The organism is Pseudomonas sp. CFBP 5748 (genome assembly GCF_053850495.1).
In genome coordinates this window covers 153,073-194,415 of the sequence record NZ_JBSPTN010000010.1, presented here as the reverse complement: position 1 = coordinate 194,415, position 41,343 = coordinate 153,073, and the positions used below count along the sequence as shown (strand labels likewise).

Sequence of the window (41,343 nt, the reverse complement as noted above, 5' to 3'; positions counted from 1 at the left end):
TCACGTATTAAGTAACTGCCCTTCCTCCCAACTTAAAGTGCTTTACAATCCGAAGACCTTCTTCACACACGCGGCATGGCTGGATCAGGCTTTCGCCCATTGTCCAATATTCCCCACTGCTGCCTCCCGTAGGAGTCTGGACCGTGTCTCAGTTCCAGTGTGACTGATCATCCTCTCAGACCAGTTACGGATCGTCGCCTTGGTGAGCCATTACCCCACCAACTAGCTAATCCGACCTAGGCTCATCTGATAGCGCAAGGCCCGAAGGTCCCCTGCTTTCTCCCGTAGGACGTATGCGGTATTAGCGTCCGTTTCCGAGCGTTATCCCCCACTACCAGGCAGATTCCTAGGCATTACTCACCCGTCCGCCGCTCTCAAGAGGTGCAAGCACCTCTCTACCGCTCGACTTGCATGTGTTAGGCCTGCCGCCAGCGTTCAATCTGAGCCATGATCAAACTCTTCAGTTCAAACATCTTTGGGTTTTGAGAAAACCCTAAACTTGGCTCAGCAATCGTTGGTTACATCTTTGATTTCTCGCGGAGTAACTTGTGATGCTGATAATCTGTTGACTAGCAGTCTGACTCCACAAGCACCCACACGAATTGCTTGATTCAGTTGTTAAAGAGCGGTTGGTTAAGATCTTTCGTCTCAACCGAGGCGCGCATTCTACAGCGCCCCGTGTATCTGTCAAGCGGTTATTTTAAGAAGTTTTCAAAGTTTCCTTTGCAACTTCAACCACTTGCGCTTCCGATCTCTCGTTAGCGGGAGGCGAATTCTACAGCGTTACTCGCTGCTGTCAACACCTCTTTTTCTCCGCTTTCGACCGAGACGATCGAACCGCTGACAAGGCCAAACAACACTGCCTTATCAACTCCTTCCTGGCTTCGATGAACTGAAGCCCGACACCTTCAAAACAATGGTAACTCATTGAAACTCAAGGAGTTTTCCGTTTCGACTGCGCCGGAAGTGGGGCGAATTATAGACGTCCAGAATTTGCCGTCAACACTTATTTTCATAATTCTGTCACATCAGTCAAAAAGCCCCGCAAAAGCAGAGGCCGGCGCCCCAGGGCGCCGGCCTCTTCTAGTACCCGTTACAAGCTGGGGAAAGCGAACTGTGATGCTTCATGGCTTGCACGCTGCGGCCAGCGCTGAGTAATGGCCTTGCGACGGGTATAGAAACGAACCCCATCCGGGCCGTAGGCGTGCAGGTCGCCGAACAGCGAACGCTTCCAGCCGCCAAAGCTGTGATAGGCAACTGGCACCGGCAATGGAACGTTGACCCCCACCATGCCGACCTCGATCTCATCGCAGAACAACCGCGCCGCCTCGCCATCACGGGTAAAGATGCAAGTACCGTTGCCATACTCGTGATCGTTGATCAGTTGCATCGCCTCTTCCAGGCTGTTGACCCGGACGATGCACAGCACCGGCCCGAAGATCTCTTCCTTATAGATACGCATCTCGGGTGTGACGCGATCGAACAGGCAGCCACCCAGGAAGAAACCTTCCTCATGGCCGGCCACGCTCAAGCCACGACCATCGACCACCAGCGCAGCACCCGCCGCCACGCCGTCTTCTATATAGCCACTGACCTTGTCGCGATGCTGCCCCGTCACGAGTGGCCCCATGTCCAACCCGCAAGATGTGCCTGCGCCGATCTTCAGCGACTGAATCTGCGGCACCAACTTGGCTACCAGCGCATCCGCCACTTGGTCGCCCACACACACCGCCACCGAAATCGCCATGCAACGCTCACCGCATGAACCGTACGCCGCGCCCATCAGTGCGCTGACGGCGTTGTCCAGATCGGCATCCGGCATCAATACCGCATGATTCTTTGCCCCACCCAGTGCCTGGACGCGTTTACCGCGTCGAGTGCCCTCGGCGTAGATGTATTCAGCAATCGGCGTCGAACCGACAAAACTCAGCGCCTTCACTTCCGGCGCTTCGATCAGTGCATCCACGGCGGCCTTGTCGCCATGCACCACGCTCAGCACGCCCTTGGGCAAACCGGCCTCCAACAGCAACTGGGCAATCAGCAACGTCGAGCTCGGGTCGCGCTCGGACGGTTTGAGGATGAAGCAGTTCCCGCACACGATCGCCAGCGGATACATCCACAGCGGCACCATCGCCGGGAAGTTGAACGGTGTAATGCCCGCCACCACTCCCAGAGGCTGAAAATCTGACCAGGCGTCGATGTTCGGTCCTACGTTACGGCTGTACTCGCCCTTCAGAATCTCCGGCGCCGCGCAGGCGAACTCGACGTTCTCGATGCCGCGCTTGAGCTCACCGGCCGCGTCTTCCAATGTCTTGCCGTGTTCTTCGCTGATCAACTGGGCAATGCGCGACTCGTTCTGCTCCAGCAACTGCTTGAAACGAAACATCACCTGCGCACGCTTGGCCGCCGGGGTGTTGCGCCAAGCCGGGAAAGCCGCCTTGGCAGCGTCGATGGCCTGCTGGATGGTCGCGCGATCAGCCAATGGCACCTTGTGAATCGCCTGGCCAGTGGACGGGTTGAACACGTCAGCCGTACGAGCGCTGTCGCTCAACAGTTCGCCATTGATCAAATGCGGAATGAGGCTCATGGGGACTCCAGAATTTATCCACGGGCGCCCGTCGTCGGACGCCCGTTATTGAAAGCTATAGAGAGGACTGCATCAGTCGAGTTTGTTCAGCACTTCGCCCACTGCGTCAAACAGACGATCCAGGTCCTGCGGCTTGCTGTTGAACGTTGGCCCGAACTGCAGGGTGTCGCCGCCGAAACGTACGTAGAACCCAGCTTTCCACAACGCCATGCCGGCCTCGAACGGGCGCACGATCGCATCGCCATCGCGCGGCGCGATCTGGATCGCCCCGGCCAGGCCATAGTTGCGAATATCGATAACGTTCTTCGAGCCCTTCAAACCGTGCAAGGCATTCTCGAAATGCGGCGCGACCTCGGCCACGCTCTGCACCAGGTTTTCCTTTTGCAACAGGTCCAATGCCGCCAAGCCTGCCGCACAGGCCACCGGGTGCGCCGAGTAGGTGTAGCCATGGGGGAATTCCACCGCGTACTCGGGGGTCGGCTGATTCATGAAGGTCTGATAGATCTCCGAGCTGGCAATCACCGCGCCCATGGGGATCGCGCCATTGGTGACTTGCTTGGCGATGCACATCAGGTCCGGGGTCACGCCAAAACTATCGGCACCGAACATCGAACCGGTGCGACCGAAACCGGTGATCACTTCATCGAACACCAGCAGGATACTGTGCTGGTCGCAGATTTCCCGCAGGCGCTTGAGGTACCCCTCAGGCGGCACCAGCACGCCCGCCGACCCGGCCATTGGCTCGACGAATACTGCAGCGATGTTGGAGGCATCGTGCAGTTCGATCAGCTTCAACAGCTCATCGGCCAAGGCGATGCCACCCTCCTTCGGCATGCCCCGGGAATACGCATTGCTCGCCAGCAAGGTATGAGGCAAATGGTCGACATCCATCATCGCCTGGCCGAACAGCTTGCGATTACCGTTGACGCCACCAAGGCTGGTCCCAGCAATGTTCACGCCGTGATAGCCACGGGCACGGCCGATCATCTTGGTCTTGGTCGCCTGGCCCTTGAGACGCCAGTAAGCGCGGACCATTTTCACCGCGGTATCGGCGCACTCGGAACCGGAGTCGGTAAAGAACACATGATTGAGATTGCCCGGGGTCAGGCTGGTGATTTTTTCCGCCAGTTGGAACGACAGCGGATGGCCGTATTGGAAACCCGGCGAGTAATCGAGAGTGCCCAACTGCTTGGCGACCGCTTCCTGGATTTCCTTGCGCGTGTGCCCGGCACCGCAGGTCCACAGGCCCGACAGCGAGTCGTAGACCTTACGTCCCTTGTCATCCTGCAGCCAACTGCCTTCGGCGGCGACGATCAAACGCGGGTCGCGCTGGAAATTGCGGTTGGCGGTGTAAGGCATCCAGTGGGCATCAAGCTTGAGCTGACTGGCCAGGGAACCGGCAGCGTGTTCGGGCATGTTCATCGACAAAACCTCGCAGGACATAAGCGTCAGGGGATCGAAAGACGTTCTTGCAGCTAAGTTGACACGACGATAAAGTCGGTGAAATCCAACTTTTCTAACCTTCAGTCAGTGGATCACTAAACTATGAGCGTTCGCCGTCCCGATCCACTGGCCCAGGTCAGCGACTTCGATATCCGCTTGCTGCGCATTTTCCGCAGCGTGGTGGAGTGCGGCGGATTCTCCGCAGCCGAAACGGTGCTTGGCATCGGACGCTCCGCCATCAGCCAGCAGATGAGCGATCTCGAACAACGCCTCGGCCTGCGCCTGTGCCAACGCGGGCGCGCCGGGTTCTCGTTGACCGAGGAAGGTCGCGAGGTTTATCAATCGGCGTTGCAATTGTTGAGTGCGCTGGAGAGCTTTCGCACCGAGGTCAACGGCCTGCACCAGCATTTGCGCGGCGAGTTGATCATCGGCCTGACCGACAATCTGGTCACCCTGCCCCACATGCGCATCACCCACGCCTTGGCTCAGTTGAAGGAACGTGGGCCCGACGTGCAGATCCAGATTCGCATGATCGCGCCCAACGAAGTCGAGCAAGGCGTGCTCGATGGACGCTTGCATGTCGGCGTGGTGCCGCAGGCCAGTGCGCTGTCCGGACTGGAATATCAACCGTTGTACAGCGAACGGTCGTTGCTCTATTGCGCGGTCGGACATCCGCTGTTTTATGTGGATGACCAGCAACTCGACGACGCGCGTCTCAATAGCCAGGACGCTATCGCGCCGACCTTCCGCCTGCCGGCCGAGATCCAGGCCCATTACCAGGCGCTCAATTGCACCGCCAGTGCATCGGACCGCGAAGGCATGGCGTTCCTGATTCTCACCGGGCGCTACATCGGTTACTTGCCGGATCACTACGCCAGCCTCTGGGTCCAGCAAGGACGGTTGCGTGCGCTAAAACCCACCGTGCGTTTCTACGACCTGAGCCTGGCGTCGGTTACGCGCAAGGGCCGACGGCCTCACCTGGTGCTGGAAAGTTTTCTCGAGAGCCTCGCGGCAACCCGCTAATACCTTTGCTCTTTGTGGGAGCGGGCTTGCTCGCGAAGGCGCTGTATCAGTCGGCATCAATGTTGAATGACCGTCCGCTTTCGCGAGCAAGCCCGCTCCCACAAGTGTTCAGTCAGGCTTTATATAGCAGAGGCACTTGTCGGATCGCTGCCGGTGCGCTATCAACGCAGTTGCTTGCCCCACAGACCCAGCCCGGAAACGTCCATGACCTTTGAAGTCCCTGCCCACGGTGGCAAGCCCACCAGTCGCATTCGTCAAAAGAACGAAGAGACCATCCTCAAGGCCGCCGAAGATGAATTCGCCCGTCACGGATTCAAAGGCACCAGCATGAACGCTATCGCCCTGAAAGCCGGGCTGCCCAAGGCGAACCTGCATTACTACTTCACCAACAAACTCGGGTTGTACGTGGCGGTGCTGAGCAACATCATCGAATTGTGGGACAGCACCTTCAATACCCTCACGGCTGAAGATGATCCGGCCGAAGCCTTGACCCGCTACATCCGCGCCAAGATGGAATTCTCCCGGCGCCAACCCCAGGCGTCGCGGCTGTTTGCCATGGAAGTGATCAGCGGAGGCGAATGCCTGACCGAATATTTCAACCAGGATTATCGCGCCTGGTTCAACGGCCGTGCTGCCGTGTTTCAAGCCTGGATCGATGCCGGTAAGATGGACCCGGTCGACCCGGTGAACCTCATCTTCCTGTTATGGGGCAGCACCCAGCATTACGCCGACTTCGCTACGCAGATCTGCCGCGTGACCGGTCGCAGCAAGTTGACCAAGCAAGACATGATCGATGCCGGCGACAACCTGATCCGCATCATTCTCAAGGGCTGCGGCCTGACACCAGCTTTCTAAGATCCCCATGCCTTTTACCCTTGCCGGTTTTTGCGAATACCGCGAAGAAATTCGCAAAAGCCGCTTCATCACCGTTGCAGCCCACATCACCAGCCCCGCCGATGCCCAGGCCTTTATCGAACAGCACAGCGACCTGAACGCCACGCACAATTGCTGGGCCTGGAAACTCGGTGATCAATATCGCAGCAACGACGATGGCGAACCGGGCGGTACCGCCGGACGGCCGATCCTGGCGGCCATTGAAGCCCAGGCGTGCGACCAGGTCGTGGTGCTGGTGATCCGCTGGTATGGCGGAATCCAGTTGGGCACGGGCGGATTGGCTCGCGCCTATGGCGGCGGCGCGAACAAGTGCCTGCAAAACGCTGACAAGATTGAATTGATCAGCCGGGTGGCGCTTCGCTGCACCTGCGGGTTCGCGGAACTGCCTCTGGTGAAACTGCGGGTTGCCGAATGTGGCGGGCTGGTGAATGAAGAAAGCTTTACGGCCAATGGCGTGGACATGCAGCTGGCCGTGGGTGAGGCGCAGATCGAGACATTACAAAAACAACTGGCCGACCTGAGCCGCGGGCGAATTCTGCTCGAGCGTTGAAACCGAAGGTCTGCCACCTTTCGGGGCGCGCGCAAAACTTGCAATTTGCCCACATCCACTGTGCACCCGGCTGTGGATAACCTGAGCACATCCGGCTGTAACCCTTCTGTCATGCGGGTTTGAGCGGGTTGCTCATTTTTTATTCAAAGCCCCGTTTATCCGACAATTCTTTCAATAAAACAGATGCTTGCAACGGTTTATCACCTTTAGAAGAAAGCCGCACAGTGCTTATGCCCGAGCGTCTGGCTTGCGCACAATAACTGTGGAGCAACCTGTGGATAACCCGTTCATGGCTCCCTCGACCCCAAGAAGGGCATGGCTCGCGAGCGCTTGTTCATTTTTTAACCATCTATTAGCGGGCAAAACCGGGGCTCGCCGCAACCCGCGCGCCCCAATACGGTGCCGACATCTGCCGGTGAAACCCGTCCGGTTATGCGCTGAAGGCCTGTGCCTTGGGGCAAGCGCGAATTTCCTGACCTGATGGCCAGGAAATTGCTTTATCCACAGGCATTCATGTCCATCGACCCGAGCCTGTCATGTCCAACCCCGATTCCATTGCGCGCCTGCAATTGCGCAAGATCAGCAAACGCTACCCTGGTTGCCTGGCCAACGACGCCATCGACCTGAATATCCAGCCCGGCGAAATCCATGCCCTGCTTGGGGAAAACGGTGCGGGCAAAAGCACCCTGATGAAGATTATCTACGGCGTCACCCAGGCCGATTCGGGCGAGGTGATCTGGCAAGGCCAACGGGTCAATCTGCGCAACCCGGCACAGGCCCGCAGCCTGGGGATCGGCATGGTGTTCCAGCATTTTTCATTGTTCGAAACCCTCACGGTGGCGCAGAACATTGCCCTGGCCATGGGCGCGGCGGCCGGTACACCGGCACAACTGGAACCCAGGATCCGCGAAGTCTCCCGGCGCTACGGCATGGCGCTGGAACCGCAGCGGCTGGTCCACAGCCTGTCGATTGGCGAACGTCAGCGGGTAGAGATCATCCGCTGCCTGATGCAGGACATTCGCTTGCTGATTCTCGATGAGCCGACCTCGGTGCTCACGCCCCAGGAAGCCGAAGAATTGTTCGTGACCCTGCGCCATCTGGCGAGCGAGGGCTGCAGTATTTTGTTTATCAGCCACAAACTGGCTGAGGTGCGGGCGCTGTGTCACAGCGCCACGGTGCTGCGCGGCGGACGAGTGTCGGGGCATTGCACACCGGCGCAATGCTCGGATCGGGAACTGGCGCAGTTGATGGTCGGCGAAGCGGCCGGGCTGATCACGGACTACCCCAAGGTCAGCGCAGACAAAGCCTTCCTGCAGATCAACAAGCTGTCCTGGCACAACCCGGACCCGTTCGGCTGTTCGTTGCGCAACATTGACCTTGAGGTTTGCAGCGGCGAAATCGTCGGTATCGCCGGGGTGGCAGGTAACGGTCAGGACGAGTGGCTCGCGTTGCTCAGCGGAGAAATACAGCTTGCCCGCCAGCAAGGCGAAACGATCCGATTCGACGGCCAACCCGTGGCGCACCTGCGCCCCGATGCCCGTCGCCGGCGCGGGCTGGCGTTTGTCCCGGCCGAACGCCTGGGCCACGGAGCGGTGCCGCAAATGAGCCTGGCGGATAACGCTTTGCTCAGCGCCTTCCAACAGGGGTTGGTCAGCCATGGCTTGATTCGACGCAGCAAGGTCGAGGATCTCGCCGAGCAGATCATCCGGCGTTTTGGTGTGAAGACACCCGACACCAAGACCCCGGCGCGCAGCCTGTCGGGGGGCAACCTGCAGAAATTCATTCTCGGCCGAGAAATCCTTCAACAGCCCAAACTGCTGGTGGCCGCTCACCCAACCTGGGGCGTGGACGTCGGCGCGGCGGCGACCATCCATCGCGCGCTGATTGCCTTGCGCGATGCGGGCGCGGCGATTCTGGTGATCTCCGAAGACCTCGATGAACTGTTTCAGATCAGCGACCGCCTCGGAGCCTTGTGCGGCGGGCGTCTGTCGGCCTTGCGCCCCACGGTCGAGACTCGGCTCAGCGACGTCGGCGGTTGGATGGCCGGCCAGTTCGACGCGCCTCAATCCCCCGCCCCCACGCCGGTTTAACGGAGTTTTACATGCTGCTTTCTCTCGAACCCCGTGGCCAGCAATCGCGCCTGATGCTCTGGTGCTCGCCGCTATTGGCCGCTGTATTGACCCTGAGCTGTGGCTCGCTGCTGTTCATCGCGCTTGGGCATGACCCGTTGCAAACGTTGTTCACCTTGCTGATCGCGCCGATCAGCGATCTGTACGGGGTGTCCGAGTGGCTGGTCAAGACCTTGCCAATCCTGCTGTGTGCCCTCGGCCTGGCGGTGGCTTATCAGGCGCGGATCTGGAACATCGGCGCCGAAGGCCAACTGCTGCTGGGCGCCCTGGCCGGCAGCGCCTTGGCGGTAAACATCATCGGCCTGCAAAGCCGCTGGGCACTGGTGCTGATTCTGCTGACCGGCACCCTCGCCGGTGCGGCCTGGGCCGGGCTCACGGCGTGGCTGCGCACGCGCTTCAATGCCAATGAAATCCTGACCAGCATCATGCTCAATTACATCGCGCTGAACCTGCTGTTGTTTTGCGTGCACGGGCCGCTGAAAGACCCGGAGGGTTTCAACTTTCCGGAGTCGGCGATGTTCGGCGAAGCCAGTCGCCTGCCGTTGCTGCTGGAGGATGGCCGGGTGCATGCCGGGTTGTATTTCGCCCTGCTGGCGCTGGTGGCGGTGTGGGTCTTGCTACAGAAAAGCTTTGTCGGCTTTCAGATCAAGGTACTGGGCCTGGACGCGCGCGCCGCCGGTTTCGCCGGTTTTCGCCAGAAGCCGCTGGTGTGGCTGGCGCTGCTGATCAGCGGCGCGCTGGCCGGGTTGGCCGGTGTCTGCGAAGTGACCGGGCCGATTGGCCAACTGGTGCCGCAGGTGTCGCCGGGCTACGGCTACGCGGCAATTACCGTGGCCTTTCTGGGACGCCTCAATCCCATCGGCATTCTGTTCGCCAGCCTGCTGATGGCATTGCTGTACATCGGCGGCGAGAGCGCGCAAATGTCGCTCAATCTGCCCCAAGCGATCACCCAACTGTTCCAGGGGATGATGCTGTTTTTCCTGTTGGCCTGCGACGTCCTGATCCTGTATCGGCCGCGCCTGAACCTGCGCTGGGCCCGGCGCGCACGAACCACCGCCGTACAGGCAGGAGCGCTGTGATGGATATCGACCTGTTGAGCAATATTTTCTACGCCATGGTCCGCTGCGGCACACCCTTGTTGCTGGTGGCCCTGGGTGAATTGGTCTGCGAGAAAAGCGGCGTCCTGAACCTGGGCCAGGAAGGCATGATGCTGTTCGGCGCAGTGATGGGTTTTATCGTCGCGTTCAACAGCGGCAACCTGTGGCTCGGTGTGCTGCTGGCGATGGCCGCCGGGATGCTGTTGTCGGCACTGTTCGCCTTGGTGGCGCTGGTGTTCAACGCCAATCAGGTGGCCACCGGGTTGGCGCTGACGATTTTCGGCGTGGGCCTGTCGAGTTTTGTCGGGGCGGCCTGGGTCGGCAGACCGCTGGCGGGGTTCGAGCCCCTGGCGATTCCGTACTTGAGTGAAATCCCGTTGATCGGGCGGATGCTGTTTGCCCAAGACCTGCTGGTTTATCTGTCTTTCGCGCTGTTTGCCCTGGTGGCCTGGGTGATTGTGAAAAGCCGCGCCGGGTTGATCATCCAGGCCGTCGGCGAGAATCCCGATGCCGCCAGCGCCATGGGCCTGCCGGTGTTGCGGGTGCGAACCCTGGCGGTGCTGTTCGGCGGCGCCATGGCCGGGTTGGCCGGCGCTTATCTGTCGTTGGCCTACACGCCGATGTGGGCCGAAAACATGAGCGCCGGACGTGGCTGGATCGCCCTGGCGCTGGTGGTGTTCGCCAGTTGGCGGGTGTGGCGCCTGCTGCTGGGCGCCTACCTGTTCGGCCTCGCCAGCATCCTGCACCTGGTGGCCCAGGGCTTGGGGCTGGCGATTCCATCGAGCTTGCTGGCGATGCTGCCGTACGTCGCGACCATTGTGGTGCTGGTGTTGCTGTCCCGGGACGCGGTGCGCACGCGGCTGTATGCGCCGGTGTCGCTGGGACAGCCTTGGCAGGCGGGGCATTGAGAAACCCTGTGGCGAGGGAGCTTGCTCCCGCTCGACTGCGCAGCAGTCGCCTCCTTACGAGGGGTGCTGCGCACCCCAGCGGGAGCAAGCTCCCTCGCCACGGATGGGCAGTATTTGCATGACGCCCCACACCACCTCTAAAAACAGGAAAACCCACAACACCGCGCTGGCCCCATGAAGCAATGCATACAGCATCCAGGTCGAAAACAAAAACCGCCCCATCGCGTCATAACGCCCATACAGCGGCTGCGGATCCCGAATCCGCAGCACCGACCACACGCAGACAATCGAGCCCAGCAGATTCACCATCAGCAGATGCGCCGGCGCAAACGGCGGCAGTTCTCCAGGCAGGTCAAATAGCTGAGCCATGCTCGTCAACACACTATGCAACGCCGCAAAGCTCCACGGCGTGGCCAGCACGGCCGACACGATAAGGTCGTACCAGGCGCTGCCGCGCACCACCCGGCGATATTGCATCAAAGTCCACATACACCTTGCTCCAGATAATTGGGAAGCAAAGAGCCTAAAGCCTGGGGTATGCTCCAAGGTCAAGCCCTTCGGAGACCCACCATGCGCATCGGTGAACTCGCCCAAGCCTGCGCCGTCAGCCGTGACACCCTGCGCTTCTACGAGCAGCGCGGCCTGATCGCTGCGCAGCGCAGCGCCAATGGCTATCGCCACTACCCCGCCGACATGGTGCAACTGGTGCTCTACATCAAGACGGCCCAGCGCCTGGGTTTTACCCTGGGCGAGATCGGCGCCAGCGTCGCCGCCCTGTGGCAGGCGCAGGACCCTGACTGCGCCGTAGCGCAATTGCTGCAAGACAAGCTGAACCTGATCGAAACCCGCATGACCGAACTCGACGCGTTGCGTCACGAGCTGAAACAACGGCTCGGGCAACGTTGTCCATTAAATCCGTGACCTTCTCACTCAAGGATGCCTTCATGAATTCGGCAAAAAACGCATTGATCATCGGCGCCTCCCGAGGCTTGGGCCTCGGCCTGGTGAAGACACTGCTCAGCGATGGCTGGAACGTGACCGCCACCGTGCGCAACCCGCAGAACGCAGAGGCGTTGAAAGCACTGGGCCCGGTGCGGATCGAGAAGCTCGACATGGACGATCAGCAAGCCGTCATCGCCCTGAGCCAACAGCTCAAGGGTGAAACCTTCGACCTGCTGTTCATCAACGCGGGTGTCAAAGGCCCGGACAATCAGAGTCCCGGTGGCGCGACGCTGGCCGAAGTCGGCCAGTTGTTCTTCACCAACGCCGTGGCGCCGATCAACCTGGCCCAGCGCTTCGTCGGCCAGATCCGCGACGGCAGCGGCGTGCTGGCGTTCATGAGTTCGGTGCTGGGCAGCGTGACCATGCCCGACGCCCCGGAACTGGCGCTGTACAAAGCCAGCAAGGCGGCGCTCAATTCGATGACCAATAGTTTTGTCACTCAATTGGGCGAACAGACATTGACGGTACTGTCGCTGCATCCGGGCTGGGTCAAGACCGACATGGGCGGTGAAGGGGCGGATATCGATGTCCAGACCAGCACCCGTGGCCTGATTGATCAGGTGAATGCCTTCGCTGGTAAGGGCGGACATCATTTCGTCAACTACAAGGGCGAGACGATTCCCTGGTAAACACCCGATACCCTGTGGAACACCGATAACCCTGTGGGAGCGAGCTTGCTCGCGATGGCGGTCTCACATCCAACATCGATGTCGACTGACCTACCGCTATCGCGAGCAAGCCCGCTCCCACATTTTGATCTCGGCGGGCTCTGGAAAACTGCAACACAACCTGAGTAAACTCCGCACCTCGCCCTACCCAACGGCGACCCTGGATCAGCAGACAGGGCATCACTGAGCTGGCTAACCTGAACCCACTTTCAGAGGAGCCGGCCACCATGCCTGCGACCCGTACCTGGTTAAAAAATCCCCTCGCCATTTTTACTGCCAACGACCTCGATGCCCGTGGCGGCCTCGTCCTGCAGGGCGGTGTGATCGTCGAACTGCTGAGTGCCGGCCAACACCCCGTCCAGCCATGCGATACGGTCTTCGACGCCCGCGAGCATGTGATCCTGCCGGGGCTGATCAACACCCATCATCACTTCTATCAAACCCTGACGCGTGCCTGGGCACCGGTGGTGAACCAGCCGCTGTTTCCGTGGTTGAAAACCCTCTATCCGGTATGGGCGCGACTGACCCCGGAAAAACTCGCCCTGGCAAGCAAAGTGGCACTCGCTGAGCTGCTGCTTTCCGGTTGCACCACGGCGGCCGATCACCATTACCTGTTTCCCGAAGGCTTGGAAAATGCCATCGACGTGCAGGTGCAAAGTGTCCGTGAACTGGGGATGCGCGCGATGCTGACCCGCGGTTCCATGAGCCTGGGCGAGGACGACGGTGGCTTGCCGCCGCAGCAGACCGTGCAGCAGGGCCAGGTGATTCTCGACGACAGCCAGCGGTTGATCACCCAGTACCATGAACGCGGCGACGGCGCGCAGATCCAGATTGCCCTGGCGCCCTGCTCGCCGTTTTCAGTCACGCCCGAGATCATGCGTGCCAGCGCTGAACTGGCGGAAAAACTCGACGTACGCCTGCACACACACCTGGCCGAAACCCTTGATGAAGAAGACTTCTGCCTGCAACGCTTCGGCCTGCGCACCGTGGACTATCTGGACAGCGTCGGTTGGCTCGGCCCGCGCACCTGGCTGGCCCACGGCATTCATTTCAACCCTGAAGAAATCACCCGTCTCGGCGCCGCCGGCACCGGCATCTGCCATTGCCCGAGTTCCAACATGCGCCTGGCCTCGGGCATTTGCCCGACCCTGGACCTGACCGCCGCCGGCGCCCCCCTGGGCCTGGGTGTGGACGGCTCGGCCTCCAACGACGCCTCGAACATGATCCTTGAAACCCGCCAGGCGCTGTACATCCAGCGCCTGCGTTATGGCGCGCAAGCGATCACCCCGGAACGCGTGCTGAGCTGGGCGACCCGGGGTTCGGCGCAACTGCTCGGACGCAGCGATATCGGTGAATTGGCGGTGGGCAAGCAGGCAGACCTGGCGCTGTTCAAGCTCGATGAATTGCGTTTCTCCGGCAGCCACGATCCGATCTCGGCCCTGCTGCTGTGCGGCGCGGACCGGGCCGATCGGGTAATGGTCGGCGGGCAATGGCGGGTGATCGATGGGCAGGTCGAAGGGTTGGACTTGAAGGGGTTGATTGCCGATCACAGCCAGGCGGCGCGGGAGTTGATTGCCGGCGCCTGACCGGACGCCATCGCGGGCAAGCCTTGCTCCCACAGGTCTCGCGGCGAGGCTACCTTCATCAACACCCACCCTTCACTGTGGGAGCAAGGCTTGCCCGCGATGCTCTTCTAGAGGCCCAGCAACGACAACATGATAAACGTCGAAAACAGCACAAAGTGGGTCATGCCTTCGATGGCGTTGGTTTCGCCATCGTTGAGGTTGATGGCGCTGACGATCAGGGTGATGAAGATCATCACCGTCTGCACCGGGGTCATGGCCATCTGGAACGGCTGGCCGGTGTAGAGCGCCATGGCTTCCATCACCGGCACCGTGAGGATCACGGTCGACAGCGAAGCGCCCAGCGCGATGTTCACCACCGATTGCATACGGTTCGCCAAGGCGGCACGCAGGGCCGTGAGGATCTCCGGGGCGGCGGAAATCGCGGCCACCAGAATCGCCGTGACCACTGGCGGCGCGCCCGTGCCTTCCAGCCCCAGGTCGATGGCCTTGGACATGACTTCAGCCAGCGCGCCGATCACCACCACGCCAAACACCAGGGCACTGATGGAGAACGTCAGGCTGATGGGCTTCGGTTCATTTTCCACGGGCTCTTTCTTGCGGCGTTTTTCCGGGTAGCTGTAACTGAAAAAGTAACTGTGAGGCCCGACCTGCATGCGCAGGAACAGGGTGTACAACACGATCATCGCGCCGATGGTAAATGCCGAATACATTTTCCAGCTCTCGCGGGGAATGAACTCCGGCACCACCATCGATACGCCCATGGCGGTGAGGATCATCACGCTGTAGGTGCGCGCCGAATCATCGTTGTAAGCCTGCTCGCCGTGCTTGATCCCGCCCATCAGCGCCGCGAGCCCGAGAATGCCGTTGATGTCGAGCATCACCGCCGAGTAGATCGTGTCCCGCACCAGGGTCGGCGACGCTTCGTTGCTCATCATGATCGCCAGGATCACCACTTCGACCAGCACCGCCGACAACGTCAGGATCATCGTGCCGTAGGGATCACCGACCTTCTCCGCCAGCAGTTCGGCGTGATGGGCCACACGCATGGAAGCCGCGACGATAAAGCCGATCAGGACCAAACCGCCGAGCAACGCCACGATCTGCCCGCTGCCCAACAGCCAGTGCTCCAGTGGATAGGCGACCACCGCGGCGATCAGCGCCAGCAACAGCAGTTTTTCTTGTTTGATCAAAGTGAGCATCGCGGGCCTATCACCGTGGGTGGGGTCATGAGCTACTGACTGTAGGGGGCGGCGAACGTTCGGGCTAAGTGACGCACCAGGGAGTGGCGAGTGGGTGGCAGGTGCACCTTTATCGATCTCAAGGACCTCATCGCGAGCAAGCTCGCTCCCACAGGTATTGCGTTGTCCTTGTGGGAGCGAGCTTGCTCGCGATGACTGCCTCAGAAAGATCGCAGATTTTGTTGTCTTGTTGGTCAGCATTTTGCATTGGTGCGGTACAGCCAACCTCACAACAATATGGAGTTCGAGTTCATGCACAAACGCCCCTTGAAGAAGTTGTTTTGCGCCGTTGTCGCAGCCGTCGGCCTGAGCGCCGGCTTGAGCGCCAGTGCCGCCGACCCGCTGAAGGTCGGTTTCGTCTACATCGGCCCGATCGGCGACCATGGCTGGACCTATCAGCATGAACAGGGGCGCAAGGAACTCGCGGCGAAATTCGGCGAGCAGATCACCACCAACTACGTGGAAAACGTACCGGAAGGGGCTGACGCCGAGCGGGTGATCCGCAACATGGCCAAGGACAAGTACGACCTGATCTTCACCACCTCCTTCGGCTACATGAACCCGACGTTGAAAGTCGCCAAGCAATTTCCAAAAGTGATCTTCGAACACGCCACCGGCTACAAGCAGGACAAGAACCTGGGCACCTACCTGGCTCGCACTTACGAAGGCCGCTACGTCGGCGGCTTCCTCGCGGCCAAGATGACCAAGACCAAGAAGATCGGCTACGTCGCGTCCTTCCCGATCCCGGAAGTCATCCGCGACATCAACGCCATCCAACTGGCCCTGAACAAGTACAACCCTGGCACCGAGATCAAAGTGGTGTGGGTCAATTCCTGGTTCGACCCGGGCAAGGAAGCCGACGCCGCCAACGCGCTGATCGACCAGGGCGTGGACGTGGTGTTCCAGCACACCGACAGCCCGGCACCGATCCAGGCCGCCGAGCGGCGCGGCGTATACGCAGTCGGCTACGCTTCGGACATGGCCCACTTCGGTCCCAAGGCCGTGCTGACCTCCATCGTCAACGACTGGGGCCCGCATTACATCCAGGCGACCCAGAGCGTGCTCGACCATAGCTGGAAATCCCAGGACTACTGGGGCGGCCTGAAGGAAGGCACGGTAAAACTGCCAATCAGCGACCTGGTGCCAGCGGCGGTCAAGGGCGAAGCCGAACAGATCATCGCCGACATCGAGAGCGGCGCGTTCCATCCGTTCACCGGGCCGATCAAGGACCAGGCCGGCGTCGAGAAAATCCCCGCAGGCGTGAGCGCCACCAACGCGGAACTGGCGTCGATGAATTATTACGTCGAAGGCATGAAGGCTGAGATTCCGAAGTAACCCTCAGGCCAAACACATAACCCTGTGGGAGCGAGCTTGCTCGCGATAGCGGACTGACCTTCACCATCGATGTCGACAGATAAATCGCTATCGCGAGCAAGTTCGCTCCCACATGGGTCCGCATTCAAACTCAGGAAAGCAGTATGAACAGCCTTCCCATCATCGACATCAGCCCTCTCTACACCGACGATGCCAGCGCCTGGCAATCGGTCGCCGAGCAGATCGACCGTGCCTGCCGCCAATGGGGCTTTTTCTACATCAAGGGCCACCCGATCAGCCCGGCGCGCATCGCCCAAGTGCTGGATAACGCCCAACGTTTCTTCGCCCTGCCCGTCGACGAAAAGCTCAAGATCGACATCACCCAAACCCGTCACCACCGCGGCTACGGCGCCGTCGCCACGGAACAACTGGACCCGGCCAAGCCCAGCGACCTGAAGGAAACCTTCGACATGGGCCTGCACCTGCCGGCCGATCATCCCGAAGTACTGGCGGAAAAGCCTCTGCGTGGTCCCAACCGACACCCGGACCTGAGCGGTTGGCAAACCTTGATGGAGCAGCATTACCGCGACATGCAGGCACTCGCACAAACCCTGCTACGGGCCATGACCCTGGCCCTTGGCATCGAGCGGGACTTTTTCGACACACGCTTCAACGAGCCGGTGAGCGTGCTGCGCCTGATCCATTACCCGCCGCGCCATACCGCCAGTAGCGACGAACAGCAAGGTGCCGGCGCCCATACCGACTACGGGTGCATCACCTTGCTCTACCAGGACGCCGCCGGAGGCCTGCAAGTGCGCAACGTCGACGGCCAGTGGATCGACGCACCGCCCATCGACGGCACGTTCGTGATCAACCTTGGCGACATGATGGCGCGCTGGAGCAACGACCGTTACCTGTCCACGCCGCATCGAGTGATCAGCCCGCTGGGGGTGGACCGTTATTCGATGCCATTCTTTGCCGAGCCGCACCCCGACACGCTGATCCAGTGCCTGCCCGGTTGCCAGGATGACGCCCATCCGCCGAAGTACCCGACCACCACCTGCGCGCAATTTCTGCTGTCGCGCTTCGCCGACACCTATGCTTACCGAAGGGAGCAGCAGGCCGGTTAGTGGATCAGCCGGTCAGGTTTTACCAGACATTGCTGCCAGCCCCTGTAGAATGCCCACCATCGATTCGCTGATGAGAAAAGAACATGTACGATTGGCTGAACGCCCTGCCCAAGGCTGAACTGCACCTGCATCTGGAAGGCTCGTTGGAGCCTGAGCTGCTGTTCGCCCTGGCCGAACGCAACAAGATCGCCCTGCCATGGAGCGACGTCGACACCTTGCGCAAGGCCTATGCCTTCAACAATCTGCAGGAGTTTCTCGACCTGTATTACCAGGGCGCCGATGTGCTGCGCACCTCCCAGGATTTCTACGACCTGACCTGGGCCTACCTGTTGCGCTGCAAGGCACAGAACGTGATCCACACCGAACCGTTCTTCGACCCGCAAACCCACACTGACCGTGGCGTGCCCTTCGAAGTGGTGCTCAACGGCATCGCCGCCGCCCTCAAGGACGGTGAGCAGCAACTGGGCATCACCAGCGGCTTGATCCTGAGCTTCTTGCGTCACTTGAGCGAAGAGCAAGCCGAGAAAACCCTCGACCAGGCACTGCCGTTTCGCGATGCCTTCGTGGCCGTGGGCCTGGACAGTTCGGAGATGGGCCATCCACCGAGCAAGTTCCAGCGTGTGTTCGACCGTGCGCGCAACGAAGGCTTCCTCACCGTCGCCCACGCTGGCGAAGAAGGTCCACCCGAGTACATCTGGGAAGCCTTGGACCTGCTGAAGATCCAGCGCATCGACCATGGCGTTCGGGCCATCGAAGATGAGCGACTGATGCAGCGGATCATCGACGAACAGATTCCGCTGACCGTGTGCCCGCTGTCCAACACCAAGCTGTGCGTGTTCGACGACATGTCGCAGCACAACATCCTCGACATGCTCGAACGCGGCGTGAAGGTGACGGTGAACTCCGACGACCCGGCGTACTTCGGCGGCTACGTCACCGAGAACTTCCACGCGCTGTACACCCACCTGGGCATGACCCAGGACCAGGCCAAGCGCTTGGCGCAGAACAGCCTGGATGCGCGGTTGGTTAAACCTTAAGCGTCACCGAAATCCCTGTGGGAGCGAGCTTGCTCGCTCCCACAGGGGATAGCGTTCAATCGGCGACTGTCACTTCGCTCAACTCTTCCAACGTCTTGCCCCGCGTCTCCATCCCGAACAACCAGACCACCCCCGCCGCCACGGCAAAACACAGCGCGCCCAGGGCAAATACGCCGCCCTGCCCGGTGATGGGAAAGACCAGCCCGGTCACCAGTGGCCCAAGCAGCGAACCGACGCGCCCGACCGCCGAGGCAAAGCCCGAGCCCGTGGCCCGGGCCGAGGTGGGGTACAGCTCTGGCGTGTAGGTGTAGAGCACCGCCCACATGCCGAACAGGAAAAACTGCATCAACAACCCGGTACCGATCAACAGGCTGACGTTGCCGCCAAACACCGCGCTCTGGCCATAGAGAAACGCCATCGCCCCACCGCCCAGCAGCGTGATGACGCACACCGGCTTACGCCCCCAACGCTCCACCAACCAGGCCGCCATCAGGAAGCCGGGAATTCCGCCCAAGGAAATCAGCACGGTGTAATACACCGACTGAGTCACGGCGAACCCCGACTGCTGCAACAACGCGCTGAGCCAGGACGTCAGACCGTAGAAACCGAGCAAGGCAAAGAACCAGACGCTCCAGATCATCATCGTGCGCTGGCGATACAGCGGTGACCAGATCTGCGCCAGTGCCGAAAAGAAGTTGCCCGGTGCGCTCTCAACCCTCGGCAAGCGGATCGGCTCCGGCAAATCCTGACGCCCCAGCGAGGCGCGGACCTTGTCTTCGATTCGCTTGAGCACCGCATCCGCTTCGTTACCCCGTCCGGCTTGCTCCAACCAGCGCGGCGACTCAGGAATAAAGAAGCGAATCACCAGGACAAACACCGCCGGCACCGCCAGCACCAGGAAGATGTCGCGCCAGCCAATCACCGGCAGCAAGAAATACGACAGCACACCCGCCGCCACGAAACCCAGCGGCCAGAAACCGTCCATCAAGGCAATGTAGCGACCCCGACGCTTGGCCGGAATCAACTCCGAGAGCATCGACTGGGCAATCGGAAACTCCATGCCCATGCCGACACCCAGCAGGATCCGAAACAGTGTCAAGGTCTCGATGTCCTGGGCGGTGGAGCACAGGTAACTGGCGACGCCCCACAACACGATGCTCCACTGGAACACCGGTTTGCGCCCGAAACGATCAGCCAGCATGCCCGACAGCGATGCCCCCAGCACCATGCCAAAGAAGCTGGAGCTGGCCAGCAAACCGGCCTGGGCGCTGCTCAGGCCGAACTCGGTTTTGATCGAGCCCAGCAAGAACGTCATCATGGCCAGGTCCATGGAGTCGAAGAAAAACGCCAGGGCAATAATGATGAAAATAACCCGGTGATAGCCGCTGATGGGCAGCCGCTCCAGGCGCTCCGCCGCGCTGTAACCTTGAATATCCATGTGCATCCCCCAATCCGATAGTTCCCCGGACCGAGTGTGCGCGAACCTGGCCGATGGTTATTGCTGGATGCGACCTGCCGACAACCCTGGACGACGTGTTATAGCGCCATCTCCACAGCCTCTTGCCTGGCGAACCGGTGGATTTCCTGCTGGCCGAGCACCGTCACTTGCAAGGCCCGCGAATCATTGGGCAGGCTCAACCAGCCCGATTGCATGAACAGTTGCAGCAACCCAGCCCCCAGCGCGCCGCCCAAGTGCGGACGACGTTCGCTCCAGTCCGGGCAGGCGCAAGCGATGCGGGCATTACGATAGGCCAGTGCCTGGATGAACAGGCCATGCCCGGCGAACTGATTGGCGCCCTTGTGGGTGACGACCACTCGCTGGTCGCACTGCTCGATCCATCCGCCGTCCAGCAGACGCTGGTACAGATCGGCGGCCAGGGTTCCCCCCAGGTGATCGTCGCAAAGCCTGGCCCGTATCAACGAGGCAGGGGCAGATGGCGCCTTGCTCGGCATGACCCCGCGCTTGAAAACGTCCGGAATCTGCCGCGGCGTACTGGCCAGGGTCGCGCTGGCCAGCGCTTCGACGGCAGCACCGATCTCGGGCGCTGCCAGGCGGAAAAACCGCTTGCGGCCCCGGGCTTCGACTTTCAACAGGCCTCCGGCGGACAGGCGTCCCAGATGAGCGCTGGCCGAAGACGGCGACAGCCCGGCCAGCAAAGCCAACTCTTCAGCCTGCCGGGCCGTGCCGTCCATCAAGGCCCACATCATTGCGCTGCGCTTGGGGTCGGCCAGCAGCGTGGCGATCTGGCTGATGCAAGGTGCATGTTCCATGTATTCACTCCCTGTTGAATCATTCGTCTACCGCTCTGGCGCATATTGACCAGCAATGGGGCCGCCCAAGGCGACCCGACCGCTGCAAATAGCGCGACGCCGCGCTGGATGCCGCGCCGACTCAGGCGGCCGCTAGTATAAGCGGGGCGTTCAAGGTTTCCTGTCCTCCGGAAACCTTTGGAGGCGATTGTTCGTGAGGGAAAATTCTCTATTTGCGCGCGACTAATGGCCGGGCCCTGTCGATAGCGGAAATTGGGCCGTCAACGCTGCGCAACGAGCCTGGAGCATTTCCCGCAAAAGGTTGATCGGTTTGCTCAGTTGCGCCCGATGGGCACACAACAAATTGAGCGGCGCGCGCTCGCATTGCAGGTGCGGTAAAAGGATTTTCAGACGCCCGGCCAGCACATCGGTGGAGACATCCAGCCACGACTTGTAGGCGATCCCCGCACCTGCCACCGCCCAGCGCCGCACCACATCGGCATCGTCGCTGAAACGATCACCGCTGACAGTGAGGCTCACTTCCCGCTTGCCATCATGAAAACACCAACGGTCATGCACCCGGGTGCCGAGCATGTACAGCAAGCAGTTATGTTGGGCCAGTTGTTCCAACTGATGGGGCTCACCGTGGCGTGCCAGGTAATCCGGCGACGCGCACAACACCCGGTAGTTATCCGCAGCAACAGGCAAGGCCACCAGGCTCGAGTCTTCCGGTTCGCCATAACGCAAGGCAATGTCCACCGGTTGCTTGAACAAGTCGGCGATGCGATCGCCCAGCAGCAGCCGCACCGTCAGCCCAGGATGCTCGCGCTGGAACGCATCCAGCCAGGGCAGCAGCAGGTTGCGCCCCAGGTCCGACGGCGCGGACAACTGCAACACTCCGCTGACCTGGTCCTGGCCGCTGGTCAACAACCGCCGGCCTTCGTCGAGGCTGCTTAATGCGGCCCGGGCATATTCGAGAAAGCCTTCGCCCTCGGCGGTCAGCCGCAAGCTGCGAGTAGAACGGGCCAACAGTCGCGCGCCCAGGTGTTGCTCGATGCGCTTCAACGCAGCACTGGCCACCGCCGCCGACAGGTCCATGACCCTGGCCGCGGCCGAAAGACTGCCCAGATCCGCCGCCCGGACAAACAATTGCAAGTCATCGAATCGAAGCATGACAATTCCATTATCAAAAAAATATTGAAAGAGCCTGTTCTTTTAGCCGGTTTTATCTCGCCAATAAATAGCTAACCATGAGCGCCATCGAACTCACCTCACGGAGCTGCTTCATGAAAGCCATCGCCTACTACCATTCGTTGCCCATCAACGACCCACTGTCGCTACAAGATATCGAACTGCCGGAACCTGTCGCCGGCCCTCGGGACTTGCTGGTGGAGGTCAAGGCCATCTCGGTGAACCCGGTGGACACCAAGGTCCGCCAGAACGTCCAGCCCGAAGACGGCGCTGCCAAGGTACTGGGCTGGGACGTGGCCGGCGTGGTCAAGGCGGTGGGCAGCGAAGTCACGCTGTTCAAGGCTGGCGACAAGGTGTTCTACGCCGGCTCCATCGCCCGGGCCGGTGGCAACAGCGAGTTGCATGTAGTGGATGAGCGCATCGTCGGCCACATGCCCAAGACCCTCGGTTTCGCCGATGCGGCGGCGCTGCCACTGACGGCCATCACGGCCTGGGAGTTGTTGTTCGAGCGGCTGCACATCCAGGAAGGCCAGGGCGACCAAGGCCAGAGCCTGTTGATCGTCGGCGCTGCGGGAGGCGTGGGTTCGATCCTGACGCAGTTGGCCAGCCAGCTCACCGGGCTCAAGGTCATTGGCACCGCTTCCCGCCCGCAGACCCAGGATTGGGTGCGAGGCCTGGGCGCCGACCTGGTAATTGATCACAGCCAGCCGTTGAGCGACGCGCTGAAAGCAGCAGGCCAGCCTCAAGTGACCCACGTTGCCAGCCTGACCCAGACCGACCAGCATCTGGATCAGTTGGTCGAAGCCTTGGCGCCCCAGGGCCAATTGGCGTTGATCGACGATCCCAAGGCGTTGGATGTGACCAAGCTCAAGCTCAAGCGCAAGAGCCTGTCGTTGCATTGGGAGTTCATGTACACCCGCTCGCTGTTTGAAACGGCCGACATGATTGAGCAACACAAACTGCTCAACCGGGTGGCGGCACTGATCGACGCCGGCACCTTGAAGACCACCGTCGGCGAGCATTTCGGCACCATCAACGCCGAGAACCTGCGCCGGGCGCATGCGCTGCTGGAGAGTGGGAAGGCCAAGGGCAAGATTGTGCTGGAAGGCTTCTGACCACCGAGGGCCTGACTCCTGTGGGAGCAAAGCTTGCTCGCGACAGAGGCAACCCGGTTTCTATCAGACCGCGTCACCGTTTATCGCGAGCAAGCTTTGCTCCCACAGAAAATCCCATGCCGTCAGTCTGAGAATTGACCCTTGTCACAATTACGATCGCATTCCGGTCTACACTCGAGACCTTTGCAACGCAATCTTTTACGTGAGGAGGTCAGCAATGAAGATCCTGATAAAAGAAGTGGCAAAATCCCAATGGCAGGTGCGCCTCGACCAGCACGTCGTAACCTTCCGCACCGAGGCCGAAGCCCAGGCCTTCACCAAGACCCTGCAAGCGCGACTTCACGCGCCCCATCATTTCCCCGAACAGCAACAGCGCGCAGCCAGCTGAATCAAACCTGGCGACTGGCCTCGACCAGCGCCCGGGCATTTTGCAGGCGGCGGGTCAGCACAGCTGCACCCACCACCAACAGCCCGCACAGGCTGATGACCAGCGCCATCGGCACGGCGGTGCCGTCATGCAGCGCCGCCACCAAGGCGGCTGCCCCGGCAGCCACGGAAAACTGCAGGCAGCCCAGCATCGCCGAAGCACTGCCGGCCCGGGCGCCCTGCCCGTTCATGGCGCAGGCCGATGCATTGGGAAGGATGCAACCGAGGCTGGCGATACAGATAAACAGCGGGATCAGCAACGGCCATAACCGTTCCGGTTGCAAAGCGCTGACGGCCAGCAGGCTCAAGCCGGCGCCCAGGTAGATCCATACCGCGCGACTCAACAGGAAGGCCGGGCCACGCTTGGACAACAACCGGGCATTGACCTGCGCCACCAGGATGAAGCCCGCTGCGTTGATACCGAACAACCAACCAAAGTGTTCGGCCGGTACTCCGTAGAGCTTGATGAAAACGAAAGGCGAGCCGGCGATGTAGGCAAACATCCCGGCGATGGCGATGCCCCCTGTCAACGCATGACCGAGGAACACCGAATCGGTCAATAGCCGACCGTATTGGCGCAGCGCACCTGACAACGGTTGCCGAGGCACATGGTCCGGCAAGCTTTCCGGTAGCCACAGGGCCACCGCTGTCGACGCCACTGCGCTGAACAGCGTCAAGCCAATGAAAATCGACTGCCAGCCATACAGGTTCACCAACAACCCGCCGAGCATCGGCGCGAGGATCGGCGCCAGCCCCATCACCAGCATCAATTGCGAGAACACCTTGGCCGAGCCCACCGCGTCGCACTTGTCGCTGACCACCGCCCGGGAAATCACCATCCCGGCGCAGCCACCCAGGGCCTGGACGAAGCGGGCACCGATCAGCCATTCGAGGCTCGGCGCGTAGGCGCAAGCCAGGGACGCCAGGGTGAACAAGCCGATGCCAACCAACAACGGAATACGTCGTCCGAAGCGATCCGCCACCGGCCCATAGGCCAATTGCCCGATGGACAACCCGAGAAAATAAGCCGCCAGGGTCAACTGGATGTGTTTTTCGTCGGTGCCAAAGGCGCTTGCCATCGCCGGGAAGGCCGGCAAATAGAAGTCGATCGCCAAGGGACCGAAAGCGCTCAAGGCGCCAAGAATCAGAATGGTACGGAGGTTCATCGGGCGTCCAGCTCAGGCGTCAGTCAGCAGCCCGACAGTCTAGCCCTGCCGGGCGCCCTTGAACATTCCGATAGGTCGCTAACTATTAAAAATCTTCAGGCGGCGCTGACCTCATACCCCTCTTCTTTGATGGCCTCGAGCACGGCATCGGCCGGCAGCGAGCTTTGCACCTGAACGGTCTTGGCGCCCAGGTCGACTTGCACGTCGGCCGCCGGATCCTTGGCCTGGACCGCCTGGGTGATCGCCTTGACGCAGTGACCACAGGACATTCCCTGAACATTGAAGGTTTGCATGAGATGACTCCTTTGGATGAGGTTTCCAATAGCTTCAAGCTTGCCATCATGGCAAGGTCAAGTTCTGGCGAAAACTGCCGGGCTGGCAATCGGCACCGCGCTCAGCCAAGCTGCACATATCAAGGATTTCACACCGGAGGTTCAGCCATGCGCTGGTCAGCGTTCAGCCTGTTTTGCATGCTCGGTTTTTCAGCGGTGGCCCCCCAGGCATCGGCCACCGGCGAAGATTTCGGCGTACTGATCATTTCCCGCGAGCGCCTGGAAGTGGCGACCTCCTGCGAAATCGGCATTTACGTTCAGGATCAGCTCTCGGCGCGGCTGTTCCAGGAGCAGAGCACCTCGTTCAACTTGCCACCGGGTCAATTCTCCTTGCGCCTGAAGTTGCTGCCGGGGCAGGCGCCGGGATGCAATCCGGGCATGCTCGCGCCCGGGTCGCAGGAAATCACACTCAGGGCCGGCGATATCCTGAAGTTCCGCATCGCCATAAATCAACAAGGCATGTACCTCAAGCAGGCTGGGCTCGGTTACTGACACCCTGCTCCCACAAGGGATATGTGCATGCTTTTGGATTGGCGCTTGACCTTGCCAGCATGGCAAGGTTGATCCTGTAGGCATTCACTACAGGGAGCCTGAGCGATGTCCGAATCCACTACTTTCGATCTGCCGATTACCGGCATGACCTGTGCCAGCTGTGCCGGGCGGGTCGAACGGGCCTTGAGCAAAGTTGCCGGCGCTGGCGCCGTGAGCGTCAACCTGGCGACCGAACAGGCGCGGGTCCAGGCGCCCGAGGGCAGCCTGCCCGCCTTGAGACAGGCCGTCGAACAGGCCGGCTACAGCGTTCCTGCTCAAACCCTGGAATTGAACATCGAGGGCATGACCTGCGCCTCCTGCGTCGGCCGGGTGGAACGGGCCTTAAGCAAAATCGCCGGTGTGGGCAGCGTCAGCGTCAACCTCGCCAACGAACGGGCCCATGTCGAATTGCTCGGTCAGGTTGACCCGCAAACCCTGATCGATGCCGTCAAGCGCGCTGGCTACGATGCCAACATCTGGCAGGCCGAGCAGCCTCGTGACAGGCAAACCAACCGTTTGAACCGTGAGCGCCTGGCCCTGGTGCTGGCGATTTTGCTGGCCGTGCCGTTGGTGCTACCGATGCTGTTGCAGCCGTTCGGCGTGTACTGGATGTTGCCGGCCTGGGTGCAGTTCGCCCTGGCAACGCCAGTGCAATTCATTTTCGGCGCGCGGTTTTATGTCGCCGCCTTCAAAGCCGTGCGCGCCGGGGCCGGGAACATGGACTTGCTGGTAGCCCTGGGCACCAGCGCCGGCTACGGCTTGAGCCTGTATGAGTGGGTCATCGCCGGTCCCGGCAGCATGCCACACCTGTATTTCGAGGCCTCGGCCGTGGTGATTGCCCTGGTATTGCTGGGCAAATACCTGGAAAGCCGCGCCAAGCGCCAGACGGCCAGCGCCATTCGCGCTCTCGAAGCCTTGCGGCCGGAGCGGGCGATCCAGGTGGTTAATGGCCAGGAACGAGACGTCGCTATCAGCGCCTTGCGCTTGAATGACCTGGTGCTGGTCAAGCCCGGCGAGCGCTTCCCGGTGGACGGCGAAGTGCTGGAAGGCCAGAGCCACGCCGACGAAGCGTTGATCAGCGGCGAAAGCCTGCCGGTGCCCAAACAACCCGGCGACAAAGTCACCGGCGGCGCCATCAACGGCGAAGGCCGGCTGCTGGTGCGCACTCAGGCGCTGGGCGCCGAAACCGTCCTGGCGCGCATTATTCGCCTGGTGGAAGACGCCCAGGCGGCCAAGGCTCCGATTCAGAAACTGGTGGATAAAGTCAGCCAGATCTTCGTGCCGGTGGTATTGGTGCTGGCCCTGGCGACGCTGATCGGCTGGTGGCTGTACGGTGCGCCGCTGGAAACCGCGCTGATCAACGCCGTTGCCGTGCTGGTGATTGCCTGCCCGTGCGCCCTGGGTCTGGCGACACCGACAGCGATCATGGCCGGCACCGGCGTGGCCGCGCGCCACGGCATTCTGATCAAGGATGCCGAAGCCCTGGAGCGCGCCCATGAAGTCGATACGGTGGTGTTCGACAAAACCGGCACCTTGACCTCCGGCACGCCGCGCATCGCCCATTTGAGTGCCCTTGATGGTGATGAAGACACGCTGCTGAAAATGGCCGGTGCGCTGCAACGAGGCAGCGAACACCCCCTCGCCAAAGCGGTGCTGGACGCCTGCGCCGAGCGCGGCCTGGACGTGGCGGATATCAGCGACAGCCAGACCCTGACCGGGCGCGGTATTGCCGGCAGCCTCAACGGTCGCCGCCTGGCCTTGGGCAACCGGCGCCTGCTGGACGAACTGGGCCTGAGTCCCGGTACGCTGGCCGAATCGGCACAGGCGTGGGAAACCGAAGGCCGGACCCTTTCGTGGTTGATCGATCAAGACGCGACGCCACGGGTGCTGGGCCTGTTCGCCTTCGGTGACACGCTCAAGCCCGGCGCCCTCGCGGCCGTACACGCTTTGAATGAACGCCACATCGCCAGCCACTTGCTCACCGGCGACAACCGCGGCAGCGCCCGGGTGGTGGCCGAGGCGCTGGGAATCACAAACGTCCATGCCGAAGTACTGCCGGCGGATAAGTCTGCCATCGTCCAGCAATTGAAAAGCCATTCGGTGGTGGCGATGGTCGGCGACGGCATCAACGATGCCCCGGCCCTGGCTGCCGCTGACATCGGCATTGCCATGGGCGGCGGCACTGACGTGGCGATGCACGCCGCAGGCATCACCCTCATGCGCGGTGATCCGCGACTGGTGCCGGCGGCCCTGGACATCAGCCGCAAGACCTACGCCAAGATCCGCCAGAACCTGTTCTGGGCGTTTGTCTATAACCTGATCGGCATTCCCCTGGCGGCGTTCGGCTTGCTCAACCCGGTGCTGGCCGGCGCGGCCATGGCGCTGTCGAGCGTCAGCGTGGTGAGCAATGCGTTACTGTTGAAATTCTGGACACCCAAGCACCTGGAGGACAAGCGATGAACATCGGCCAAGCGGCCCGCCAGAGTGGCCTGAGCGCGAAGATGATCCGCTATTACGAATCCACCGGCCTGCTCAAGGCGGCCCATCGCACCGACAGCGGCTACCGGATCTACGGTGCCGATGACCTGCACACCCTGGCGTTCATCAAGCGCTCCCGGGACTTGGGGTTTTCCTTGGAAGAGGTCGGCAAACTGCTGACCCTCTGGCAGGACCGCCAACGCGCCAGCGCCGACGTCAAGGCCCTGGCCCGGCAACACATCGACGAACTGAACCAGAAAATCCGCGAACTGGCCGAACTGCGCGACACCCTCCAGGACCTGGTGGAACACTGCCATGGCGACCACCGCCCAGACTGCCCGATCCTCAAGGAACTGGCGTCGGGGTGTTGCCAGGAAACCGCGCACGCCTGACAGCCCCTGGAACACTCAACCCCCTTGTGGGAGCGAGCTTGCTCGCGATGACGGCAGTCCATTCAACATCGATGCAGGCTGATCCACCGCTATCGCGAGCAAGCTCGCTCCCACAATGGATCTGCGGTGAGGCTGAGTTTTTTGGCAGCCATAAAAAACCCGGCCTTGGCCGGGTTTGTGGTTCAACCGATCACTGCATCCAGGGCGGAGGCGGTTCTTCGGTTTTGCCGGGTGGGGCATCGTCGGCGGCGCGAACGGCTTGCCGACGTTCCTCGTCCAGGCGGGCGGCCTCGATCTCGCGCATGATCCCGCCAACGTCCGCCAATTCTTCCGGCTCGTCGAATTCGCCAGTCAGCACACTGGCCGGGTGCAAGGTTCCGGCTTCATACAGCGCCCACATCTCCTTCGCGTACTTGGTGCGCCTGAGCTCCGGCGCAAACCGACCGAAGTAGGAGGCCATGTTGCCCACGTCCCGTTCCAGCATGCTGAAGGCATGGTTGTTACCCGCGGCATCCACGGCTTGCGGCAGATCGATGATCACCGGGCCTGTCGGCGTGAGCAGTACGTTGAACTCCGACAGGTCACCGTGCACCAGGCCGGTACACAGCATCAGCACGATCTGGGAAATCAGGAACGCATGGTATTCACGGGCCTGGTCCGGCTCCAGCACCACATCGTTCAGACGCGGCGCCGCATCGCCGTACTCGTCGGCCACCAGCTCCATCAGCAGCACGCCTTCAAGGAAGTCGTACGGCTTGGGCACGCGCACACCGGCGCTTGCCAAGCGGAACAGCGCCGCCACTTCGGCGTTCTGCCAGGCGTCCTCGGTTTCCTTGCGACCAAACTTGGAGCCTTTGGCCATGGCACGAGCCTGGCGGCTGTTGCGGACCTTGCGGCCTTCCTGATATTCGGCCGCCTGACGAAAACTTCGCTTATTCGCCTCCTTGTAGACCTTGGCGCAACGTAGCTCGTTGCCGCAGCGCACCACATAAACAGCTGCTTCTTTACCACTCATGAGTGGGCGCAGCACCTCGTCGACCAGACCGTCCTCGATCAGGGGTTCAATGCGTTTTGGAGTCTTCATCAGCTTTTATTGTGGGTCCTTTATTACCAAACACGCGAATGACAGTCGTTATACGGCAATCCTTGCTCCACGGGGAGGGGTTGCCGACCTATGAACCTGTGATGCACACAATGTGCCGGATCAGATCGACCGAGCCGAATCATAGCCGAGACCGGGCGTGACACTGACAACTGAATGCACAGGTATTTGCGACAAGAGCTGACAGTCATGTCGGCTATCCGGGTTCAAGACTTGAACAACTCCCCCGGCGTAAACCCGAACATCCCCTTGAACGCCACGATAAAAGCAGACGTAGAATCATACCCACAGGACAACGCCGCGCTGGTCACGCTATCGCCCTTCTCCAGCGACCCCAGGGACGACAGCAAGCGCACGCGCTGGCGCCAGGCGCGAAAGCTCAGGCCGGTTTCACGCTGGAACAGGCGCATCAGGGTTTTTTCCGATGTGCCAAGGCGTTCGGCCCAGGCTTGCAAGGTGACGTTCTGCTCGGGCCGTTCGATCAGTTCGTTGCACAGCCCCAGCAGGCGAGGATGTCGAGGCAGCGGCAGGGAAAAACCCACTTCCGGCAGGGTTGCCAACTGGTCGAGCAACACCTGCACCAGGCGCTCCTCCCGGCTATCGCCCTGTGGATAATCAGCCGGCATCTGACAAAAAACCTTGATCAACTCCCGAGCCAGCGGCGTGACCTCCAACACCCGGCAGCGCTCATCGGCCCATGGGCAGGCTTGGCGATGGACATACAGGCTGCGCATTTCCGCCCGGGTGGAGGTCACGACATGATGCTCCAGGTCAGCCGGGATCCAGATGCCCCGCTGTGGCGGAGCGAAGAAGCTGCCCTCAGCGGTGTGCACGCCGAGAACGCCACTGATAGCGTAGGAAAACTGCACCCAATCATGCCGATGAGCTTGCGTCCAGGAGCCGGCGCTCAAGCTTTCAACACGGGCATACAGCGGCCTCGGCAATTCCGTCAGGTCGGGAATGCGCCGTTCGAGCTGCTGGTGTCCGTTAGTCGGCATTGATTGGCCTTATGTCGCAAGACGACTGGTGGGGACGACGTTAGGCTAAGTCGACTTTTCTTACAACTTGCGGTGCCCTATGCATATCTTCAGACACCTCAAACGCATGGTGACCGACTGGTTCCTCTGCGGCATGTTGCTCGCCACGCTGCTGGCGTATTTCTTTCCAACCTTTGGCGCCAGCGGCGGCGCCATGCACGCCGAGTGGGTGGTCAATATCGGCATCTTCGTGGTGTTCTTCCTGCACGGGGTCAACCTGTCCGGCGAGCAGATCCGCCACGGCCTGAAAAACACCCGGCTGCACCTGATGGTGCAGGGCTTTACCTTTGGCGTGTTTCCGTTGCTCTGGCTGCTCAGCAACTGGCTATTGGGCAGTCATGTGCCGTCGCTGCTGATGCTGGGGTTCTTTTACCTGTGCGCCCTGCCCTCGACCATTTCCTCCTCGGTGGCCCTGACCGGCAGCGCCGGCGGCAATGTGCCGGCAGCGATTCTCAACGCGAGCCTGTCGAGTGTACTGGGGGTGGTCCTGACGCCGTTGCTGGTCAGTTTCGTGGTCGGCAGCGGTGCCGGCGGCATTGACTTGGGTTCGACCTTGCTCGACCTGTGCATGATGTTGCTGCTGCCGCTGGTACTGGGACAGTTCCTGCGGCGTTGGCTGGCGGGCTTTTTCGGTCGGTACAAACGCTACACCAGCGTCATCGACAAATTGGTGATCCTGCTACTGGTCTACGCGGCGTTCTGCAATTCGATGGTGTCGGGGATCTGGCAACAGCAAGGCCACGGCGTGTTGCTCAGCGCGGTGATCGGCAGCGCCGTGCTGCTGGCAATCATTTTGTGGATGACCACCCGCACCGCCCGGGCCCTGCGGTTCAGCAACACCGATGAAATCGCGGCGGTGTTCTGTGCCAGCAAGAAGTCCCTGGCCGCCGGGGTGCCGATGGCGGCGTTGATTTTCGGCAACAACCCCGGCCTGGGATTGATCCTGTTGCCGATCATGATCTACCACCCGTTGCAGCTGATCGTTTGCTCGATCCTCGCCGAGCGCTACGCCAGCCAGCAGCGGGCACTGGCGTCTCAACAGGACGGCGCGATCCTCACCGCTCGATAATCGCCGTCACACCCTGGCCGGCGGCGGCGCAAATGGAGATGAGCCCCCGGCCTCGCCCCGCCGCATCCAGCAACTTGGCGAGGTTGGCGACAATTCGTCCGCCCGTGGCGGCAAACGGGTGCCCGGCGGCCAGGGAACTGCCCTTCACGTTCAAGCGGCTGCGGTCTATGGTGCCCAGCGGCGCGTCGAGGCCCAGGCGGGTCTTGCAGTAATCCGCGTCCTCCCAAGCCTTCAACGTGCACAGCACTTGGGCGGCAAACGCCTCGTGGATCTCGTAGTAATCGAAGTCCTGCAAGGTCAGGCCGTTACGCGCCAGCAGTCGCGGCACGGCGTAGACCGGCGCCATCAGCAGCCCTTCGGCGCCATTGACGAAATCCACCGCCGCCGTTTCGCCGTCCCGCAAGTACGCCAGGATCGGCAGGCCACGGGCCTTGGCCCATTCTTCGCTACCCAGCAACACCAACGAGGCGCCATCGGTCAGTGGCGTGGAATTGCCCGCCGTCATCGTGCCCTTGGCGCTTTTTTCGAAGGCGGGTTTGAGGGAGGCGAGTTTTTCCAGGGTCAGGTCCGGGCGCAGGTTGTTGTCCCGGGTCAGGCCGAGAAATGGCGTCATCAAATCGTTATGCCAACCTTCGGCGTAGGACGCGGCCATTTTCTGATGACTGTCCAACGCCAATCGATCCTGCTCTTCACGGGGAATCTGCCAGGTCTGCGCCATCATTTCACAGTGCTGACCCATGTTCAGGCCGGTGCGCGGCTCGTTGATACGCGGCAGGTCAGGAACGAGGTGCTGGGGGCGCAGTTGCAGGAAGGTCTTGATCTTGTCGGCGGTGGTCTTGGCGCGATTGGCTTGCAGCAGAATCCTGCGCAGCCCCTCATTGACCGCAATCGGCGCGTCCGAAGTGGTGTCTACCCCGCCAGCAATGCCGCTGTCGATCTGGCCCAGGGCGATCTTGTTGGCCACCAGCAGCACTGTCTCCAACCCGGTGCCGCAGGCCTGTTGTACATCATAGGCCGGCGTCATGGGTGACAACCGCGAACCGAGCACACATTCGCGGGTCATGTTCATGTCCCGGGAGTGCTTGAGCACCGCACCGGCGGCAACCTCGCCGATGTGCAGGCCATGCAGGTTGTAGCGCTCGATCAGCCCCTCGAGGGCAGCGGTCAGCATCGCCTGGTTGCTGGCGGTGGCATAGGGCCCGTTGGAGCGGGCGAAGGGAATGCGGTTACCACCGATAATCGCGACGCGGCGTAGCTGTGTCATGAAAAACTCCCTGTGCAGGTACGAATGCGCTAATAGTCCTGCACAAGCTTAGGCTTTATCTCGCCAATCGAACGACTGATTGCCAATCATGGTCCACACTTTCAACCTCATCAGCCGGAGTGTGTTCCATGTCAGACCGTTATATCGACTTCGCCAATTCGCCCATTGGCCTGCGTCTGGTCGGGGCCCTCGGCCTGCCATCACCGGTGCGTCTGGAGCGCTGGCAGGCCGGGCGGCTGCGGCCGATCGAGGGGGCGCTGTTGCTGGGCGGCGGGCCGTTGACCGAACAAGTCGGCACATTCGCCAAGCGCCTGACCGATGCCATTTTCGTCTACGGCGCCGAGCCGACCCTGGCCAGCGAGTGGATCCCCGGCCACGGCCCGAAAATCAAGGCAGTGGTGTATGACGCCAGCCATCTGGTGCAGGCTGATCAGCTCAAACAGTTGCGGGCGTTTTTCCAGCCACTGATGAAAAATCTCGACCGCAACGCCCATGTCGTTATCCTCGGTCGTGCCCCGGAAAGCCTTGGCGATCCGTTCGCCGCCAGTGCCCAGCGGGCGCTGGAGGGTTTCAGCCGCTCCCTGGCCAAAGAACTGCGCCACGGCGGGACGCTGCAACTGCTGTATGTCGGCGACGGTGCCGAAACGCAGCTGGAAGGCGCGCTGCGGTTTTTCCTGTCGCCCAAAAGTGCCTTCGTTTCCGGGCAGGTCATTCGCCTCAACGCCTGCGGCACCCAGGTCCAGGATTGGACCCGACCGCTCACCGGGCTCAAGGCCCTGGTCACCGGCGCAGCCCGGGGGATCGGCGCATCCATCGCCGAAACCCTGGCCCGGGACGGCGCCGACGTGATTCTGCTGGACGTTCCCCAGGCCAAGGCCGACCTCGACGCCCTGGCGGCACGCTTGAGCGGGCGCAGCGTCACGCTGGATATCTGCGCCGAGGACGCCGCCGCACAATTGATCGAGCACCTGCCGGACGGTGTCGACATCGTGGTGCACAACGCCGGTATCACCCGGGACAAGACCCTCGCCAACATGACCCCGGAGTTCTGGGACGCCGTGCTGGCGGTCAACCTCAACGCCCCGCAAGTGCTGACCAAGGCCCTGCTCGACAGCGGCACCCTGCGGGACAATGGCCGCGTAGTGTTGCTCGCGTCCATCAGTGGCATCGCCGGCAATCGCGGGCAAACCAACTACGCCGCAAGCAAGGCCGGGCTGATCGGACTGGCCCAGGCCTGGGCGCCGGCGTTGCAGGCGCGCGGCATCAGCATCAACGCCGTGGCACCGGGCTTCATTGAAACGCGCATGACCGCCGAGATCCCCTTCGCCCTGCGCGAAGCCGGGCGGCGCATGAGTTCCCTGGGCCAGGGTGGCCTGCCCCAGGACGTCGCCGAAGCCGTGGCGTGGCTGGCGCAGCCGGGAACAGGCGCGGTGACCGGGCAGGCGTTGCGGGTCTGTGGGCAAAGCCTTTTGGGAGCATGACCATGACGATCCAATGGCATGAGGTAAGTGGCGCGCCGAGTATGTCCGGGCTGTATGCGAAAGCCGCGACACGGCGCAAAGTCACCGGGAAAACGTTGCCCGAGGAAGGATTGCGCCAAATGGTGCAGGTCAATCAGCAACGCCTGGCGGCCTATCGCAAGGTCTGTGGTTTTACCGAAAACGGTCTGTTGCCGCCGACCTATCCCCACGTCCTGACGTTCGCCCTGCAAATGCAATTGCTCACTGCCCGGGACTTTCCGTTTCCACTGCTGGGGCTGATCCACTTGAGCAACCGCATCCGTGTGCTACGGCCCATGGGCGGCGTCAGCCAGGTAAGGGCCAGCGTCAATGTCGAAAATCTGCAAGCCCATCCCAAGGGCGCGGTGTTCGACTTGGTGACCCGCCTCGATGATCAACTGGGACCGTTGTGGGAAGCCACGAGCCAAATGCTCTGCAAAGGCGTCCAGTTGGATGGCGCGCTGGTGGAAGACTCGCCGCAGGAAAGCCTGCTGTTGACTGAAGTGGCACGCTGGACGGCACCGACGGACATCGGTCGGCAGTACGCCAAGGTGTCCGGCGATTACAACCCGATCCACCTGAGCGGCCTCAGCGCCCGACTGTTCGGCTTCCCCACCGCCATCGCCCACGGCCTATGGAACAAAGCCAGGACCCTGGCGGCGCTGGACGACCACCTGCCCGATGCCAACATCGAGATCGAAGTGACCTTCAAGAAACCCGTGCGCCTGCCCAGTGAGGTGACGCTGCTGGCGAGTGCGGCAGGGTCCAGTGGGGATTTGCGATTGGTCGGGGCTGGGGAGTTGGAGCACATGGTAGGCGAGTGGCGGCCGGTTGGCTGAGATGGGCGCTGCTGCGACAGTTTTTATCGGGTACATACGGGATGAACAGGTCGGCCGCAAAGCCGCCTTCGCGAGCAAGCTCGCTCCCACATGGGTTCCTTGGTGATCATAGAAATTGCATCCACCACCAATCCCTGTGGGAGCGGGCTTGCTCGCGAAAGCGGTGGGTTGGCTTGCTTCGATGCTGGATCTGCCTACCGCGGAGGGTAGTTGGCCAGAATCCGCCCCACGGTCTCACGCACCGCCATGTCGCGATCAGTCGGGTTGGGCGAGTTGCTGAGCATTCGTTCATCACTGCCGCGCCACACCAGCTTGCCGTCCTTGCCGTCGAGCAGGTCGATCTGCACGGTGGCGACTTTGTAGCTGATGTTGCGGGTTTCGTTGTACATCGGCCCACCCCAATAGCCATTCCAGGGGCTGCCCCAACCGCCGCCGTAGTTGGTGGTCACTTGCTGTTGGCGATCCTCGACGATCAGGTAGGCCTGGACCAGCACATCGCCTCGCCCGCCAGCCGCAGCCGGGCGTAGGCCGCGTTGGTCGAGTTGATCGGCCACGGCTTGGCGAATCCGCTGCTCCGTCAGGTCGCTCTTGATCCGCGGATCATCGGGCCGATATTGCAGCGCCGGTTCCTTCCAGCTCCAGCTGCGATAGGCGGCAAAATCACGACTGGTGTCGAAGTCGTGGTTGACCTGGTTGGTAGCACAGGCGCTGAGCAGTACAGCGAACGCCAGTAGAGCAAGACGGCGAAACATGATTTTTCTCCGTTGCGTAATCAACTTGGAGGATAAGCCGACAGGGCTTTTTCCACCGCTTCGCGAATGGCATCGGTGTGCTCACTCTGATTGCCGCGCTGGCTGGTTTCGGCGCTGGCGCTCCATACCGGCTGACCACTGCGGGCATCGAACAGATCCACCCGCACCACCACGACCTGCTCCTGATACGTGCGCACCATCGGCACCGAGTGGTACATGCCATAGCCGGGACCATAGCGGTCATGACGGCTGTAGCCGCCGTAGTAACCGGAATCATAGTCCTCCCGAACCTGGCGCACGCGAGTCTCCAGGCGCAGATCGGCGCTAACGAACAGATCGGCCGGCCGGTTATCGTGTAATGGGCGCAGGCCACGCTGGTCCAGGGCATTGCTCACCGCTTCAGCCACCTGGGCTGAGTCCGCCCAGGCGGTACCCGCTGGCAGACGGCCGTTGAGCCAGGCCCAACTGCGATAGCGCCCGTAATCACGGGGCGGCGCCGGGTAGGCACTGCGGTCGAACACCGTGGCTGCCTCGGGCGGTGCCGGCGGCAGCGGGTTAGATGTGGCGACATACGGGTTGCTGGCCTGGCAGGCCGCCAGCCCCAGGCACAGCACCAACAACCCTGAACGACCTTTCATTTAGCGCTCCGATTGCTCTTTCAGATCAGAGGGGACGGCAGATCCAGTGCAGATAACGTCCCAACCCGGCAAACGCCGGATGGCGACGATGGGCCAGCTCCATTTCCAGCAACTGCGCAAGCTCGACGCGGCCCTGGAACTCCACCGGCATGTAGTCATGGAAAACCCGCACGCCACTCTGGGTTTCGACCTGCCACAAGCCTTCAAGTTGCGCCGCCAATTCCCGCGGATCAAGGGGTTGTTGTGGTGTCAGGCTCTGTTTTTCACCAGCCATGTCGTTCTTGCGCAATTTGCGGAAATGCCCCTTGAGCAGATTGCGATAGACCAGCGCGTCGCGGTTGTAGAACGCCAGGGACAGCCAACCACCCGGGACCGTGAGTTGATGCAGCACCGGCAGGATCGCGTGGGGCTCGGCCAGCCACTCCAGCACCGCATGACACAACACCAGGTCGTAAGGCGCAGTGAGCTGACCGAGCAATTCCTGCCACGGCGCCTGGATGAACGTGGCGCTCTGGCCGGCATCGGCAAACCGTTGGCGGGCGCCTTCGAGCATCGGCTCGGCCGGCTCGGCCAGGGTCACCTGATGGCCGCGCTCGGCCAACCACAACGACATGTGGCCCAGGCCGGCGCCGATATCCAGCACCCGCAACGGGCGATCCGGCAAGGTCTCAAGCAGATCGGCCTGCAGCACCGCCAGACGGATCGCGCCCTTGGCCCCGCCGTAGATTTTTTCCGCAAAGCGCGTGGCGAGTTGATCGAAATGACGGTCGCTCATTGGCCGAACCGCCGCTCGCTGTCGGCCAGTTTGCTGCGTACCACCGCGTCCATGTCCAACCCCAGTTCACTGCACAGCAGCAATAGGTACAACACGATGTCGCCGACTTCCTGCCCGGCGTGGGCCAGTTTGTCCGCGGGCAGCTGGCGCGACTGGTCCTCGGTCAGCCACTGGAAAATCTCCACCAGTTCGGCCATTTCCACGCTGGCGGCCATGGCGAGGTTTTTCGGGCTGTGGAATGGCCGCCAATCGTTACGGTCACGAATGGAGTGCAGGCGTTCGGTCAGTTCAACAAGGTTCATCGGGCTCTCCTGAATGCGCATAGCTTCGGGGGGATGACCGGGGAAGGCAAGAGTCTCGGTACGAAGCGGCGGTTTGCCCCATAATCGAACGATTGCGGCCCGCGCAGCTCCTACAATCAGAAGCCAAAGGCTCAACGTCCCCCCTCTCATCAGGATGCATACATGCAGGTAGAAAGCTTTTTCGAATGGCTCGGCCAGGCGCTCGGTTCGGTGATCCGTTTCATCGTCGACCTGCTCAGCGGCCTGTTCAACACCCTGGCCAATGCCGGCGGCAACTTCGTCGATGGCCTGGCCCGCACCCTGGGCATGGACACCTCGATCATCAGCATCCTGGCACTGATCCTCGGGTTGATGCTGCTGTACTCGGCGATCCGCGCGTTCATGCGGGCGTCGATCGTCATGGGGATTATTTGGTTGGTGCTGGGGTTGTGGGTGTTGAGTTGGATTATTCACTAGGGCCGAGAGCGCTGTGTGGGAGCAAAGCTTGCTCGCGAGACAGACGCCTCGGCTCCCTGGAAGACCGCGTCATCTTCATCGCGGGCAAGCCTTGCTCCCACGGAGTTGAGATCCTTCCCACGCTCCGCGTCCTAAAGCCGAACGCAGAGCGTCCTTAGAGGTATTCCCACGCAGGAGCGTGGGAACGATCAGTATCCGCCCTGGAACCCGCTACAATCGCGCTCCATCAAGGAGCCCTCATGTCCAACCTGATCACCGATTGGCGCGACCGCCTCACCCATCGACGGGTCTGGGCGTTGGCTGCGCCGATGATTCTCTCGAACATTTCCGTGCCGCTGGTGGCGTTGGTGGACAGCACCGTCATCGGCCATTTGCCCCATGCCCACCAGTTGGGCGCGGTGGCGGTCGGGGCGAGTTTGTATACGGTGTTGGCGTGGGCCATGGGGTTCCTGCGCATGGGCTCCACCGGGTTCGCCGCCCAGGCTGCCGGACGCGGGGACGGGGCGGCGTTGCGCCAGGTGTTACTGCAAGGCCTGTTGCTGGCGATGGGGTTGTCGATAGTGCTCGGGGCGGTCGGTGTGCCGTTGAGTGGCGTGGCCTTGCATTTCATGCAGCCGTCCGCCGAACTCAACCAACTGACCCAAGACTTCTTCCATACCCGGCTCTTCGGCCTGCCGGCGGCGCTGGCCAGTTATGCGCTGGTGGGCTGGTTCCTAGGTGCCCAGAATGCCCGGGCACCGTTGGCGATCTTGCTCGTGACCAACTTGGTGAACATTGCCCTGAACCTGTGGTTCGTGATTGGTCTGGACTGGGGTGTGACCGGATCGGCCCGGGCGTCGGTCGTCGCCGAGTGGACCGGGGCGCTGGTCGGCCTGGCCCTGGCTCACAAAACGCTGCGGGCCTGGCCGGGGCGGATTGCCTGGGCGGCGTTGGGGCTGTGGCAAAACTGGCGCCCGCTGCTGGCGGTAAACCGGGACATTTTCATTCGCAGTCTGGCGTTGCAAGCGGTGTTTTTCCTGATCACGGTGCAAGGCGCGCGCCTGGGGGATGCCACCGTGGCAGCCAATGCCCTGCTGCTCAACGGCCTGCTGCTGACCGCCCATGCCTTGGACGGCCTGGCCCACGCTGTCGAAGCACTGTGCGGCCACGCCATTGGCGCCCGCGACCGCCTGGCCCTGCGCCGCTCGCTGGTGGTGGCCTGTGGCTGGTCACTGATTGCCAGCGTCGGTTTTGCCCTGCTGTTTCTGCTCGCCGGCCACCTGTTCATCGATATGCAGACCAACATCCCCGACGTGCGCGACACCGCCTATCGCTACTTGCCCTACCTGGCCGCGCTGCCACTGATTGCAGTCTGGAGCTATCTGCTTGACGGCCTGTTCATCGGCGCCACCCGCGCTCGGGAAATGCGCAACGGCATGCTGCTGACCCTGTTACTGGTGGTGCCGTTCGCCTGGGCGCTGCAAGGGTTGGGCAACCACGGGTTATGGATCACCTTCCTGTTGTTCATGGCATTGCGCAGCCTGACCCTCGGTGCTATCGCCTGGCACTTGCAGCGGCGTGACGACTGGCTCGCTGCTCACGCCCAATAACGTTTCAATCCGGACTGTCCCGCCACAACCGTCGCAGATGATCGAGCCGCTCGCGTTGCGAACCGCCCGGCAGCCCCGACACTGGCTGGGCGTCGGGGTATTGCAGGCGCAGCCACAGCCAGTCGTCGAGCACCGGCCGTTCGGTGAAGCCCAGCGTCAAGCCCTGCTGCAAGTCTCCCCAGAGCAGGCGGTAATCCCGCCCCGTGGAGCAAGACCATTGCCAGGCATGACGCTCCAGCAGGCATTGCTGCAACTGACGCTGCTGCCGGTCACTGAGGCTGTGCTCGTTCTCCAGCGCCTGCACCGGTAAACCGGGATTGGACAATTGCTGCCAGCCCTGGCTGCCGATCGCCCGGTCGGCCCAGGTGCCGCCGAACCAGCGCAGCCACCCGATGGGCCCCAACCAGCAACTGAGCTCCCGCGGGTCGCAACCGTCGAAAAAGTAGCTGGCGGTGTGCGGGTTGTAGTAGTTCAACAAGGCTTTGTGATGCAGGCCCAGGGTCACCGTGAGCATACGCCGCAGATGCGCCAGCAATGGCGCGACTGGCGATGCGCTTACCAACAGCAGCCCCGGCCAGGCACCGGCATCCAGATGACACAGACCGGCCAGCGCCGGTGATTGCCGTAAATCCACCAGCAGCGGACCGTGTTCCCTCAGCCCATGCAACTCGGTGCCTTCGAACAAGGCAAAGCGTCGAGCCCCGGCAAACTGTTCTTGCAGAAGTCGTGCAGCCCCGGGAGCGCCCGGTACGTCGAGCAATAGCCATTGAGGCGAAGCTCCAGGCATGGCGGCAGCGTTCATGGGGCCGCGCCCGCGCCGCGCCGCGTCAGCATACGGCAGGTACATACCGGCTGAGCACAAGGGCTGAAGCTTCCTCCTCCCGGCAACAGGCACAATAACACCAGCGGCTCGGCGCTCTGGATCGCGGCCAACAGGAACGGATCGGCCACAGACTGCACGGGAGGTTCGCTCGACGATGACTCATCCGCTGTCTCTACGGCTGCAGGTACGTCGAGAAACGCACTGATCAACGGCCGATCCGGGTCGCCTTCGATAAAGCTCACCAACACCTCGGTGCCGTCACGGATGACGCCTGGCCCGTCAACGGCCAGCTCGGGCGCCAAGGGCAGCCAGCAATGACTGGGGCTGGCCCCCTCGCCCTGATAAACCCAGTCAAACTGCACCGCCACTCGCCCGGCCATTGGCACCGCTGGCTCATCCACCGTCACCACCCAACCCCGTTGCCGGCTGACCATGCGCGGCTTTGCAGGGATCCCGGTCGCCACGAACGGCGCCCCCCAGGGGATGGCTCGAAAATGGTTGTTATACACGCCGGCCTGAGCGCGATGCTCAATCTTCGTCAACAGCCAGCGCTGGTTCCAACCGTTGAAAGGATGGGCCGCCAACGACAGCGCCCGGCCACAATGCAGGCCCAGCAGATCGCTGCGGCCCTGGGCGACCTGCTCCCCCGATGCATCGGTTTGAACGCTGAAGGCCCTCACCCCGGGCGTCTGCCCATCGCCCGCGTAAACC

Annotated in this window: 40 protein-coding genes and 1 rRNA gene (1 of these 41 only partly in view); 22 read left to right on the top strand and 19 right to left on the bottom strand. The window is 61.7% G+C overall.

Annotated features, from left to right (window positions below; genetic code table 11):
- The 3 genes from ACWNZ1_RS22435 to ACWNZ1_RS22425 form a co-directional block, all read right to left on the bottom strand.
- A 16S ribosomal RNA gene (locus ACWNZ1_RS22435) occupies positions 1 to 467 on the bottom strand; the annotation flags it as partial.
- A gap of 626 nt (positions 468 to 1,093) precedes the next feature.
- Positions 1,094 to 2,587, bottom strand: coding sequence for a CoA-acylating methylmalonate-semialdehyde dehydrogenase (locus ACWNZ1_RS22430; protein ID WP_135843545.1), 1,494 nt, complete (start codon positions 2,585 to 2,587; stop codon positions 1,094 to 1,096).
- 72 nt (positions 2,588 to 2,659) lie between these two features.
- Positions 2,660 to 4,009 carry an aspartate aminotransferase family protein gene (locus ACWNZ1_RS22425; RefSeq protein WP_135843544.1) on the bottom strand — a complete coding sequence of 450 codons (1,350 nt, stop codon included), beginning with the start codon at positions 4,007 to 4,009 and terminating at the stop codon, positions 2,660 to 2,662.
- A 123-nt stretch (positions 4,010 to 4,132) separates the two neighbouring features.
- Between ACWNZ1_RS22425 and ACWNZ1_RS22420 the strand changes: the two genes are divergently transcribed.
- The 6 genes from ACWNZ1_RS22420 to ACWNZ1_RS22395 all read left to right on the top strand — a co-directional run bounded on the left by ACWNZ1_RS22420 (position 4,133) and on the right by ACWNZ1_RS22395 (position 10,631).
- The gene (locus tag ACWNZ1_RS22420; protein ID WP_135843543.1) at positions 4,133 to 5,053 is read left to right on the top strand and encodes a LysR family transcriptional regulator; all 921 of its coding nucleotides are present in this window, start codon (positions 4,133 to 4,135) and stop codon (positions 5,051 to 5,053) included.
- A gap of 204 nt (positions 5,054 to 5,257) precedes the next feature.
- The gene (locus ACWNZ1_RS22415) at positions 5,258 to 5,908 is read left to right on the top strand and encodes a TetR/AcrR family transcriptional regulator (RefSeq protein ID WP_135843541.1); all 651 of its coding nucleotides are present in this window, start codon (positions 5,258 to 5,260) and stop codon (positions 5,906 to 5,908) included.
- Between the two features lie 7 nt (positions 5,909 to 5,915).
- Positions 5,916 to 6,497 carry an IMPACT family protein gene (locus ACWNZ1_RS22410; protein ID WP_135843540.1) on the top strand — a complete coding sequence of 194 codons (582 nt, stop codon included), beginning with the start codon at positions 5,916 to 5,918 and terminating at the stop codon, positions 6,495 to 6,497.
- Between the two features lie 536 nt (positions 6,498 to 7,033).
- Positions 7,034 to 8,587: an ABC transporter ATP-binding protein gene (locus ACWNZ1_RS22405; protein WP_256454198.1), complete on the top strand. Its 1,554-nt coding sequence runs from the start codon at positions 7,034 to 7,036 to the stop codon at positions 8,585 to 8,587.
- Between the two features lie 11 nt (positions 8,588 to 8,598).
- On the top strand, positions 8,599 to 9,705 hold the full coding sequence (locus ACWNZ1_RS22400; RefSeq protein WP_265072656.1) for an ABC transporter permease: 1,107 nt from the start codon (positions 8,599 to 8,601) through the stop codon (positions 9,703 to 9,705).
- Entirely contained in the window at positions 9,705 to 10,631 is a 927-nt protein-coding gene (locus ACWNZ1_RS22395; RefSeq protein ID WP_256454196.1) for an ABC transporter permease, read from the top strand. Before ACWNZ1_RS22400 ends, ACWNZ1_RS22395 begins: the two co-directional genes overlap by 1 nt.
- 54 nt (positions 10,632 to 10,685) lie before the next feature.
- Here the strand turns inward: ACWNZ1_RS22395 and ACWNZ1_RS22390 are convergent, their stop codons facing one another.
- The gene (locus tag ACWNZ1_RS22390) at positions 10,686 to 11,120 is read right to left on the bottom strand and encodes a hypothetical protein (protein WP_265072655.1); all 435 of its coding nucleotides are present in this window, start codon (positions 11,118 to 11,120) and stop codon (positions 10,686 to 10,688) included.
- Positions 11,121 to 11,201: 81 nt separating this feature from the next.
- Here ACWNZ1_RS22390 and ACWNZ1_RS22385 point away from each other — a divergent pair, with 81 nt between their 5' ends.
- From ACWNZ1_RS22385 to ACWNZ1_RS22375, 3 genes are all read left to right on the top strand, one after another.
- Complete coding sequence (locus ACWNZ1_RS22385; protein ID WP_135843535.1) at positions 11,202 to 11,552, top strand: MerR family transcriptional regulator; 351 nt, start codon at positions 11,202 to 11,204, stop codon at positions 11,550 to 11,552.
- A gap of 23 nt (positions 11,553 to 11,575) precedes the next feature.
- The gene (locus ACWNZ1_RS22380; protein WP_135843534.1) at positions 11,576 to 12,262 is read left to right on the top strand and encodes an SDR family oxidoreductase; all 687 of its coding nucleotides are present in this window, start codon (positions 11,576 to 11,578) and stop codon (positions 12,260 to 12,262) included.
- A gap of 266 nt (positions 12,263 to 12,528) precedes the next feature.
- Positions 12,529 to 13,887, top strand: a complete 1,359-nt coding sequence (locus ACWNZ1_RS22375; protein ID WP_256454194.1) for an 8-oxoguanine deaminase — start codon at positions 12,529 to 12,531, stop codon at positions 13,885 to 13,887.
- A gap of 107 nt (positions 13,888 to 13,994) precedes the next feature.
- Here ACWNZ1_RS22375 and ACWNZ1_RS22370 read toward each other — a convergent pair whose 3' ends face one another.
- Complete coding sequence (locus tag ACWNZ1_RS22370) at positions 13,995 to 15,086, bottom strand: calcium:proton antiporter (protein WP_265072654.1); 1,092 nt, start codon at positions 15,084 to 15,086, stop codon at positions 13,995 to 13,997.
- 291 nt (positions 15,087 to 15,377) lie between these two features.
- Between ACWNZ1_RS22370 and ACWNZ1_RS22365 the strand changes: the two genes are divergently transcribed.
- From ACWNZ1_RS22365 to ACWNZ1_RS22355, 3 genes are all read left to right on the top strand, one after another.
- Positions 15,378 to 16,460, top strand: a complete 1,083-nt coding sequence (locus tag ACWNZ1_RS22365) for a BMP family ABC transporter substrate-binding protein (protein WP_135843530.1) — start codon at positions 15,378 to 15,380, stop codon at positions 16,458 to 16,460.
- Between the two features lie 143 nt (positions 16,461 to 16,603).
- Complete coding sequence (locus tag ACWNZ1_RS22360; protein WP_256454193.1) at positions 16,604 to 17,569, top strand: 2-oxoglutarate and iron-dependent oxygenase domain-containing protein; 966 nt, start codon at positions 16,604 to 16,606, stop codon at positions 17,567 to 17,569.
- An 83-nt stretch (positions 17,570 to 17,652) separates the two neighbouring features.
- Entirely contained in the window at positions 17,653 to 18,606 is a 954-nt protein-coding gene (locus ACWNZ1_RS22355) for an adenosine deaminase (RefSeq protein WP_109752310.1), read from the top strand.
- 55 nt (positions 18,607 to 18,661) lie between these two features.
- Here ACWNZ1_RS22355 and ACWNZ1_RS22350 read toward each other — a convergent pair whose 3' ends face one another.
- The 3 genes from ACWNZ1_RS22350 to ACWNZ1_RS22340 all read right to left on the bottom strand — a co-directional run bounded on the left by ACWNZ1_RS22350 (position 18,662) and on the right by ACWNZ1_RS22340 (position 22,029).
- Positions 18,662 to 20,044, bottom strand: a complete 1,383-nt coding sequence (locus ACWNZ1_RS22350; protein WP_456027890.1) for an MFS transporter — start codon at positions 20,042 to 20,044, stop codon at positions 18,662 to 18,664.
- Between the two features lie 98 nt (positions 20,045 to 20,142).
- Positions 20,143 to 20,877, bottom strand: a complete 735-nt coding sequence (locus ACWNZ1_RS22345) for an ArsR/SmtB family transcription factor (protein WP_135843526.1) — start codon at positions 20,875 to 20,877, stop codon at positions 20,143 to 20,145.
- 222 nt (positions 20,878 to 21,099) lie between these two features.
- Positions 21,100 to 22,029: a LysR family transcriptional regulator gene (locus tag ACWNZ1_RS22340; protein WP_135843525.1), complete on the bottom strand. Its 930-nt coding sequence runs from the start codon at positions 22,027 to 22,029 to the stop codon at positions 21,100 to 21,102.
- A gap of 113 nt (positions 22,030 to 22,142) precedes the next feature.
- Here ACWNZ1_RS22340 and ACWNZ1_RS22335 point away from each other — a divergent pair, with 113 nt between their 5' ends.
- Together ACWNZ1_RS22335 and ACWNZ1_RS22330 are read left to right on the top strand one after the other, a co-directional pair.
- On the top strand, positions 22,143 to 23,162 hold the full coding sequence (locus tag ACWNZ1_RS22335; protein WP_456027889.1) for a zinc-binding alcohol dehydrogenase family protein: 1,020 nt from the start codon (positions 22,143 to 22,145) through the stop codon (positions 23,160 to 23,162).
- 217 nt (positions 23,163 to 23,379) lie between these two features.
- The gene (locus ACWNZ1_RS22330) at positions 23,380 to 23,550 is read left to right on the top strand and encodes a hypothetical protein (RefSeq protein WP_256454190.1); all 171 of its coding nucleotides are present in this window, start codon (positions 23,380 to 23,382) and stop codon (positions 23,548 to 23,550) included.
- Between the two features lies 1 nt (position 23,551).
- Here the strand turns inward: ACWNZ1_RS22330 and ACWNZ1_RS22325 are convergent, their stop codons facing one another.
- Positions 23,552 to 24,754, bottom strand: a complete 1,203-nt coding sequence (locus ACWNZ1_RS22325) for a multidrug effflux MFS transporter (RefSeq protein WP_135843523.1) — start codon at positions 24,752 to 24,754, stop codon at positions 23,552 to 23,554.
- Positions 24,755 to 24,849: 95 nt separating this feature from the next.
- The gene (locus ACWNZ1_RS22320; protein ID WP_135843522.1) at positions 24,850 to 25,047 is read right to left on the bottom strand and encodes a heavy-metal-associated domain-containing protein; all 198 of its coding nucleotides are present in this window, start codon (positions 25,045 to 25,047) and stop codon (positions 24,850 to 24,852) included.
- 147 nt (positions 25,048 to 25,194) lie between these two features.
- On the opposite strand from ACWNZ1_RS22320, the gene ACWNZ1_RS22315 reads away from it, so the two are divergent.
- The 3 genes from ACWNZ1_RS22315 to cueR all read left to right on the top strand — a co-directional run bounded on the left by ACWNZ1_RS22315 (position 25,195) and on the right by cueR (position 28,487).
- Positions 25,195 to 25,578: a hypothetical protein gene (locus ACWNZ1_RS22315; protein WP_135843521.1), complete on the top strand. Its 384-nt coding sequence runs from the start codon at positions 25,195 to 25,197 to the stop codon at positions 25,576 to 25,578.
- 105 nt (positions 25,579 to 25,683) lie between these two features.
- Entirely contained in the window at positions 25,684 to 28,077 is a 2,394-nt protein-coding gene (locus ACWNZ1_RS22310) for a heavy metal translocating P-type ATPase (RefSeq protein ID WP_135843520.1), read from the top strand.
- The gene (gene cueR, locus ACWNZ1_RS22305) at positions 28,074 to 28,487 is read left to right on the top strand and encodes a Cu(I)-responsive transcriptional regulator (protein WP_135843519.1); all 414 of its coding nucleotides are present in this window, start codon (positions 28,074 to 28,076) and stop codon (positions 28,485 to 28,487) included. Before ACWNZ1_RS22310 ends, cueR begins: the two co-directional genes overlap by 4 nt.
- 190 nt (positions 28,488 to 28,677) lie before the next feature.
- On the opposite strand, the gene ACWNZ1_RS22300 is transcribed toward cueR, so the two are convergent.
- Both ACWNZ1_RS22300 and ACWNZ1_RS22295 read right to left on the bottom strand, forming a co-directional pair.
- The gene (locus tag ACWNZ1_RS22300) at positions 28,678 to 29,571 is read right to left on the bottom strand and encodes a PA4780 family RIO1-like protein kinase (RefSeq protein WP_135843518.1); all 894 of its coding nucleotides are present in this window, start codon (positions 29,569 to 29,571) and stop codon (positions 28,678 to 28,680) included.
- A gap of 224 nt (positions 29,572 to 29,795) precedes the next feature.
- Positions 29,796 to 30,587 carry an AraC family transcriptional regulator gene (locus tag ACWNZ1_RS22295; protein ID WP_135843517.1) on the bottom strand — a complete coding sequence of 264 codons (792 nt, stop codon included), beginning with the start codon at positions 30,585 to 30,587 and terminating at the stop codon, positions 29,796 to 29,798.
- 79 nt (positions 30,588 to 30,666) lie between these two features.
- Here ACWNZ1_RS22295 and ACWNZ1_RS22290 point away from each other — a divergent pair, with 79 nt between their 5' ends.
- Entirely contained in the window at positions 30,667 to 31,695 is a 1,029-nt protein-coding gene (locus tag ACWNZ1_RS22290) for a bile acid:sodium symporter family protein (RefSeq protein ID WP_135843516.1), read from the top strand.
- Here the strand turns inward: ACWNZ1_RS22290 and ACWNZ1_RS22285 are convergent.
- Positions 31,682 to 32,959: an acetyl-CoA C-acetyltransferase gene (locus ACWNZ1_RS22285; protein ID WP_135843515.1), complete on the bottom strand. Its 1,278-nt coding sequence runs from the start codon at positions 32,957 to 32,959 to the stop codon at positions 31,682 to 31,684. The two genes, ACWNZ1_RS22290 and ACWNZ1_RS22285, sit on opposite strands and share 14 nt — an antisense overlap.
- Before the next feature lie 128 nt (positions 32,960 to 33,087).
- Between ACWNZ1_RS22285 and ACWNZ1_RS22280 the strand changes: the two genes are divergently transcribed.
- A complete protein-coding gene (locus ACWNZ1_RS22280; RefSeq protein ID WP_265072652.1) occupies positions 33,088 to 34,440 on the top strand; it encodes a 3-oxoacyl-ACP reductase in 1,353 nt (450 codons plus the stop codon).
- Between the two features lie 2 nt (positions 34,441 to 34,442).
- Positions 34,443 to 35,297, top strand: a complete 855-nt coding sequence (locus ACWNZ1_RS22275) for a MaoC family dehydratase (RefSeq protein ID WP_265072651.1) — start codon at positions 34,443 to 34,445, stop codon at positions 35,295 to 35,297.
- Between the two features lie 194 nt (positions 35,298 to 35,491).
- On the opposite strand, the gene ACWNZ1_RS22270 is transcribed toward ACWNZ1_RS22275, so the two are convergent.
- Genes ACWNZ1_RS22270 through ACWNZ1_RS22255 form a run of 4 tightly spaced genes read right to left on the bottom strand, consistent with a single transcriptional unit; the run spans position 35,492 to position 37,764 of the window.
- Entirely contained in the window at positions 35,492 to 36,049 is a 558-nt protein-coding gene (locus ACWNZ1_RS22270) for a DUF4136 domain-containing protein (RefSeq protein ID WP_135843512.1), read from the bottom strand.
- Between the two features lie 20 nt (positions 36,050 to 36,069).
- Positions 36,070 to 36,687 (bottom strand): DUF4136 domain-containing protein, encoded by a 618-nt coding sequence (locus tag ACWNZ1_RS22265; RefSeq protein ID WP_256454185.1) that lies wholly within the window; start codon positions 36,685 to 36,687, stop codon positions 36,070 to 36,072.
- 25 nt (positions 36,688 to 36,712) lie between these two features.
- Entirely contained in the window at positions 36,713 to 37,462 is a 750-nt protein-coding gene (locus ACWNZ1_RS22260; RefSeq protein ID WP_135843510.1) for a methyltransferase, read from the bottom strand.
- Positions 37,459 to 37,764 carry a MazG-like family protein gene (locus ACWNZ1_RS22255; protein WP_265072650.1) on the bottom strand — a complete coding sequence of 102 codons (306 nt, stop codon included), beginning with the start codon at positions 37,762 to 37,764 and terminating at the stop codon, positions 37,459 to 37,461. The genes ACWNZ1_RS22260 and ACWNZ1_RS22255 overlap by 4 nt, the downstream gene beginning before the upstream one ends.
- Positions 37,765 to 37,926: 162 nt before the next feature.
- Here ACWNZ1_RS22255 and ACWNZ1_RS22250 point away from each other — a divergent pair, with 162 nt between their 5' ends.
- Positions 37,927 to 38,220: a hypothetical protein gene (locus tag ACWNZ1_RS22250; RefSeq protein WP_135843509.1), complete on the top strand. Its 294-nt coding sequence runs from the start codon at positions 37,927 to 37,929 to the stop codon at positions 38,218 to 38,220.
- A 239-nt stretch (positions 38,221 to 38,459) separates the two neighbouring features.
- Complete coding sequence (locus tag ACWNZ1_RS22245; RefSeq protein ID WP_265072649.1) at positions 38,460 to 39,809, top strand: MATE family efflux transporter; 1,350 nt, start codon at positions 38,460 to 38,462, stop codon at positions 39,807 to 39,809.
- A 4-nt stretch (positions 39,810 to 39,813) separates the two neighbouring features.
- Here ACWNZ1_RS22245 and ACWNZ1_RS22240 read toward each other — a convergent pair whose 3' ends face one another.
- Together ACWNZ1_RS22240 and ACWNZ1_RS22235 are read right to left on the bottom strand one after the other, a co-directional pair.
- Positions 39,814 to 40,611: a DUF4123 domain-containing protein gene (locus ACWNZ1_RS22240; protein ID WP_135843507.1), complete on the bottom strand. Its 798-nt coding sequence runs from the start codon at positions 40,609 to 40,611 to the stop codon at positions 39,814 to 39,816.
- Positions 40,608 to 41,343, bottom strand: partial view of a type VI secretion system Vgr family protein gene (locus ACWNZ1_RS22235; RefSeq protein WP_456027888.1) — the 3' portion only. The gene runs 572 nt beyond the window's last position; 736 of the gene's 1,308 nt are visible here — the last part of the coding sequence; its start codon lies beyond the right edge, outside the window; its stop codon occupies positions 40,608 to 40,610. Before ACWNZ1_RS22235 ends, ACWNZ1_RS22240 begins: the two co-directional genes overlap by 4 nt.

Bases quoted from the DNA above. Each gene is read 5' to 3' on its own strand.
- ACWNZ1_RS22430 (WP_135843545.1), bottom strand. From the start codon at position 2,587: ATGAGCCTCATTCCGCATTTGATCAATGGCGAACTGTTGAGCGACAGC.
- ACWNZ1_RS22425 (WP_135843544.1), bottom strand. From the start codon at position 4,009: ATGAACATGCCCGAACACGCTGCCGGTTCCCTGGCCAGTCAGCTCAAG.
- ACWNZ1_RS22420 (WP_135843543.1), top strand. From the start codon at position 4,133: ATGAGCGTTCGCCGTCCCGATCCACTGGCCCAGGTCAGCGACTTCGAT.
- ACWNZ1_RS22415 (WP_135843541.1), top strand. From the start codon at position 5,258: ATGACCTTTGAAGTCCCTGCCCACGGTGGCAAGCCCACCAGTCGCATT.
- ACWNZ1_RS22410 (WP_135843540.1), top strand. From the start codon at position 5,916: ATGCCTTTTACCCTTGCCGGTTTTTGCGAATACCGCGAAGAAATTCGC.
- ACWNZ1_RS22405 (WP_256454198.1), top strand. From the start codon at position 7,034: ATGTCCAACCCCGATTCCATTGCGCGCCTGCAATTGCGCAAGATCAGC.
- ACWNZ1_RS22400 (WP_265072656.1), top strand. From the start codon at position 8,599: ATGCTGCTTTCTCTCGAACCCCGTGGCCAGCAATCGCGCCTGATGCTC.
- ACWNZ1_RS22395 (WP_256454196.1), top strand. From the start codon at position 9,705: ATGGATATCGACCTGTTGAGCAATATTTTCTACGCCATGGTCCGCTGC.
- ACWNZ1_RS22390 (WP_265072655.1), bottom strand. From the start codon at position 11,120: ATGTGGACTTTGATGCAATATCGCCGGGTGGTGCGCGGCAGCGCCTGG.
- ACWNZ1_RS22385 (WP_135843535.1), top strand. From the start codon at position 11,202: ATGCGCATCGGTGAACTCGCCCAAGCCTGCGCCGTCAGCCGTGACACC.
- ACWNZ1_RS22380 (WP_135843534.1), top strand. From the start codon at position 11,576: ATGAATTCGGCAAAAAACGCATTGATCATCGGCGCCTCCCGAGGCTTG.
- ACWNZ1_RS22375 (WP_256454194.1), top strand. From the start codon at position 12,529: ATGCCTGCGACCCGTACCTGGTTAAAAAATCCCCTCGCCATTTTTACT.
- ACWNZ1_RS22370 (WP_265072654.1), bottom strand. From the start codon at position 15,086: ATGCTCACTTTGATCAAACAAGAAAAACTGCTGTTGCTGGCGCTGATC.
- ACWNZ1_RS22365 (WP_135843530.1), top strand. From the start codon at position 15,378: ATGCACAAACGCCCCTTGAAGAAGTTGTTTTGCGCCGTTGTCGCAGCC.
- ACWNZ1_RS22360 (WP_256454193.1), top strand. From the start codon at position 16,604: ATGAACAGCCTTCCCATCATCGACATCAGCCCTCTCTACACCGACGAT.
- ACWNZ1_RS22355 (WP_109752310.1), top strand. From the start codon at position 17,653: ATGTACGATTGGCTGAACGCCCTGCCCAAGGCTGAACTGCACCTGCAT.
- ACWNZ1_RS22350 (WP_456027890.1), bottom strand. From the start codon at position 20,044: ATGGATATTCAAGGTTACAGCGCGGCGGAGCGCCTGGAGCGGCTGCCC.
- ACWNZ1_RS22345 (WP_135843526.1), bottom strand. From the start codon at position 20,877: ATGGAACATGCACCTTGCATCAGCCAGATCGCCACGCTGCTGGCCGAC.
- ACWNZ1_RS22340 (WP_135843525.1), bottom strand. From the start codon at position 22,029: ATGCTTCGATTCGATGACTTGCAATTGTTTGTCCGGGCGGCGGATCTG.
- ACWNZ1_RS22335 (WP_456027889.1), top strand. From the start codon at position 22,143: ATGAAAGCCATCGCCTACTACCATTCGTTGCCCATCAACGACCCACTG.
- ACWNZ1_RS22330 (WP_256454190.1), top strand. From the start codon at position 23,380: ATGAAGATCCTGATAAAAGAAGTGGCAAAATCCCAATGGCAGGTGCGC.
- ACWNZ1_RS22325 (WP_135843523.1), bottom strand. From the start codon at position 24,754: ATGAACCTCCGTACCATTCTGATTCTTGGCGCCTTGAGCGCTTTCGGT.
- ACWNZ1_RS22320 (WP_135843522.1), bottom strand. From the start codon at position 25,047: ATGCAAACCTTCAATGTTCAGGGAATGTCCTGTGGTCACTGCGTCAAG.
- ACWNZ1_RS22315 (WP_135843521.1), top strand. From the start codon at position 25,195: ATGCGCTGGTCAGCGTTCAGCCTGTTTTGCATGCTCGGTTTTTCAGCG.
- ACWNZ1_RS22310 (WP_135843520.1), top strand. From the start codon at position 25,684: ATGTCCGAATCCACTACTTTCGATCTGCCGATTACCGGCATGACCTGT.
- cueR (WP_135843519.1), top strand. From the start codon at position 28,074: ATGAACATCGGCCAAGCGGCCCGCCAGAGTGGCCTGAGCGCGAAGATG.
- ACWNZ1_RS22300 (WP_135843518.1), bottom strand. From the start codon at position 29,571: ATGAAGACTCCAAAACGCATTGAACCCCTGATCGAGGACGGTCTGGTC.
- ACWNZ1_RS22295 (WP_135843517.1), bottom strand. From the start codon at position 30,587: ATGCCGACTAACGGACACCAGCAGCTCGAACGGCGCATTCCCGACCTG.
- ACWNZ1_RS22290 (WP_135843516.1), top strand. From the start codon at position 30,667: ATGCATATCTTCAGACACCTCAAACGCATGGTGACCGACTGGTTCCTC.
- ACWNZ1_RS22285 (WP_135843515.1), bottom strand. From the start codon at position 32,959: ATGACACAGCTACGCCGCGTCGCGATTATCGGTGGTAACCGCATTCCC.
- ACWNZ1_RS22280 (WP_265072652.1), top strand. From the start codon at position 33,088: ATGTCAGACCGTTATATCGACTTCGCCAATTCGCCCATTGGCCTGCGT.
- ACWNZ1_RS22275 (WP_265072651.1), top strand. From the start codon at position 34,443: ATGACGATCCAATGGCATGAGGTAAGTGGCGCGCCGAGTATGTCCGGG.
- ACWNZ1_RS22270 (WP_135843512.1), bottom strand. From the start codon at position 36,049: ATGTTTCGCCGTCTTGCTCTACTGGCGTTCGCTGTACTGCTCAGCGCC.
- ACWNZ1_RS22265 (WP_256454185.1), bottom strand. From the start codon at position 36,687: ATGAAAGGTCGTTCAGGGTTGTTGGTGCTGTGCCTGGGGCTGGCGGCC.
- ACWNZ1_RS22260 (WP_135843510.1), bottom strand. From the start codon at position 37,462: ATGAGCGACCGTCATTTCGATCAACTCGCCACGCGCTTTGCGGAAAAA.
- ACWNZ1_RS22255 (WP_265072650.1), bottom strand. From the start codon at position 37,764: ATGAACCTTGTTGAACTGACCGAACGCCTGCACTCCATTCGTGACCGT.
- ACWNZ1_RS22250 (WP_135843509.1), top strand. From the start codon at position 37,927: ATGCAGGTAGAAAGCTTTTTCGAATGGCTCGGCCAGGCGCTCGGTTCG.
- ACWNZ1_RS22245 (WP_265072649.1), top strand. From the start codon at position 38,460: ATGTCCAACCTGATCACCGATTGGCGCGACCGCCTCACCCATCGACGG.
- ACWNZ1_RS22240 (WP_135843507.1), bottom strand. From the start codon at position 40,611: ATGAACGCTGCCGCCATGCCTGGAGCTTCGCCTCAATGGCTATTGCTC.